Annotated in this window: 56 protein-coding genes, 1 tRNA gene and 3 pseudogenes (2 of these 60 running past the window's edge); 30 read left to right on the top strand and 30 right to left on the bottom strand. The window is 52.7% G+C overall.

The annotated features are described in order from the left end of the window. Window positions 1-560, top strand: the 3' portion of a protein-coding gene (locus tag HA51_RS09825) for a DMT family transporter (RefSeq protein WP_084934344.1). Its footprint begins 361 nt before the window's first position; only the last 560 of its 921 coding nucleotides appear in the window; its start codon lies off the left edge, out of view; its stop codon occupies window positions 558-560. 170 nt (window positions 561-730) lie between these two features. On the opposite strand, the gene HA51_RS09820 is transcribed toward HA51_RS09825, so the two are convergent. Then, window positions 731-1,426, bottom strand: a complete 696-nt coding sequence (locus tag HA51_RS09820) for an RraA family protein (RefSeq protein WP_084934343.1) — start codon at window positions 1,424-1,426, stop codon at window positions 731-733. Between the two features lie 445 nt (window positions 1,427-1,871). Here HA51_RS09820 and HA51_RS09815 point away from each other — a divergent pair, with 445 nt between their 5' ends. From HA51_RS09815 to HA51_RS09805, 3 genes and pseudogenes are all read left to right on the top strand, one after another. Continuing rightward, entirely contained in the window at window positions 1,872-2,270 is a 399-nt protein-coding gene (locus tag HA51_RS09815; protein WP_084934342.1) for a (R)-mandelonitrile lyase, read from the top strand. A gap of 196 nt (window positions 2,271-2,466) precedes the next feature. After that, window positions 2,467-2,745, top strand: a pseudogene (locus HA51_RS09810) (type II toxin-antitoxin system RelE/ParE family toxin); the annotation flags it as partial. A gap of 73 nt (window positions 2,746-2,818) precedes the next feature. Further along, the gene (locus tag HA51_RS09805; protein ID WP_084934341.1) at window positions 2,819-3,118 is read left to right on the top strand and encodes a helix-turn-helix domain-containing protein; all 300 of its coding nucleotides are present in this window, start codon (window positions 2,819-2,821) and stop codon (window positions 3,116-3,118) included. A gap of 223 nt (window positions 3,119-3,341) precedes the next feature. On the opposite strand, the gene HA51_RS09800 is transcribed toward HA51_RS09805, so the two are convergent. The 5 genes from HA51_RS09800 to aspA form a co-directional block, all read right to left on the bottom strand. Next, window positions 3,342-3,417: transfer RNA gene (locus HA51_RS09800), tRNA-Phe, on the bottom strand. Window positions 3,418-3,609: 192 nt separating this feature from the next. Next, window positions 3,610-4,188, bottom strand: coding sequence for a division control transcriptional repressor DicD (dicD, locus tag HA51_RS09795; protein ID WP_084934340.1), 579 nt, complete (start codon window positions 4,186-4,188; stop codon window positions 3,610-3,612). A 66-nt stretch (window positions 4,189-4,254) separates the two neighbouring features. Next, window positions 4,255-5,955 carry a protein-disulfide reductase DsbD gene (locus HA51_RS09790; protein ID WP_084934339.1) on the bottom strand — a complete coding sequence of 567 codons (1,701 nt, stop codon included), beginning with the start codon at window positions 5,953-5,955 and terminating at the stop codon, window positions 4,255-4,257. Between the two features lie 82 nt (window positions 5,956-6,037). Further along, entirely contained in the window at window positions 6,038-7,339 is a 1,302-nt protein-coding gene (locus HA51_RS09785; RefSeq protein ID WP_084934338.1) for an anaerobic C4-dicarboxylate transporter, read from the bottom strand. Window positions 7,340-7,456: 117 nt separating this feature from the next. Continuing rightward, on the bottom strand, window positions 7,457-8,893 hold the full coding sequence (gene aspA, locus HA51_RS09780) for an aspartate ammonia-lyase (protein ID WP_084934337.1): 1,437 nt from the start codon (window positions 8,891-8,893) through the stop codon (window positions 7,457-7,459). Between the two features lie 375 nt (window positions 8,894-9,268). Here aspA and HA51_RS09775 point away from each other — a divergent pair, with 375 nt between their 5' ends. The 4 genes and pseudogenes from HA51_RS09775 (at window position 9,269) to HA51_RS09750 (ending at window position 12,576) form a co-directional block, all read left to right on the top strand. Then, on the top strand, window positions 9,269-9,721 hold the full coding sequence (locus tag HA51_RS09775; RefSeq protein WP_084934336.1) for an FxsA family protein: 453 nt from the start codon (window positions 9,269-9,271) through the stop codon (window positions 9,719-9,721). A gap of 194 nt (window positions 9,722-9,915) precedes the next feature. Further along, window positions 9,916-10,209, top strand: a complete 294-nt coding sequence (locus tag HA51_RS09770) for a co-chaperone GroES (RefSeq protein WP_021507766.1) — start codon at window positions 9,916-9,918, stop codon at window positions 10,207-10,209. 45 nt (window positions 10,210-10,254) lie between these two features. Next, a pseudogene (gene groL, locus HA51_RS09760) lies at window positions 10,255-11,905 on the top strand (chaperonin GroEL). A gap of 323 nt (window positions 11,906-12,228) precedes the next feature. Further along, window positions 12,229-12,576, top strand: a complete 348-nt coding sequence (locus tag HA51_RS09750; protein WP_084934334.1) for a DUF4156 domain-containing protein — start codon at window positions 12,229-12,231, stop codon at window positions 12,574-12,576. A 70-nt stretch (window positions 12,577-12,646) separates the two neighbouring features. Here HA51_RS09750 and epmB read toward each other — a convergent pair whose 3' ends face one another. Then, window positions 12,647-13,675 carry an EF-P beta-lysylation protein EpmB gene (epmB, locus tag HA51_RS09745; protein WP_084934333.1) on the bottom strand — a complete coding sequence of 343 codons (1,029 nt, stop codon included), beginning with the start codon at window positions 13,673-13,675 and terminating at the stop codon, window positions 12,647-12,649. Window positions 13,676-13,718: 43 nt separating this feature from the next. Here epmB and efp point away from each other — a divergent pair, with 43 nt between their 5' ends. From efp to epmA, 4 genes are all read left to right on the top strand, one after another. After that, the gene (gene efp / locus HA51_RS09740; RefSeq protein ID WP_084934332.1) at window positions 13,719-14,285 is read left to right on the top strand and encodes an elongation factor P; all 567 of its coding nucleotides are present in this window, start codon (window positions 13,719-13,721) and stop codon (window positions 14,283-14,285) included. Window positions 14,286-14,337: 52 nt separating this feature from the next. Beyond that, window positions 14,338-14,472 carry an entericidin A/B family lipoprotein gene (locus HA51_RS09735; RefSeq protein ID WP_084934331.1) on the top strand — a complete coding sequence of 45 codons (135 nt, stop codon included), beginning with the start codon at window positions 14,338-14,340 and terminating at the stop codon, window positions 14,470-14,472. Between the two features lie 104 nt (window positions 14,473-14,576). Further along, window positions 14,577-14,711 (top strand): entericidin A/B family lipoprotein, encoded by a 135-nt coding sequence (locus tag HA51_RS09730; RefSeq protein ID WP_038649531.1) that lies wholly within the window; start codon window positions 14,577-14,579, stop codon window positions 14,709-14,711. Between the two features lie 164 nt (window positions 14,712-14,875). Continuing rightward, complete coding sequence (gene epmA, locus HA51_RS09725) at window positions 14,876-15,853, top strand: elongation factor P--(R)-beta-lysine ligase (RefSeq protein WP_084934330.1); 978 nt, start codon at window positions 14,876-14,878, stop codon at window positions 15,851-15,853. A gap of 69 nt (window positions 15,854-15,922) precedes the next feature. Here the strand turns inward: epmA and degS are convergent, their stop codons facing one another. The 3 genes from degS to zapG form a co-directional block, all read right to left on the bottom strand. Further along, window positions 15,923-17,005, bottom strand: coding sequence for an outer membrane-stress sensor serine endopeptidase DegS (gene degS, locus HA51_RS09720; protein ID WP_084934329.1), 1,083 nt, complete (start codon window positions 17,003-17,005; stop codon window positions 15,923-15,925). Between the two features lie 86 nt (window positions 17,006-17,091). Continuing rightward, a complete protein-coding gene (gene degQ, locus HA51_RS09715; protein WP_084934328.1) occupies window positions 17,092-18,462 on the bottom strand; it encodes a serine endoprotease DegQ in 1,371 nt (456 codons plus the stop codon). Between the two features lie 102 nt (window positions 18,463-18,564). Further along, the gene (gene zapG, locus HA51_RS09710; protein WP_039327442.1) at window positions 18,565-18,969 is read right to left on the bottom strand and encodes a Z-ring associated protein ZapG; all 405 of its coding nucleotides are present in this window, start codon (window positions 18,967-18,969) and stop codon (window positions 18,565-18,567) included. Window positions 18,970-19,154: 185 nt separating this feature from the next. On the opposite strand from zapG, the gene zapE reads away from it, so the two are divergent. The 5 genes from zapE (at window position 19,155) to sspB (ending at window position 22,813) form a co-directional block, all read left to right on the top strand. Next, window positions 19,155-20,282 (top strand): cell division protein ZapE, encoded by a 1,128-nt coding sequence (gene zapE / locus HA51_RS09705; protein ID WP_084934327.1) that lies wholly within the window; start codon window positions 19,155-19,157, stop codon window positions 20,280-20,282. Between the two features lie 239 nt (window positions 20,283-20,521). Continuing rightward, window positions 20,522-20,950, top strand: a complete 429-nt coding sequence (gene rplM, locus HA51_RS09700; protein WP_084934326.1) for a 50S ribosomal protein L13 — start codon at window positions 20,522-20,524, stop codon at window positions 20,948-20,950. Between the two features lie 15 nt (window positions 20,951-20,965). Next, window positions 20,966-21,358, top strand: a complete 393-nt coding sequence (rpsI, locus tag HA51_RS09695) for a 30S ribosomal protein S9 (protein WP_034826648.1) — start codon at window positions 20,966-20,968, stop codon at window positions 21,356-21,358. Between the two features lie 327 nt (window positions 21,359-21,685). Next, window positions 21,686-22,327: a stringent starvation protein SspA gene (gene sspA / locus HA51_RS09685; RefSeq protein WP_084934324.1), complete on the top strand. Its 642-nt coding sequence runs from the start codon at window positions 21,686-21,688 to the stop codon at window positions 22,325-22,327. Window positions 22,328-22,330: 3 nt separating this feature from the next. Next, on the top strand, window positions 22,331-22,813 hold the full coding sequence (sspB, locus tag HA51_RS09680) for a ClpXP protease specificity-enhancing factor (protein ID WP_084934323.1): 483 nt from the start codon (window positions 22,331-22,333) through the stop codon (window positions 22,811-22,813). 65 nt (window positions 22,814-22,878) lie between these two features. Here the strand turns inward: sspB and HA51_RS09675 are convergent, their stop codons facing one another. Further along, window positions 22,879-24,633 (bottom strand): sulfite reductase subunit alpha, encoded by a 1,755-nt coding sequence (locus tag HA51_RS09675; RefSeq protein WP_084934322.1) that lies wholly within the window; start codon window positions 24,631-24,633, stop codon window positions 22,879-22,881. A gap of 66 nt (window positions 24,634-24,699) precedes the next feature. Beyond that, a complete protein-coding gene (locus HA51_RS09670) occupies window positions 24,700-30,231 on the bottom strand; it encodes a glutamate synthase-related protein (RefSeq protein ID WP_084934321.1) in 5,532 nt (1,843 codons plus the stop codon). An 886-nt stretch (window positions 30,232-31,117) separates the two neighbouring features. Between HA51_RS09670 and arcB the strand changes: the two genes are divergently transcribed. Beyond that, complete coding sequence (gene arcB / locus HA51_RS09665) at window positions 31,118-33,454, top strand: aerobic respiration two-component sensor histidine kinase ArcB (protein WP_084934320.1); 2,337 nt, start codon at window positions 31,118-31,120, stop codon at window positions 33,452-33,454. Between the two features lie 896 nt (window positions 33,455-34,350). Next, window positions 34,351-35,073 (top strand): monofunctional biosynthetic peptidoglycan transglycosylase, encoded by a 723-nt coding sequence (gene mtgA, locus HA51_RS09660; protein ID WP_084934319.1) that lies wholly within the window; start codon window positions 34,351-34,353, stop codon window positions 35,071-35,073. 7 nt (window positions 35,074-35,080) lie between these two features. Here the strand turns inward: mtgA and npr are convergent, their stop codons facing one another. The 11 genes from npr to HA51_RS09605 form a co-directional block, all read right to left on the bottom strand. Further along, window positions 35,081-35,353: a PTS phosphocarrier protein NPr gene (gene npr, locus HA51_RS09655; RefSeq protein WP_084934318.1), complete on the bottom strand. Its 273-nt coding sequence runs from the start codon at window positions 35,351-35,353 to the stop codon at window positions 35,081-35,083. Further along, window positions 35,350-36,204, bottom strand: a complete 855-nt coding sequence (gene rapZ, locus HA51_RS09650) for an RNase adapter RapZ (protein ID WP_084934317.1) — start codon at window positions 36,202-36,204, stop codon at window positions 35,350-35,352. Before rapZ ends, npr begins: the two co-directional genes overlap by 4 nt. Window positions 36,205-36,256: 52 nt before the next feature. Next, a complete protein-coding gene (gene ptsN, locus HA51_RS09645) occupies window positions 36,257-36,739 on the bottom strand; it encodes a PTS IIA-like nitrogen regulatory protein PtsN (protein WP_176505766.1) in 483 nt (160 codons plus the stop codon). A gap of 162 nt (window positions 36,740-36,901) precedes the next feature. Next, window positions 36,902-37,189, bottom strand: a complete 288-nt coding sequence (gene hpf, locus HA51_RS09640; RefSeq protein WP_084934316.1) for a ribosome hibernation promoting factor — start codon at window positions 37,187-37,189, stop codon at window positions 36,902-36,904. 21 nt (window positions 37,190-37,210) lie between these two features. Continuing rightward, on the bottom strand, window positions 37,211-38,644 hold the full coding sequence (gene rpoN, locus HA51_RS09635) for an RNA polymerase factor sigma-54 (protein ID WP_084934315.1): 1,434 nt from the start codon (window positions 38,642-38,644) through the stop codon (window positions 37,211-37,213). Window positions 38,645-38,692: 48 nt separating this feature from the next. After that, the gene (gene lptB / locus HA51_RS09630) at window positions 38,693-39,418 is read right to left on the bottom strand and encodes an LPS export ABC transporter ATP-binding protein (protein ID WP_084934314.1); all 726 of its coding nucleotides are present in this window, start codon (window positions 39,416-39,418) and stop codon (window positions 38,693-38,695) included. Between the two features lie 5 nt (window positions 39,419-39,423). Beyond that, window positions 39,424-39,978: a lipopolysaccharide ABC transporter substrate-binding protein LptA gene (lptA, locus tag HA51_RS09625; protein WP_084934313.1), complete on the bottom strand. Its 555-nt coding sequence runs from the start codon at window positions 39,976-39,978 to the stop codon at window positions 39,424-39,426. After that, window positions 39,947-40,525, bottom strand: coding sequence for an LPS export ABC transporter periplasmic protein LptC (gene lptC, locus HA51_RS09620; protein ID WP_084934312.1), 579 nt, complete (start codon window positions 40,523-40,525; stop codon window positions 39,947-39,949). Before lptC ends, lptA begins: the two co-directional genes overlap by 32 nt. After that, window positions 40,522-41,088 carry a 3-deoxy-manno-octulosonate-8-phosphatase KdsC gene (kdsC, locus tag HA51_RS09615; RefSeq protein WP_084934311.1) on the bottom strand — a complete coding sequence of 189 codons (567 nt, stop codon included), beginning with the start codon at window positions 41,086-41,088 and terminating at the stop codon, window positions 40,522-40,524. The genes lptC and kdsC overlap by 4 nt, the downstream gene beginning before the upstream one ends. 13 nt (window positions 41,089-41,101) lie before the next feature. Next, a complete protein-coding gene (gene kdsD / locus HA51_RS09610) occupies window positions 41,102-42,082 on the bottom strand; it encodes an arabinose-5-phosphate isomerase KdsD (protein WP_084934310.1) in 981 nt (326 codons plus the stop codon). Window positions 42,083-42,095: 13 nt separating this feature from the next. Next, complete coding sequence (locus HA51_RS09605; RefSeq protein ID WP_084934309.1) at window positions 42,096-43,079, bottom strand: calcium/sodium antiporter; 984 nt, start codon at window positions 43,077-43,079, stop codon at window positions 42,096-42,098. A gap of 227 nt (window positions 43,080-43,306) precedes the next feature. Between HA51_RS09605 and mlaF the strand changes: the two genes are divergently transcribed. From mlaF to murA, 7 genes are all read left to right on the top strand, one after another. Then, window positions 43,307-44,122, top strand: coding sequence for a phospholipid ABC transporter ATP-binding protein MlaF (gene mlaF, locus HA51_RS09600; RefSeq protein WP_084934308.1), 816 nt, complete (start codon window positions 43,307-43,309; stop codon window positions 44,120-44,122). A 4-nt stretch (window positions 44,123-44,126) separates the two neighbouring features. Continuing rightward, window positions 44,127-44,909, top strand: a complete 783-nt coding sequence (gene mlaE, locus HA51_RS09595; protein ID WP_084934307.1) for a lipid asymmetry maintenance ABC transporter permease subunit MlaE — start codon at window positions 44,127-44,129, stop codon at window positions 44,907-44,909. A gap of 42 nt (window positions 44,910-44,951) precedes the next feature. Next, a complete protein-coding gene (gene mlaD, locus HA51_RS09590; protein WP_084934306.1) occupies window positions 44,952-45,455 on the top strand; it encodes an outer membrane lipid asymmetry maintenance protein MlaD in 504 nt (167 codons plus the stop codon). A gap of 19 nt (window positions 45,456-45,474) precedes the next feature. Next, a complete protein-coding gene (gene mlaC, locus HA51_RS09585; protein ID WP_084934305.1) occupies window positions 45,475-46,107 on the top strand; it encodes a phospholipid-binding protein MlaC in 633 nt (210 codons plus the stop codon). After that, window positions 46,107-46,412, top strand: a complete 306-nt coding sequence (gene mlaB, locus HA51_RS09580; protein ID WP_084934304.1) for a lipid asymmetry maintenance protein MlaB — start codon at window positions 46,107-46,109, stop codon at window positions 46,410-46,412. Before mlaC ends, mlaB begins: the two co-directional genes overlap by 1 nt. A gap of 114 nt (window positions 46,413-46,526) precedes the next feature. Beyond that, a complete protein-coding gene (gene ibaG, locus HA51_RS09575; protein ID WP_008104351.1) occupies window positions 46,527-46,784 on the top strand; it encodes a BolA family iron metabolism protein IbaG in 258 nt (85 codons plus the stop codon). A 44-nt stretch (window positions 46,785-46,828) separates the two neighbouring features. Then, on the top strand, window positions 46,829-48,088 hold the full coding sequence (murA, locus tag HA51_RS09570) for a UDP-N-acetylglucosamine 1-carboxyvinyltransferase (RefSeq protein ID WP_084934303.1): 1,260 nt from the start codon (window positions 46,829-46,831) through the stop codon (window positions 48,086-48,088). 66 nt (window positions 48,089-48,154) lie between these two features. On the opposite strand, the gene HA51_RS09565 is transcribed toward murA, so the two are convergent. After that, entirely contained in the window at window positions 48,155-48,436 is a 282-nt protein-coding gene (locus HA51_RS09565; protein ID WP_084934386.1) for a helix-turn-helix domain-containing protein, read from the bottom strand. Window positions 48,437-48,683: 247 nt separating this feature from the next. Then, window positions 48,684-49,655 carry an octaprenyl diphosphate synthase gene (ispB, locus tag HA51_RS09560; protein WP_084934302.1) on the bottom strand — a complete coding sequence of 324 codons (972 nt, stop codon included), beginning with the start codon at window positions 49,653-49,655 and terminating at the stop codon, window positions 48,684-48,686. Window positions 49,656-49,909: 254 nt separating this feature from the next. On the opposite strand from ispB, the gene rplU reads away from it, so the two are divergent. From rplU to cgtA, 3 genes are all read left to right on the top strand, one after another. Beyond that, on the top strand, window positions 49,910-50,221 hold the full coding sequence (gene rplU, locus HA51_RS09555; protein ID WP_084934301.1) for a 50S ribosomal protein L21: 312 nt from the start codon (window positions 49,910-49,912) through the stop codon (window positions 50,219-50,221). A 15-nt stretch (window positions 50,222-50,236) separates the two neighbouring features. After that, window positions 50,237-50,494: a 50S ribosomal protein L27 gene (gene rpmA / locus HA51_RS09550; protein ID WP_003851093.1), complete on the top strand. Its 258-nt coding sequence runs from the start codon at window positions 50,237-50,239 to the stop codon at window positions 50,492-50,494. A gap of 248 nt (window positions 50,495-50,742) precedes the next feature. Continuing rightward, window positions 50,743-51,918, top strand: coding sequence for an Obg family GTPase CgtA (gene cgtA / locus HA51_RS09545; RefSeq protein ID WP_084934300.1), 1,176 nt, complete (start codon window positions 50,743-50,745; stop codon window positions 51,916-51,918). 135 nt (window positions 51,919-52,053) lie between these two features. On the opposite strand, the gene HA51_RS09540 is transcribed toward cgtA, so the two are convergent. The 5 genes and pseudogenes from HA51_RS09540 to HA51_RS09520 form a co-directional block, all read right to left on the bottom strand. Next, window positions 52,054-52,470, bottom strand: a complete 417-nt coding sequence (locus HA51_RS09540) for a hotdog fold thioesterase (protein ID WP_084934299.1) — start codon at window positions 52,468-52,470, stop codon at window positions 52,054-52,056. A 1-nt stretch (window position 52,471) separates the two neighbouring features. Continuing rightward, the gene (dhbA, locus tag HA51_RS09535; RefSeq protein ID WP_084934298.1) at window positions 52,472-53,230 is read right to left on the bottom strand and encodes a 2,3-dihydro-2,3-dihydroxybenzoate dehydrogenase; all 759 of its coding nucleotides are present in this window, start codon (window positions 53,228-53,230) and stop codon (window positions 52,472-52,474) included. Next, a complete protein-coding gene (locus tag HA51_RS09530) occupies window positions 53,227-54,081 on the bottom strand; it encodes an isochorismatase family protein (RefSeq protein WP_084934297.1) in 855 nt (284 codons plus the stop codon). Before HA51_RS09530 ends, dhbA begins: the two co-directional genes overlap by 4 nt. Before the next feature lie 18 nt (window positions 54,082-54,099). Beyond that, window positions 54,100-55,715 (bottom strand): annotated as a pseudogene (locus HA51_RS09525) ((2,3-dihydroxybenzoyl)adenylate synthase). Between the two features lie 10 nt (window positions 55,716-55,725). Then, complete coding sequence (locus HA51_RS09520; protein ID WP_084934296.1) at window positions 55,726-56,907, bottom strand: isochorismate synthase; 1,182 nt, start codon at window positions 56,905-56,907, stop codon at window positions 55,726-55,728. Between the two features lie 176 nt (window positions 56,908-57,083). Here HA51_RS09520 and fepB point away from each other — a divergent pair, with 176 nt between their 5' ends. Continuing rightward, window positions 57,084-57,132: the beginning of a Fe2+-enterobactin ABC transporter substrate-binding protein gene (gene fepB / locus HA51_RS09515; protein WP_084934295.1), read on the top strand. The gene runs 917 nt beyond the window's last position; only the first 49 of its 966 coding nucleotides appear in the window; it begins with the start codon at window positions 57,084-57,086; its stop codon lies beyond the right edge, outside the window.

The raw sequence follows: 57,132 nt of genomic DNA, 5'->3' as shown, positions 1-57,132 counted from the left end.
TATCGCGCTGGGTGGCTGTGGTGGTGGGCTTATCGGGCATTCTGATTATGCTTTCTTCCAGCCTCGCGGCCAGCGGTGGTGTGCTGGCAGGTGTCGCCAATAGCGCCACGGCTAGCCTGGGTGTCGCTTTTGCGTTGATTGCGGCACTGTGTACGGCTACGTCGAATGTGCAGATTCGTTTCCTGAATGGCATCGAAAAGCCGGGTGCGATTGTGTTCTATTTTTCGGTGATGACCACCTTGATTGGGCTTGCCACCGTGTTTTTCGGTTGGGCTAAGCCCACCGGCTTGCAGTTGCTGCTGCTGGTGGGTTGTGGTTTGTTTGGCGGCCTGGCACAGATTCTGGTGACACTCAGCCTGCGCTATGCTGATGCCTCGCTGCTGGCGCCGTTTGATTACACCACGTTGGTGTGGTCAATGCTGATTGGCTATCTGTTCCTCAATAGTCTGCCTGGAATGACCACACTCTTTGGTGCATCGATTGTGGCGCTCGCTGGGATATTTGCGGTATGGCGGGAAAATCGTCAGCGCAAACTGGCGATGGTGAGTAGTACGCCATGATTCAATGCTATTGCCGTTGATTCAATGACGAACGCTTTGAATGAGAGGTCGCCGTGGAGGACGACCTGAGTATATTGCGCTTACAGGCTTACAGGCTTACAGGCTTACAGGCTTACAGGCTTACAGGCTTACAGGCTTACAGGCTTACAGGCTTACAGGCTTACAGGCTGCTACCGATAGACATCATCGATAATTTCCACCTGCTTATTATGCAACGTTTCCGCCAACCAACCGCGTTCCAGTGAGCCGGTTTTCGCCAGTTCGAAGTTGTGCTCATCAACGATTAAGTAAGCTTGTGCTGCTTCCAGAATCCTTGCCGCATCCTGGCGAGGAATAACAATCACGCCATCCGCATCGCCGAGCACAATGTCGCCCGGAGAGACGTGAATTTTGCCGCAGGCAATCGGCACGTTGATTTCACCCGGGCCATCTTTAAACGGTCCGCCCGGTGTATGACCGGCGGCATAAATCGGGAAATCCATACGTGATAAGCCCTCGATGTCGCGCACTGGACCATCCAGTACAATCCCTTCCATGCCACGCTGCCTGGCATAGGTCGCCATCACTTCGCCCATCAGTGATTGGCTGCGATCGCCCTCATTCGACAGAATAATCACATCGTTGGGACCGGCCATATCCAGCGCCTTGTGCAGCATCAGGTTATCCCCAGAGCGCGCTTTTACGGTCACCGCCAGGCCACACATGATCGGTGTTTTAGGTGCTGTTTTCAGGCTGATCTCTGCCGATAGCGCGGGCAGACGACTCATGCAATCAGCGACGACGGCAGCGGGTAAGCAGCGGAAGGCTTCCAGTAACGGCTCGGCATCAGATGGACGGCGTAAATAAATGCGATTTCCTGCGGTCATTATATTTCTCCTGTCAGGGCTATTAACGAGTAATCGATAAATAATGTCCGATGAATATCACCGGTAAATTGTTTTTTACTTATAAATGGTGATGCGAATGTGTAATTCACTGAATTAAAGAGAGTGTACGGGAAGGGTAACGTGTTACGAATACGCTGTTACAGCTAACGAAATCAGGATCACGAAATAAAAATGACAGACTATTTAACTTACTGATTAATAATTTTATTGGATTTTATTATGGCTAAATATATTTAAAGTATGACTGGGTGTGTTGCATATTATATTTTTTCCGCCGAAGCGAATATTCGGCGAGGGAATGACTGTAAAGGTAATCGGTATGAGCTTATGAATCTCACTCATAGGCGCTTGCATGATTGTTGACTTAATCGCTCACAGTGCACTTTGCTAAGCTAATGTCATTCATGAAACAGAGGACATACCCATGTTGAGATTCATCAAGAATGGCTCAGTGCCATCACGTAAAGGCCCATCGGACTATTTCACCGGCACGGTAAGGATTGATGCCCCTTTTCAGGCTGACGCTCCTGCACGTGTCGGCGGTGCCACTGTGACCTTCGAACCGGGTGCACGCACCGCATGGCATACCCATCCTCTAGGACAAACACTGATTGTGGTGCAGGGGCAGGGCTGGATTCAGTGCGAAGGTGAGGCGATTCAGGTGATGAATCAAGGTGATATTGTTTGGATCCCTGAAGGCGTGAAGCACTGGCATGGCGCAACGCCGGACAACGCGATGTCACACATCGCCATCGCTGAGTCTGTGGATGGCATTCCTGTGACCTGGCTGGAGCAGGTGAGCGATGAGGATTATCGGTTGTAGCTTTTGACTGTGAGCTTATTTCCATTCTCTGACGGCCTGCATGTTGCAGGCTGTTTACTTTTTTATCCGCCGTGTATCTCAGTTCACCATTATTCCCACCTCACTTAGCTGATCAGGTATTGATAACTGAAACCGATAAAATATAACTTCTGGTTTATATTCAAGGAGTATAAACTACAGTTTATGTGAGGGGCTTTTGAACAGCTGGAATGTTGATACAACAGAACATTTTGCTGCGTGGCTGGAAGCGCAGGATGATGAAATGATTGAGGATGTACTCGCAAGCTTGGAAGTGTTGAAAATATTCGGCCCGCATTTAGGGAGGCCTGATGTAGATACTGTCATCGGTTCTCAATATACCAACATGAAAGAACTGCGTGTTCAAAGTAATGGTAGACCTGTTCGGGCGTTCTTCGCATTCGATCCTAGAAGGAAGGGGATTATTTTGTGTGCAGGGGACAAAACAGGTCTCAACTAGAAGCGATTCTACCAGTCAATGATCAAACTAGCGGATCAAGAATACAGCAAGCATTTGAGAGGAATAAATCATGCCTAAACTTGAAGATCTCATCGCACAGCGCTCTCCAGAGTCACAGAGGAGAATCCAGGCTAAAGTGGCGGAAAAAATTATTGAGGTTCAATTACGACACTTACGAGAAGAGTTGGAGCTTTCACAACTACAGTTAGCTGAGAGAATGGGTGTTTCACAGCCAGCCATAGCAGCATTTGAAGGGCGCGGCGATGAGATAAAACTCTCAAGCTTGAAAAAGTATGTTGAGGCATTAGGCGGTAAACTGAGCTTGAATGTTGAACTGCCCACCGGTGATGGACGAACATTTCTGCTTTAACTGTGATGGTTTTTGTTTATTTCAGCGACACAACTGTAAGGTTAATTGTCTTAAGTGTGTGATTGCACAATGTCCTTAATGATGGACTTAAAGCGTCACTTCTTGGATTAAGTCCAAAAATTGGACAGAAGGTTTTGTATAAATTTGAAGTGGTGCACTGCTGTGGAAGGACGGCAAACGCAGAAAAGCAAAAACCCAGCCATAAGCTGGGTTTTCAGAATGTTGGTGCCCGGACGCGGAATCGAACCACGGACACGGGGATTTTCAATCCCCTGCTCTACCGACTGAGCTATCCGGGCAACGGGGCGCATTAAACCTTAATGGCTTTCAGCCGTCAACGGCTTTCGTCAAAAAAGCGTAGCAATCGTGACTGACTGCTTGCTTTTCAGACAGGGTGTGCAAAATCTCAACGTACCCGCTGGCGGTAAAGATGTTCGTAGGATTGCGCATCATAAATGACGCGGCTGGGCTGAAAGGGCATAGCCATCAGTTTATGCTAATGCGCCGTTTTGCCGACACAGCGCGATGCCCAGCACATCTTCTGCCAGACGACGGGCGGTAGCCACGTCCTGCACGTTCCGCTTCACCAGCAGTTTGCTCAGACAGCCTTCGAGAATCAGCTCCATTTGATCGGCCACCATGGTCGGATTATCCAGCGCCAAATCGACCAGAATCTCATGGGTGAACTGCCATGAGCTGCGTTTCTGCTGCTCGGCAAGCTGATGCACGGGTTGGTCAGGCTGCGGATAGAAGCTACAAGCGGCGATAAACAAGCAGCCAGGAAAACGTCCTTTATTCACGTGTTCGCTTAATACGTCGTAACGCGCCAGCAATTTTTGTTGGGCAGTGAGATGTTCATTGAGCTGTATCTGGCGGCGCCAGCTGTCAATCTGCTGGCCGTGATAACGCAGGGCGTCATACAACAGGGCGTCGCGATCGGGCCAGTAACGCTCAAGATGTTCTGGATTTAATCCGGTTTCACCTGCTAATTGTTGCAGGGAGGTGGTGGCGGCAAGGCCGCTTTGCTCAAGCACATTCAGCGCATGCTCAAGAATCTGTTCACGTTGCAAGTGACTCTCCTCTGGAGTGCGGGCCCGTTCGCGCACGAACGGGCAGTGTCCTGGAACCAGTGTCGTTTAACGCGACAGATTGTGCAAATGCGTGCGGAAGTCGGCGGCGCTGAGAAAACCGGTGACGCGTGAGTCAGGGATTTCTTTGCCTTGCGCATCAAAGAACAGGATGGTCGGTAAGCCTAATACCTGTAAATGCTGCAACAGGGCGTTGTCCTGGGCATTATTTGCGGTGACGTTGGCTTGCAGTAACTGTACCTGACTTAAATCGGCACGCACGCCTTCATCGCTAAAGGTGTACTTCTCAAATTCTTTGCATGCCACACACCAGTCAGCATAAAGATCGACCATGGTAATGCGGCCTTGTGCCTGCTGCAATGCGCTATCAAGCTGCTCGCTGCTGACCACCGTTTTGAACGGCAAATGTGCGACGGATTGCACGGTGGCGCCGCTGCCAAAAGCCCAATCCTGCAATGGGCGTGCTGCTACCAGTGCCGCCGCCAGCATCACAATTTGCAGGATGCGCCATTTGCCTTGCGCGCGCAGACTGAGGCTAAACGCCCAGGCAAAGAAGGCCACGCCGAGCAGGCTCCACAGACGTAATCCCCAGACATCGCCAACGACTCGTTCCAGCAAGAAGACCGGCAGCGCCAGAATCACAAAGCCGAAGCCCTCTTTAACGCTTTGCATCCACGGCCCGCTTTTTGGCAGTAGTTTGTTGCCAAACAGGGTGACCGCAATCAGCGGTAGGCCCATACCAAAGGCATACAGCCACAGCGTACCCGCGCCTGCCCACAGGTTTCCGCTCTGCGCGATATACAGCAAGATGGCACTCAGCGGCGCGGTAGTGCAGGGTGAGCAGATCAAGCCCGCCAGCGCGCCCATCATAAATACGCCCGGCAATGAACCGCCTTGCTGACGGTTGCTCCACAGCGTCAGGCGGGTTTGCAGGCCGGAAGGCAGTTGCAGGGAGAACAGGCCAAACATCGACAGCGCCAGCACGATGAACAGTGCTGACAGGCCGATCAATACGTACGGATGTTGCAACGCAGCCTGGAAGCGCAAACCTGCGGCGGCCACCACCATGCCGAGTACGGTGTAGGTCAGCGCCATTCCCTGGACATACACCATTGCCAGCGCGAACAGGCGACCAGCAGAGTAGCGGCGTTGGCCGCCGAGAATGATACTGGAGATCAATGGATACATCGGCAATACGCACGGCGTGAAGGCGACGCCGATGCCAATCAACAGCGCCCACAGCGGTGAAAACGGCAATGGCGTGCGCTGCTGCACGGGCTGTGCGTTAACGGCGGGTGCATCGTGATTTGCGGTAACCGGGTTGAGCGGCACAGAACGGGTTTCGGGTGGATAGCAGAATCCGGCGGCGGCACAACCCTGATAAGTTACGGTGAGCGTTGCACCCGACTCCGCCTGCTGCAAGGTTACTGGCAGCTGTAAATCCTGCGGATAGATTTCGCTCTTACCGTAGAACTCATCCTCGTGCGGCTGCCCCTGGGGCATGACCAGCGGTGCCATCTGCGCTTTCTGTGGCGTTACGTGAATTTGCTGGCGATAAAGGTAATAGCCATCCTTCACCTTCCAGTTCAGCGTGAGTTGGTTGCCCTGTTGACTGAAATCAAAGCCAAACGCTTGATCCACCGGCACAAAGCGGCTGTTGTTATTCGGTGAAAAAATATTGGCCTGGGCTGAAAAACAGAATAGCAGCACAAGGCAAAAGCCCATCAGGCGGGAAAGTCGAGCAGCCATGACGAATGAATTAGCTCCGGTGGCGAATGAGCCGCGATGATAGCACGACCGTCTTGCCACGAGTTTTCAGGATGTAACGGCGCTACAGAATCAGGCTACCAAACAGGAAGCCAAACGCCACGGAGAAGGCAATGGCCAACACGCCGGGAATGATAAAGGAGTGATTAAACACAAACTTGCCGATTCGGGTCGAACCGGTGTCATCCATTTCTACTGCGGCCAATAAGGTGGGGTAGGTCGGCAACACAAACAGTGCTGAAACAGCGGCAAACGAAGCCACGGCCGCCAGCGGTGAAACGCCCAACATCAGGGCGGCAGGCATCAGCGCTTTGGTGGTCGCCGCCTGCGAGTAAAGGAGGGTGGCGGCGAAGAACAGCACCAACGCCAGCATCCATGGATAGCTTTGCAGCATGTCGCCTGCAGCGGTCTGGATTTCGTTCAGATGGGCTTTGACAAAGGTGTCGCCAAGCCACGCCACGCCCATCACGCAGATACAGGCGCTCATGCCCGATTTGAAAGTGCTGGCGCTAAGGATCTCGCCGGTATCGACTTTGCACGTTAGGCAGATCAGAGTGGCAACCGTCAGCATAAACACCACAATGGCTTCGTTACGCGGCAATACGGGATTGCTGATGAGGCCGACGCTGTCGCTGATGGCCGTGGCGTACAACACCACCGCCGCGATGCCGATCAGGAACAGCAGCACGGCACGTTTGGCTCCGGGTTTAATCTGATAGACGCGTTCACCTCGCAGTGTGACTTCACCCTTGGCGAGACGCGCTTGGTAAACCTCGTCATCCTTTAACTCTTTACCCAAAAAGCTGGTCACCACCGCGGCGCAGAAAATTGCTGCCATGGTGGAGGGGATCGACACGGCGAGTAGTGCCAGATAACTGACACCGCGCGGTTCAAGAATCGAGGCAAAGAACACCACGGCCGCGGAGAGCGGTGAGGCAGTAATGGCGATTTGTGAGGCAACCACCGCAATCGACAATGGGCGTGAAGGACGTACACCTTGCTCTTTGGCCACTTCAGCGATGACGGGTAGTGTGGAAAATGCGGTGTGCCCGGTGCCCGCCAGCAGCGTCATCACATAGGTGACGAGTGGCGCGAGGAAGGTGACGTAACGTGGATGACGGCGCAGTAGCTTTTCGGCAAGGCCCACCATGTAATCGAGCCCACCGGCGATCTGCATCGCGGCTATCGCGGCTATCACCGCCATGATAATTTCGATCACATCAAAGGGAATGGCTCCGGGTTTCATACCACAGAACAACGTCAGCACCAGCACGCCTAATCCGCCCGCAAATCCAATACCGATGCCGCCTAAACGCGCACCAAGCCAGATTGCCAGCAGGACAATCAGTAACTCCACACCTACCATTCGTTCCACTCCTGAGCCGTGGGGGAAATCCAGACTCTTAAAGTTGTAGCCGCCAAAATGAAAAAAGCACGCCGTATTGTATACAAGCGTGCTTTTGGCGATTTGATCCGGAACGGATTACTGTTCGTTTTCGTCGGTGTAGCGTTTGGCTTTGTAGGTTGGATGCATCAGGTTCTGGATAGAGAAAATATCATCCAGTTCTGCTTCGGTCAGCAGGCCGCGCTCCAGTACTACCTCACGGACGCTCTTACCGGTTTCAGCACAAATCTTGCCGACGATATCGCCGTTGTGATGGCCGATATACGGGTTGAGGTAAGTGACGATACCAATCGAATTAAACACGTAAGCTTCACACACTGCTCTGTTCGCGGTGATGCCGTTGACGCATTTTTCCAGCAAGTTGAAGCAGGCGTTGGTCAGAATACTGATCGATTCGAACAGCGCCTGGCCGATTACTGGCTCCATCACGTTCAATTGCAACTGACCGGCTTCTGACGCCATGGTGACGGTGATGTCGTTACCAATAACTTTGAAGCATACCTGGTTCACCACTTCAGGCACCACCGGGTTCACTTTGGCAGGCATGATCGATGAACCGGCCTGCAGTTCTGGCAGGTTGATTTCATTCAGGCCAGAGCGCGGACCGGAAGAGAGCAGGCGCAGGTCGTTACAGATCTTCGACAGCTTCACCGCCAGACGTTTTAGCGCGGAGTGCACCATCACGTAGGCGCCGCAGTCGGACGTTGCTTCGATCAGGTCTTCTGCTGGAACCACTGGCAGATTGCTGACTTCCGCCAGACGCTGAACGGCAAGCTGCTGATAGCCATCTGGGGTGTTGAGACGCGTACCGATTGCTGTGGCGCCGAGGTTCACTTCCAGCAGCAATTCTGCGGTGCGCAAAATGCTACGAGTCTCTTCATTTAACAGCACGTTAAACGCGTGGAATTCCTGGCCCAGCGTCATCGGCACTGCATCCTGCAGCTGAGTACGGCCCATCTTCAAAATGTTTTCGAACTCGACCGCTTTACGCTGAAAGCCTTCGCTCAGTTGGCTAATGCCGTCCAGCAGTTTCAGGATGGAGGCGTAAACCGCGATACGAAAACCGGTTGGATAAGCATCGTTGGTGGACTGACACTTATTCACATGATCGTTCGGATTGAGGTACTGGTACTCACCTTTTTGGTGGCCCATCAGCTCCAGGCCAATGTTCGCCAGCACTTCGTTGGTGTTCATGTTGACCGAGGTACCCGCGCCGCCTTGATAGACATCAACCGGGAACTGATCCATGCATTTGCCGTTATTCAGTACTTCATCACAGGCCTGAATAATGGTGTTAGCAATGTTGCGAGGGATTGTTTGCAGCTCTTTGTTGGCGAGCGCGGCTGCTTTTTTCACCATCACCATACCGCGAACGAATTCCGGTATGTCACTGATTTTATTGTTACTAATGTAGAAGTTTTCAATCGCACGCAGAGTATGAACACCGTAGTAAGCGTCTGCCGGAACTTCGCGCATGCCTAACAGGTCTTCTTCGATACGAATGTTGTTCGCCATGATTACCTTCTTATTATTTCTGCGGTGTTACTGCCGGGCGACCAGGATGGTCGGGCGGCAATCACGGTGCAGGTGAAGCAATTATATTGTCGTGGAATACCCGCACCGACATATTATCCATCTTCGGGCTGGCGGGCACGATCATATTCTGTTGTTACAGAATTGTTTGTGCACAGATCACTTTACGGGCATTTGCTGGCCCAGCGGTAATAACGATATGTGATGTAGTTCGCAATTTTAAGTCAGTGGGAAAAATTTGGCAGGATCGGTTGAAATCACGCGTCCAGATGCCCATCTCTATCAATACGGTCTGACAGACCATCCCTTTCTGCTGCCTGGCAAATAGCGAGGCAGCGCTACACATAGGAGATATCGGTGCGCTGGATACCGTTCGTCATTTTTTTTGTTCTGGCCTGGATTGAGATCTCAATTTTCATTCAGGTTGCGCATGCCTTGGGCGTGCTGCTTACCATGCTGCTGGTGATCTTCACCTCGTGTATCGGGGTATCGCTGGTGAAAAATCAGGGTATGAAGAACTTCCGCCTGATGCAGGAGAAGCTGGCGCGTAACGAAAGTCCAGCAGCCGAGATGACTAAAAGCGTTTCGCTGATCATCTCTGGATTCCTGCTGTTGTTGCCGGGGTTCTTTACTGACTTCCTTGGCCTGCTGCTGCTGTTACCGCCGGTACAAAAGCATCTGACGCTGAAATTAATGCCGCACTTGCGTGTATGGCGTGGACCCGGTGCAGGTCCTGACAGCGGCTTCACCATGGATGGCGAATACGAGCGTAAAGACCAAGACAAAATTGGGCACGATAAAGATAGTTAAACTAAGAAGGGCGGCGAGAGTCGCCCTTTTTGCTGCCTTTTTCGCCAACTGTTACACAAACGAAAATTTTTTATTTTTTTGCCCTTGAAAGCCCATTTATTGACCCTATCTCTCTCTCCACGAGGCCGGAAGCCATGCAGTCCGGTTCAACCCAAAAAACTGAATGATTGGACTTCTCAAAGGAGAGCTACCAAATGAAAATTCGTCCGTTGCACGATCGCGTTATCGTCAAGCGTAAAGAAGTTGAAGCTAAATCTGCTGGCGGTATCGTTCTGACCGGCTCTGCAGCTGGCAAATCAACCCGCGGTGAAGTTCTGGCTGTGGGTAATGGCCGCATCCTGGAAAACGGCGATGTTAAGCCGCTGGACGTGAAAGTTGGCGATCTGGTTATCTTCAGCGAAGGCTACGGTGCCAAAACTGAAAAGATCGATAACGAAGAAGTGCTGATCATCTCTGAAAGCGACATCCTGGCGATTGTCGAAGCGTAATTACGCGTAATTCACTGAACGAAACGAATTTAAGGGATATTTGAAATGGCAGCTAAAGACGTAAAATTCGGTAATGACGCGCGCGTAAAAATGCTGCGTGGCGTTAACATCCTGGCAGATGCAGTAAAAGTTACCTTGGGCCCGAAAGGCCGTAACGTGGTCTTGGATAAATCTTTTGGTGCACGACCATCACTAAAGATGGTGTTTCTGTAGCGCGTGAAATCGAGCTGGAAGACAAGTTCGAGAACATGGGTGCTCAGATGGTGAAAGAAGTGGCCTCTAAAGCGAACGACGCTGCAGGCGACGGCACCACCACCGCAACCGTTCTGGCTCAGGCGATCATCGCTGAAGGCTTGAAAGCTGTGGCTGCAGGCATGAACCCAATGGATCTGAAGCGCGGCATCGACAAAGCAGTGATCGCTGCGGTTGAAGAGCTGAAAGCGCTGTCTGTTCCTTGCCAGGATACCAAAGCCATTGCTCAGGTAGGTACCATCTCTGCTAACTCCGACGAAACCGTTGGTGCTCTGATCGCTGACGCGATGGAGAAAGTAGGCAAAGAAGGCGTTATCACCGTTGAAGAAGGCACCGGCCTGCAAGACGAGCTGGACGTGGTTGAAGGTATGCAGTTCGACCGTGGCTACCTGTCTCCGTACTTCATCAACAAACCAGAGACTGGCGCTATCGAACTGGATGCTCCGTTCATCCTGTTAGCCGATAAGAAAATCTCTAACATCCGTGAACTGCTGCCAGTACTGGAAGCGGTTGCGAAAGCCGGTAAACCACTGCTGATCATCGCTGAAGATGTTGAAGGCGAAGCGCTGGCAACACTGGTGGTTAACACCATGCGCGGTATCGTGAAAGTGGCTGCGGTTAAAGCACCTGGTTTCGGCGACCGTCGTAAAGCCATGCTGCAGGATATCGCTATCCTGACCGGCGGCACCGTAATCTCTGAAGAGATCGGTCTGGACCTGGAAAAAGCCACCCTGGAAGATCTGGGTCAGGCGAAGCGCGTTGTGATCAACAAAGATACCTCTACCATCATCGATGGCGTGGGCGATCAGGGCGCAATTCAGGGCCGCGTAACGCAGATCCGTCAGCAGATCGAAGAAGCGACCTCTGATTACGACAAAGAAAAACTGCAGGAGCGCGTAGCGAAACTGGCAGGCGGCGTAGCCGTTCTGAAAGTGGGCGCAGCCACTGAAGTTGAGATGAAAGAGAAGAAAGCCCGCGTTGAAGATGCTCTGCACGCGACCCGTGCTGCAGTAGAAGAAGGCGTGGTTGCTGGTGGTGGTGTTGCACTGGTACGCGTTGCAGCGAAAATTGCTGCTTCAGGCCTGAAAGGTCAGAACGAAGACCAGAACGTCGGTATCAAAGTTGCGCTGCGCGCAATGGAAGCGCCACTGCGTCAGATCGTGCTAACGCCGGTGAAGAGCCTTCTGTTGTGACCAACAACGTGAAAGCGGGCGACGGTAACTACGGTTATAACGCGCAGACTGAAGAGTACGGCAACATGATCGACTTCGGTATCCTGGACCCAACCAAAGTGACCCGTTCTGCTCTGCAGTACGCGTCTTCTGTCGCGGGCCTGATGATCACCACCGAAGCGATGGTGACCGACCTGCCAAAAGGCGATGCACCTGATTTAGGTGGCGCTGGCGGCATGGGTGGCATGGGCGGAATGGGCGGCATGATGTAATTTGCCCCTGACTGCTTAAGTCATTTGAAAAACCCTCGATCGGAAACGGTCGGGGGTTTTTCTTTTGGTGGCGAACAAGGTATAAGTATGAGCGCAATACTTCGGCTTTGCGGGGTTATACCCGTCATATTTCCAGCTGCAGATGCATTGGCTGCGTTCATTCACCCCAGTCACTTACTGGAGTAAGCTCCTGGGGATTCATGCCCTTGCCGCCTTTCTGCACCTGGAACTATTTAGGGTAGGTGGCAATGAATGTTCAGAAAAAAAGTGCGCTTTTCTGCTACGCTGCCGCCCGACACTGATGATAATAAATGGGGATTACAATGCGGATTAACCTCTTGCTCGGACTGGCGGTAGGGACTTTACTGCTGGCGGGCTGCAGCAGCTCCAATCAACTGAGTTCTGGCGGACAGCGTGTCACCTTCGTTGACCAGCAGCCTGGAAGCCAATGTCAGCTGCTGGGCAATGTCACTGGCTCACAGAGCAACTGGATGAGCGGATCAGGCGGTGAAGGCAGTTCGCTGCGTGGTGCAGCCAACGACCTGCGTAACCGTGCGGCAGACATGGGCGGCAACGTGATTTACGGTGCAACCAGCCCAACGCAGAATCTGCTGTCGGCTTTCGCACCGCTTGATAGCAAAATGTCAGGTCAGGTGTATAAGTGCCCGTAATGGCGCTGAGTGCATATAAAAAAAGCCGCTGATGCGGCTTTTTTTGTGGGCGCAATTTCTCGCGCGGTGGTTATTCCTGACGCAGCTGCAAGTCCAGCGGCGTTTTGCTTGGCTCTCCGCCAATCTCGCGCGCCAATTTCGGCACCATATAGCCTGAAACCATGGTCAACAATTGGCGAACCAGCGCCCGCGCTTCCTCGTCGGGAACAAAGAAATGCGCAGCACCTTGCACTTTATCCAGCACATGCAGGTAATAGGGCAGAATACCCGCGTCGAAAAGCGCATTGCTGAGGTTGGCCAGCGCTTGAGCATCATCATTGATACCCCGCAGCAGCACGCTCTGATTGAGTAAGGTCACGCCTGCACGCTTGAGCATCTGCATGCCGTAACACAGCTCATCGTCGATCTCCTGGGCATGGTTAATATGGCTCACCATCAGCACTTGCAGGCGCGTCTCCGCCAGAATCTGGCATAAGCCTTCAGTGATACGTGCCGGGATCACCACCGGCAAACGGCTGTGAATACGCAGGCGTTTCAGGTGTGGGATTTTTTCCAGTGCACTAACCAGCCACGCTAACTCATGATCTTTAGCCATCAGCGGATCGCCACCGGAGAGGATGATCTCATCCAGTTCCGGGTGCTCTGCGATGTAATCAATCGCGACTTGCCAGCTGCGTTTGTTGCCTGGGTTATCCTGATAAGGAAAATGGCGACGGAAGCAGTAACGGCAGTTGACGGCGCAGCCGCCTTTCACCAACAGCAGCGCACGGTTTTTATACTTATGCAGCAGGCCCGGCACCACGCTGCTCTGTTCATCGAGCGGATCGGTGCTGTAGCCCGGTGCATCGGTGAATTCCTGGCGGCTGGTGAGCACTTGCAGCAAAAGTGGGTCCGATGCATCACCTTTTACCATGCGCGCGATGAAAGAACGTGGCACGCGTAGGGCAAAAAGACGCCGTGCATCCGCTCCTTGAGCCAGTTCAGCGTGCTGTTCAAGGGCTAAAATTCGCAGTAATTCATCAGGTTCGGTGACAACATCAGCAAGTTGCTGCAACCAATCTTCTCTGATGGGGGTTTTTAGGGTTACAATGTTTGCCATTTTTTTGGCTTAGTACCAGTATCAATTTTCGTAGAGGGCCTTCATGGCGACTTATTCTAGCAACGATTTCCGTCCCGGTCTTAAAATCATGTTCGAAGGCGAACCTTATGCCATCGAATCCAGTGAGTTCGTTAAACCAGGTAAAGGCCAGGCATTTGCGCGTGTTAAAATGCGTCGCCTGCTGACCGGTTCTCGCGTTGAAAAAACTTTCAAATCAACTGACTCTGCCGAAGGCGCAGACGTTCGTGATATGACGCTGCAGTACTCTTATAACGACGGCGACTTCTTCTACTTCATGCACCCAGAGTCTTTCGAACAGTATCAGATCGAATCTAAAGTGCTGGACGAAGTGCAGAAATGGCTGCAGGATAACGCGGACTGTATCGTTACCCTGTGGAACGACAAAGCCATCGCGGTTCAGCCACCGAACTTTATCGAAGCTGAAGTCACCGAAACTGACCCAGGCCTTAAAGGTGATACTGCTGGTACCGGCGGCAAGCCAGCGACCCTGTCTACTGGCGCAGTGATCAAAGTGCCACTGTTCGTGCAGATTGGCGAAGTGGTTAAAGTTGACACCCGCTCTGGCGAATACGTTTCTCGCGTAAAATAATTGCCAAATCAGGCGCATCAATCGATGCGCCTTTTTATCTGAGTTCAGAATAATGAAAAAGATAGCGAAATTGGCTGTTTTTGCGTTGCTGGTCTCTTCTGCTTTAAGTGCCTGCAACACCTTTCACGGCTTTGGTGAAGACGTCTCCCATTTGGGCGGTGCCATTTCACGCGCAGCTGACAAATAAATTGCGACGACATCGCCTTTTCTCAGCGGCTTAGCCAGCAGGGTTGTGTAGAAGGTCTATGCTTGAAAGGCTGTACTTTTACTGCAACCAACAAGGATATGGCTATGTTAAAGAAAAGTATTGTCGCGATTCTTTCTGTACTGGTGCTTTCTTCTGTTTTGACCGCCTGCAACACCACCCGTGGTGTTGGCGAGGACGTTCAGGCGGGCGGCAAAGCGATTCAGCGCAGCGCACAGTGATCAAAAACCGGTGCGAAACCTGGTTTCGTACCGGATTTATTGTTGTGATCCCCGCACCTCTATTTGAAAAATCACCAACACCGCCCTCGATCCCGTTGCGCCGTTGTTTGCCGTAGCCAATACGGGTAGACTTCTTCCCCTTATCTGTATACGGAGTCACCAACATGAGCGAAACGGCAAGCTGGCAGCCGAGCGCACCCATTGCCAATTTGTTGAAACGCGCCGCTATTCTAGCGGAAATTCGTCGTTTCTTTGCCGATCGCGGCGTGCTTGAGGTCGATACCCCGGCGATGAGCCAGGCGACCATCACGGATATCCATCTGGTGCCATTCCAGACGCGCTTCGTTGGTCCTGGTGCCTCAGAAGGACGCGATCTATGGTTAATGACCAGCCCGGAATACCATATGAAGCGCCTGTTGGCGGCGGGCAGTGGCCCGATCTACCAAATGAGTCGTTGCTTCCGCAATGAAGAAGCAGGGCGTCACCATAACCCTGAATTCACCATGCTGGAGTGGTACCGCCCACATTACGACATGTATCGTCTGATGAATGAGGTCGATGACCTGATGCAACAGGTGCTGGAGTGCGATAGTGCAGAGTCATTGTCGTATCAGCAGGCGTTTATTCGTCACCTGGAGTTGGACCCTTTGTCAGCGGATAAAGCGCAGCTGCGTGAGGCTGCCGCCAAACTGGGTGAAAGCGAACTGGCTAATCGTGAAGAAGACCGTGATACGCTGCTGCAGCTGCTGTTTATGCTGGGTGTAGAACCGAAGATTGGTAACGATAAGCCGTGCTTCGTTTATCACTTCCCAGCAAGCCAGGCGGCGCTGGCGGAGATCAGCACCGAGGACCATCGCGTTGCTGAGCGCTTTGAGGTGTATTACAAAGGTGTCGAGCTGGCGAATGGGTTCCGTGAGCTAACTGATAGCCGTGAACAGCGCCAGCGTTTTGAACAGGATAATCGCCGCCGTGCGGCTCGTGGCTTGCCACAGCACCCGATTGACACCTATTTGCTGGATGCGCTGTCACACGGCATGCCGGCCTGTTCAGGTGTGGCGCTGGGGGTTGATCGTTTGATTATGCTGGCGTTGAAAGCGGATGCATTGAGTGAAGTGATTGCCTTCCCGGTGGATCGCAGCTGATTGCTCCGGTCGAAACAGTCGATAGCGGCGCGATTTATGACGTGAATCGCGCCGCTATCCGTTAATCGACTACTGTGATGTCGTCGGCGCTGCCGCTTGGGCTTCAGGGAATTCCTGGATAGTGACAGGCAACATCATCTTCTGTTCGTTACGTAATACCTGTACCTGAATCACAGAACCTGGGCGTATTTCTGCCACTTGGTCCATAGTTTCTTGTGCCGACAGCGCAGGTTTACCATTCACCTGCAACAGTACATCATTTGCCTGAATACCCGCTTTGTCAGCTGGGCCGCCAGATGCAACCTCACTAACAATAATGCCCTGCACGCGATCAAGATTACTGCCCTGACCATGCAGTGGCGGCAACTCACGCCCGGTAATGCCAATATAGCCACGAATGACCCGGCCATCACGAATCAATTTATCCATGATTTTGGTTGCCAGCGCGGTCGGAATCGCAAAGCCAATCCCTTCTGGCGTTTCGCCATCATTGCTTTTATCAAACGTCAGGGTGTTGATGCCCATGAGTTCACCGAGCGAGTTAATCAATGCGCCACCCGAGTTGCCCTGATTGATGGAGGCATCGGTTTGCAGGAAGTTCTGCCTGCCCGAAGAACTTAGGCCAACACGTCCGGTGGCGCTGATAATGCCCTGCGTAACGGTTTGCCCCAGATTGTAAGGGTTGCCAATCGCCATCACGACATCACCAATGTGGGCGATGCGTTTAGCGTTGATAGGGATCACGGGCAGGTTGGTGGCACTGATTTTTAGCACGGCAAGATCTGTCATGGCATCTGAACCCACTAAAGTGGCTTCGAAGAAACGACCATCCTGCAACGCGACGATAATCTGATCGGCGTTGTTGATAACATGCTTATTGGTGAGGATGTAGCCTTTCACGTTCATGATCACGCCAGAGCCCAGCGTGGTGATGCCGCGATTGTTGTTGCCATGGGCGCTGCGGTTATAAACGTTAACGACTGCAGGCACAGCACGACGCACCCCCTGATTGAAACTCACGGGTGACTCATTATCGCTGTCATCATGATCAAAGGTGACGTTACTGCCCATACGCAGCGCAGGGATCGCAACAAGCAGCAAGCCCGCTACGATCAAGCCCATCACCACAGAACGCAAAAGTTTAAGAAACATGGTGTTATTTCAGGAAAGGTGGGATCGCAGGGCAGAATAACATGAGAAAGGCGGACAAACACCTGCTTGTCCGCCAGTTGCGAGGATTATCGCATAAGCAGGTAAATGCTCTCGTCGCCTCGCATAACATTCAGTGCCAGCACCGGCGGCTTACTTTCCAACGCTTTGCGCATTTCAGCCAGCGAGGTTACGCGATCGCGGTTCACACCGACAATCACATCATCTTTCTGCAAGCCAGCTTGCTCAGCCGGGGTGCCTTTTTCGATGGCATCGACTTTCACGCCTTTATCGCCGCTCTTAGCCGCGCCATCGCTCAGCGTTGCACCTTGCAACGCCGGTGACATCAACTGAGCACTCGCAGTGGTCTGCGCGCTCTGTTCCAGCGTCACGGTGACGGTAACCGGTTTACCTTCACGCAGCAGACCAATTTTAACCTGCTGACCCGGCGGTGTGGTGCCGACTTTCACGCGCAGCTCAGCAAAGCTGGTGATCGCTTTGTCGTTAATTGAGGTGATGATATCACCCGCTTTAATGCCCGCTTTCTGCGCTGCCGAGTTAGGCAGTACTTCAGAAACAAAGGCCCCGCGCTGCGCGTCGACATTGAACGCTTTTGCAATGTCGGCCGTCATTTCCGTGCCTTTGATGCCAAGCTGCCCGCGTTTCACTTCACCAGACTGAATCAGCTGCTGTGCGAGATTGATGGCCATGTTGCTAGGAATCGCAAAGCCGATACCGATGTTGCCACCGCTAGACGCCAGAATCGCGGTGTTAATGCCAATCAGCTCACCGTTCAGGTTCACTAACGCACCACCGGAGTTTCCGCGGTTAATGGCTGCATCGGTTTGAATAAAGTTTTCCAGACCTTCCAGATTTAAGCCGCTCCGGCCGAGTGCCGAAATAATCCCCGACGTTGCGGTTTGGCCCAGACCAAATGGGTTGCCGATTGCAACGGCAAAATCACCGACTTTGAGTGAGTCAGAATCGGCGATTTTTATCTGCGTCAGGTTTTTTGCCCCTTCTACCTGAATCAGGGCGATATCGGTTTGCTCATCGTGACCAATCAGTTTGGCATCATATTCATTGCCATCACTGAGCTGAACGCTAATTTTGTCAGCGCCATTCACCACATGATTATTAGTGAGTACATAGCCTTTGGCGGCATCAATGATCACGCCTGAGCCCAAACCTTCAAACGGCTGCGGTTGGGATTGTCCCGGTGCCTGGCCGAAGAAGCGTTTCAGTGGCTCAGGAATATCCTGCGCTTGCTGACCGCTGTCGGTGCCCTCTACATGCACGCTGACCACTGCGGGCAGCACTTTTTCCAGCATCGGTGCCAGACTCGGCAGCGCTTGTCCCTGAACCTGTGCGGGCAACGTAGCCAGTGCGCCTGGCGCGGCGGCCAAACTCATTCCAATGCTCAAGGCTAATGCGCTTAACAGTCTTGCTTGTTTTTTCATTGCCAACGCTCTCGCTGCGAAAGGGGGATAAAAAGTGTGACAGTCGTTTGGAGTAACGGTTCGAAAACAAAAAGGGCACAGCTCAGCTGTGCCCCAAAAGGATTATTTACGCGGCGTGCGATCGCTACCGCGCAGCAGACCAGATGCACCGTCCGAGTAATCACGCGGGATTTGCACCGGTGCCTGATCGTTATCCGCTTCGGCTTCCGTCAGTTGATAAGCAAACGGATTTTTCTCGCCTGGCAGATTTGGCAGCAGGTCATTCGATCCTTTCGCCATATGCTGATACAGCTGGCGGTAATCATGCGCCATGTTGTCCAGCAGTTCTGCACTGCGAGCAAAGTGGTTGGTCAGCTCTTCGCGATAATCTGCCAGCTCAGCCTTCGATTTTTCCAGTTCATACTGCATGCTACGCTGCTCACGCAGTTTCTTGTTGCCAAAACGCATCACTACCGCGCCGACAATAATGCCAATGACTAATCCAATCAGCCCGTATTCCCAGGTCATAATGACTCCCGTGTAATTTCCGTTGCTTCGTAGGGCATTGCTTCTGTTTCCACTTCAATAGCAGCCACTATACCCAATAATCTAATGGAAGTGGAACTCTCAGGCTGCATCGCTTACTGTAGTGCGGCCTAATTTTCGCCAACCGACCCGTGAATCGGACTTTTTTCAGGGATTCTGAGAGAACCATGCAAACCTCATCTCCGCTTGCCCGCTATGAGCAGGCGCTATCACAGGGCGAGTTTCGCCCGGATGACGTACAACGCGAAGCCATTACCCGCTTAGATGATATCCAGCAAGGATTGATTGCGCGTAAGCCAGTGTCAGAGCCTGCCGCAAAAGGGCTATTTGGCCGTTTATCGAAGCTGATGACCAAAGAGAAAAGCAGCAGTGAGACGCCGGTGCGCGGCCTTTACATGTGGGGCGGTGTCGGGCGCGGTAAAACCTGGGTGATGGATTTGTTTTTTCAGTCTATTCCTGGCGACCGCAAAATGCGCCTGCATTTCCACCGTTTTATGCTGCGCGTCCATGAAGAGTTGACGCAGCTGCAGGGGCACAGCGATCCGTTGCTGATTGTGGCCGATCGCTTTAAAGCGGAAACCGATATTCTTTGTTTCGATGAATTCTTTGTTTCCGATATCACTGACGCGATGCTGCTAGGCACGTTAATGGAGGCGCTGTTCGCACGAGGTATCTCACTGGTGGCGACGTCCAACATCCCGCCGGATGACTTATACCGTAACGGCTTGCAGCGTCCGCGGTTCTTGCCGGCCATTGAGCAGATTAAACGCCATTGTGATGTGATGAACGTGGATGCGGGTATTGATTATCGCCTCCGTACTCTGACCTCTGCGCATCTGTGGAATTTTCCCCTCAACGAGGCCACGCATGCCGAAATGGAGCGTATGTTCCGCGCGCTCTCGGGTAAGCCACGTGAAGATGCCCCAGTGTTGGACATTAACCATCGTGAGATGCCCACGCTGGGTGTGAATGAAGGTGTGCTGGCGATTGATTTCCTCACGCTGTGCGGAACAGGCCGTAGCCAGCATGACTATATTGAATTATCGCGCCGCTTCCACAGCGTGTTGCTGTACGATGTGCCGGTGATGATCTATAAGACCGAAGATCAGGCACGCCGCTTCCTGGCATTGGTGGATGAGTTCTACGAACGCCACGTTAAACTGGTGGTGGCGGCTGAAACCTCACTGTTTGAAATTTATCAGGGCACGCGCCTGAAGTTTGAGTATCAGCGCTGCTTGTCGCGTTTGCAGGAGATGCAGAGCGAAGAGTATTTGCGTCTGCCGCATCTGCCCTGATGACGTGGGCAAAAAACGCAGGATTTCGATGCAAAAAGGTTCGATCTTTGAGTTCGACTTCTCTATAATCTTGCGACCCCACGTTACAGCATCGGTTTTCTTTCCCAAGAACTCGATGTGATCCGGTAACTCACTTGAAGGGGTGGCTTGCTGGGCAAAATGGTCGTGTGAGCCTCAATCGTTTACTTAGCGTTTGGGATTTCACCAACGTGTAACTTTTTATTTGGGTAAGCTTTTCAATGAAAACTTTTACAGCTAAACCAGAAACCGTACAGCGTGACTGGTATGTTGTTGACGCAACTGGCAAAACCTTGGGTCGCCTGGCGACTGAACTGGCGCGCCGTCTGCGTGGTAAGCACAAAGCGGAATACACTCCGCACGTTGATACTGGTGATTACATCATCGTTCTGAACGCAGAAAAAGTTGCTGTAACCGGCAACAAGCGTACAGACAAGATCTATTATCATCACACTGGTTTCGTCGGTGGTATCAAGCAAGCGACCTTTGCAGAGATGATCGAGCGCCGTCCTGAGCGTGTGATTGAAATCGCGGTTAAAGGCATGCTGCCGAAAGGCCCACTGGGTCGTGCTATGTACCGTAAACTGAAAGTTTACGCAGGCAACGAGCACACTCACGCGGCGCAGCAACCGCAAGTTCTTGACATTTAATCGGGATTATAGGCAATGGCTGAAACTCAAAACTACGGCACTGGTCGCCGCAAAAGCTCTGCCGCTCGCGTCTTCATCAAGCCGGGTAGCGGTAACATCGTAATTAACCAGCGCTCACTGGAGCAATACTTCGGTCGCGAGACTGCACGCATGGTCGTGCGTCAGCCTCTGGAACTGGTTGATATGGTTGGTAAATTTGACCTGTACATCACTGTTAAAGGTGGTGGTATTTCTGGTCAGGCTGGTGCGATCCGTCACGGTATCACACGCGCTCTGATGGAATACGACGAGTCTCTGCGTCCTGAACTGCGTAAAGCGGGCTTCGTTACCCGTGACGCACGTGAAGTTGAACGTAAGAAAGTCGGCCTGCGTAAAGCACGTCGTCGTCCGCAGTTCTCTAAGCGTTAATTGTTGCTGCCTTTGGCAGAAACATTTGGCTCAAAAAACCCGCTTCGGCGGGTTTTTTCTTTTCTGTATTCACGATTTCTAACGCTAAAAACGCGAACTTTACCCGCATTTTGTCCGCAAAAGAGTATCCCCGCCCCACAAGCTGCTTAAAATCTGGTAAACTCACTGACACTTTGCGCCCGCAAGCCGGATTGTTATACGCGTTTTCCTGTCAGGATGGCCGGATAATGTGATGAACGCTGGCTGTGTGCGAATCTAATGAGCAGGTGAGTCGCCGCGTGGTTGGCTATTCGCAGTATCTTTTTGTGAACAAACTTGGAGGTTTTCATGGCTGTCGCTGCCAACAAACGTTCGGTAATGACGCTGTTTTCTGGTCCGACTGACATTTTTAGCCATCAAGTACGTATCGTACTGGCTGAAAAGGGCGTCAGCGTGGAGATCGAGCAGGTTGAAACGGATAACCTGCCGCAGGATCTGATTGACCTCAACCCGTATCGTACTGTGCCAACGCTGGTTGACCGTGAACTGACGCTGTATGAATCACGCATCATCATGGAATACCTGGACGAGCGTTTTCCACACCCACCGCTGATGCCAGTTTATCCGGTTGCGCGTGGTGAAAGCCGCCTGATGATGCATCGCATCGAGCAGGATTGGTATACGCTGATGCGTGCTATCGAAACCGGTAACAATGCTGAAGCAGACGCTGCACGCAAGCAACTGCGTGAAGAGCTGTTGGCAATTGCTCCACTGTTCGCTCGCACACCGTTCTTCATGAGCGAAGAGTTCAGCCTGGTCGATTGCTACCTGGCACCGCTGCTGTGGCGTCTGCCGCAAATGGGTGTTGAACTGGTTGGTGCCGGTTCTAAAGAGCTGAAAGGCTATATGACGCGCGTATTTGAACGTGACTCTTTCCTGGCTTCATTAACGGAAGCGGAACGTGAAATGCGCCTGCAAGCCCGGGGCTAATGTATGGAAATGTCGCAACTAACGGCTCGTCGTCCGTATCTGCTGCGTGCGTTTTATGACTGGTTGCTCGACAACCAGTTAACGCCGCATCTGGTGGTCGACATCAATCTGCCTGGTGTGCAAGTGCCGCTGGAGTATGCGCGTGATGGACAGATCGTTCTGAACATTGCGCCACGCGCTGTCGGTAATCTTGACCTCTCCAACGATGAAGTGCGTTTTAATGCGCGCTTCGGTGGCGTGCCACGCCAGGTTTCTGTGCCAATGGCTGCGGTTCTCGCTATCTACGCACGTGAAAACGGCGCAGGTACCATGTTCGAACCGGAACCGGCTTACGAGTTGGCAACGGACGAGCAGGAAGGCCAGGAAGAGACGATGATGTCTGTGATTGATGGCGATCGTCCGGACAATGCGGCTGATAACGATCACTCGCCAGATGATGAACCGCCACCGCGTGGTGGACGTCCCTCACTGCGAGTGGTGAAATAAAGCATGTGAAATAAATCGCATGTAATAAAAACGGGCCAATTGGCCCGTTTTTTTATGGATGCATCTTAGTAGACGTCACGCAGGTAGCGCTTATCTTTCTTCAACTGGTCGATGTAAGCTGCTGCACGTTCACTGGAGAGGCCACCGAACTGACGGACTACTTCATACAGCGCAGAGTCGACATCCTTCGCCATGCGAGAGGCATCACCACAGACGTAGAAGTAAGCACCTTCCTGAAGCCATGCATACAGCTCAGCGCCTTTCTCCAGCATACGGTTCTGCACATAAATCTTCTCTTCCTGGTCACGTGAGAATGCCAGGTCAAGCTGCGTCAGCAGGCCGCTTTGCTGCCAGCCAGACAGCTCATCTTCGTAGATGTAATCATGTTCCTGATGCTGATCGCCAAAGAACAGCCAGTTTTTACCTTCAGCGCCCGTTGACTGACGTTCCTGCAGGAAAGCACGAAACGGTGCAATACCGGTTCCTGGACCAACCATGATTAGCGGAGCATTGCCGTTAGCCGGCACGCGGAACGCTTTGTTCGGAGAAATAAAGATCGCGGGCTTCTCGCCACGTCGTACGCGTTCCGCCAGATAGGTCGAGCACACGCCTTTACGCTCACGGCCACCGCTGTGGTAGCGCACGGAAGCAATCGTCAGGTGCACCTGATTTGGATGCGTTTTGGAGCTGGAGGAGATGGAGTACGCACGATGTTGCAGCGGGCGCAGCATCGCCACAAACTCAGGCACAGACAGATTGCGCTTCAGCTCAAGCTGTAGCAGATCCAGTGTGTCTTTGCCCCACAGCCAGTTAGCCAGGGTGTCTTTATCGTCGTGTTGCAACACGTGCAGCAGTTCCTGGTTGGCAGTGTGCTGGCCAACCCACTCAATCAGCTTGCGCGATGGCTCGGAGATCTCGAACTGATAGGTCAGCAGATCGCCGAGGTTACGATCAAAACTTGGCACCGGGGTTTCATAGTCCGCTTTCAGCTCGCTCAGCAGCAGGCTGACCAGCTCAGCATCGTTCACTGGGATAACACCCAGCGCATCACCGGCTTCATACTTTAGGCCGCTGTCGGTCAAATCGAATTCGAAGTGACGGATATCTTTCGCCGAGGATTCGCCTGACAGACGTTTATTGGTTGCCAACGCCGCCGCGTAAGGGTTTTGCTTGTTGCTACCAGGGATGACAGGGGCTTCTGGCGCGCTCTCTAATACGGTACCGCTGCTGCCGGCACTGGCGGCAAACTGTGGCATCGCATCGCCAATCCAGACACTGGAAGGTTCTTCAAAGTCGATGTCGCAATCGATACGGTCAAAGACGCGCTTAGCGCCCAGCTGTTCCAGACGCATATCGAAGAATTTACCCGCCTGGCAGAAGCCGTCGTAACCGGTATCGCCAATCGCCAGGATGGCAAAGTGCATCTGCTCCAGGCGTGGTGCGGTGCTGGCAGAGAGTGCCTGCCAGAACAGCTGGGCGTTGTCCGGCATTTCGCCTTCACCATAGGTGGAGGTGACAATCAGCACATGACGCATGGTCGCGAACACGTCCAGGTCCACTTCGCCCAATGCCTGAACCACTGGCACCAGACCTTTGGCACGTGCGGCTTTAGCGGCCGTTTGTGCCAGCGCTTCTGCGTTGCCGGTTTGTGAACCGAACAGAATGTGCAGCTGGGTATTGGTGCTGCCACCGGCTGCAGGTGCCGTCTGCTTATCTTCTAATACCAGCAGGCGCGAGTGGAGACCGGCGAGAAAACCCGCCAGCCAGTATTTCTGTTCGCCGTTAAAGGGCGCATCTTCAGGAATGTAAGGAATCTTCATGGATATCTGTACTCAAACCCGTTTCGTGATGTTCAGTCAATATACACACATTCATTGGTGCTGCTATCAGGAAAGTTTCCCGACAGCAGCGGCGATTTCTGGCAATGCAGCACGCGCAAACAGCTCTTCGAAATCAGGTAGATGGCCGAGCACCTCGCGGTTACGGGCATCCTGATAAATGATCCAGCCATAGGTTGCCAGGCTGTCCATCGAGCGAATGTTGCGTTGCGTCAGTGCCGCTTTGTAATCGGACATACGTTTTGCCGCGATCAGGCTGGCCAATTCGTCATCGCTGTAGCTTTCAATCGCTGAGCGGGCATGACGTTGCAGCTTGCTCACCAGCGCGAAGTCTTCCGTCATCAGCAAATTGCGTACCGCTTTCTCAACCGCAGGGTCTTCAACGGCAGTGCCTTTTGGCAGTTTGCCGAGCGCAAGCTGCTGCGCAAAGCTCAGTACGGTGTAGTTGTTCAGCAGAACGAACATCTCTAGCGTATCTGTCGCACCGTAAGCCGGTACTGCACCATTGGCGATGGTTTTGCCGGTGCGCCATGCTGCTTTGAATTTGGCAACCTGATGCGCAGCCAGTGATGTTGACAGTTCTTCCAGCAAATCCTTGCGTGATTTCGCTTTCAGAATCTCGCCGCCGTCTTGATACAGCAGCAGCGAACGCGGCATCACGTAGACAAAGTGGTGGCATTCGGTTTCCCAATTCTCCAGCAGCCAGGCTGCACGCGGCGAGTTGGTGGCTTCCAGATGCCAGTTCAGCATGCTCAACACCGCTTGCTTGTGAACCTGCGCCAATTCATCTTCATCGGCGATAGAACCGAACAGCACGGAATCACCCGCTGCGTGTCCTGCCAGTGCGCCGTACGGGTCATACTGGTAAGCGAAACCACCGCTCATGCCATTGCCGAAACCTTTACCGAAGGTACCGAGGTTGAGAATCGCACCGTTAGTCATGTATTCGCAGCAGAAATCGCCGACACCTTCCACAACAGCCGTTGCGCCGGAGTTACGAACCGCGAAACGGTCGCCCGCCTGGCCCTGTACAAACAAACGGCCACCGGTCGCACCAAACAGCGCGAAGTTACCGATCAGTACGTTGCCGTCGCTGTCTTGTGCGCCGCCGCCCGGTGACATGACCACCAGTTCGCCACCGCATTGACCTTTGCCCACACCGTCGTTACAGGTGCCGTAGTGCTTCATCTGCATACCATCGTTACAGAAGGCACCGAATGACTGGCCGGCAGAACCGCTGGTATGGATATTCACGGTGCGTGGTGCCAGGTAATGGCGACCGCGATCGTCTTTAAATACCGCCGGCAATGCAGCACGTTGTTCAGCAGAGAGTTCGTGGTTGAGCATACGCTCGATGTCGATGGCTAATTGGCCGCCCACGCTCTTGTTACGGTTGTTCAGGGTAATGCCTGCGCCGAGGGCGATATCGCGACTCGCCTGGTTGATCAACTGCGTTTTCAGCTCATCAACCCAGCCGTTATCCAGTTCGAAATCTTTCTCCAGATAGACAGGCTTAGCGATCTTTTGCTCTGGTACTACGGTCAACATCGCACGCAGATCCAGCTTGCCGACTTCCAGTGGGTGATCCATCAAATGCAGCAGGTCAGAACGGCCACGTGCTTCGCGCAGTGAACGCAGGCCGAGACGCGCCAGGAATTCACGCACTTCTTGTGCCACGTTAACGAAGTACTGCGCCAGCTGACGCGGATCGCCATCAAAGGCTTCGGCGTTGGTAGTTAAACCGGCCGGGCATTTAACGTTACAGTTTTTCGCCATCACGCATTTCAGCATCATCAGCGCGGTGGTGCCGAACTCGAAGCTATCGCCACCGAGCAGGGCGGATTTGATCACGTCGCTACCGGTTTGCTGCGCGCCAGAGCAACGCAGCTGAACTTTGTCACGCAGACCGTTGGCACACAGTGCCTGGTGTACTTCAGCGATGCCAATCTCTGCAACGCGACCGGTGTATTTCAAGCTGGTGACGGAAGCTGCACCGGTACCACCGGTGTTACCTGCCACGTTGATGACGTCTGCACCGGCTTTTGCTACGCCAACTGCGATGGTGCCGATGCCTTCAGAAGACACCAGTTTCACGATGACGCGCACGCGTGCGGCTTTACAGTCGTGGATTAGCTGCGCCAAATCCTCGATGGAGTAAGTGTCGTGGTGCGGCGGTGGAGATACCAGTTCAACGCCTGGCGTACCGCCACGCGCTGCGGCGATCTCAACGGTCACTTTCGGTGCCGGCAATTGTCCGCCTTCACCTGGCTTCGCGCCCTGACCGATTTTGATTTCCAGCTCTTCCAGCATCGGGTCGGCCAGATAAGCCGCCCAGACGCCGAAACGACCGGATGCCAGCTGCTTGATGCGTGAGGCACGGATGGTGCCATGACGGGAATAGTGCTCGCCACCTTCACCACAGTTACTCATGCCGCCAACCATGTTGGTGCCGTGCGCCACGGCTTCGTGTGCTGGGGCAACCAAGGCGCCGTGACTCATCGCACCCGAAGCGAAGGTACGGGTGATTTCGTGTGCCGGTTGAATCTCGTCCAGCGGCAGCGAAGGCAGGGCGGTAAAGATCAGTGACAGGTAGTCTGCCGCTTTACCGTAAGCGGTGAGATGCAGTACCCCTTCCGCCACATTGCTGCTTTCGATATCGTCGCTGAAACGGGTTTTCAATGCGCGCGCCAAAGCTTCCAGACGCTCATTCTCTGGCTTCAGGCCTGCGATAGAATCAATCAGGCGCAGTTCAAACTGGTTCAGGCTGCCGTTCACGGCTTCACACTTCAGACCGCGGGTGGCGAAGCCGTTATTGACCAGCGAGTAGCGGCCCAGTTTGCGGCCGAATTCAGCTTCGCTATCAACGTGGGTCAAATCGCACGGCAGAGCGAGGATGTCGCGCAGTGCCGCTGGACGACGTTTACGCTCCGCATGCATCAGACTGGAGAACTGACGGTAATCCGGCGTGATCGCCAGCGTATCAATCACCTCGTTCGGGATGCGTTCGAAGCTGCTATCTTTAAAAGCTTCCGCTTTGATATTGAAAGCATTATCCAGTTTGGCCAGCGTCATCAAACGAATAAAGTTGTCCTCTTCGCGCGCTTTATCAGCGAAGCGAATCGGCTGCTCGGTCATGTCGATAAAGGTACGTACGGCAATGGTTCCGTAAGAGTGACCGGCACCTTCCGCACGCTCTTTGAACAGACCTAGCAATGGCACTTCAGCCTCGCCCTGAATTTTCAGCGAGCTCTGATGCCAGTCTGCCGCCATCTGAGCGATAGCCGGGAAGCCCGCGCCGCCCACTGGTGTTTTGATATTCGGGAAATACTTCTTCAGTACCGGATCTTCGGTATCAAGGAAGTTAGGTTCGAAGAACTCACCACAGCTATAGCTCTCTACAGTACAGAGACCCACTTTACCCATGGTTTTCATTAAGGCTTTTTCTGCCGCTTTGGCATAGCGCTTAAAGGCTTTGTTGCCTTCTTCACCTTCGCCAAATTTCTCTTCTGCACGCATCTGCACGCCCAGTGGGTAAACCGCGGACGCGCCGAAGCCCAGAGTGGCAGCAATGTGGTGTGAAGAGATGCTCTGGCCACTTTCGACGACTAAAGAGACATCCAGACGCAGACCTTCCTGCACCAGACGTTGGTTAATCGCTGAAACCATCAGCAGCATCGGGATGGCAGCGTGAGTAGAAGAGATGTGGCGGTCAGTGATGACCGCAATACCGCCTTGCTGGCGCGCAAAATCCACGACCTGCTGAGCCAAATCATCAATGGCGTTTTCCAGCGCTTTGGCGTTGGCCGCACGGCTGACGATGTCCTTACCCACCACTGGCACATACAGCATCTCGAAACGTGCATAAGGCGCTACGGTTTGCTCGCGCAGACGCAGCATATCAAGGTGCGTCAGGATCGGCGTCGGCACGATGACCTGCTGGCCTTTGCTGCGGCCGAGATGCGGCTTCGCACCCAGCGCCACGCGCAGCGTCATGCCGTCCGCTTCACGGATGGAATCCAGTGGCGGGTTGGTGACCTGAGCAAAACGTTGTGAGAAGTAGTGCGCCATGCCGCCTTCGTGGTCAGACAGGCCATTGATGGCGTTGCCGTAACCCATTGCCGAGATCTTCTCAGCGCCGGTTTGCAGCATCGGGTCCATCATAAATTTGAAGCTTTCCTGGTTATAGTAGTACGCCACAAAACGCTGATAGGTTTTGAGGTCGCCACGATAGCGCAGCGGTGAACCCAGTTGCTCTGCCTGAATTTCTGGCAGATCTTGCAGGTCAACACGGGCCGAGCTCAGCAGTGAAAGGTAATCTTTCTCTGCTGCCAGTTTTTCCAGCGCTTCCACCGTGGTGTAAGAGCGTTTTTCTGTGTGATCGTAGTAGAGCATGCCGCCCGCTTCGATACGACCACGACGCAATACGCTTTCCGGTGGGAAAGCAATCTGTCCTGCTTCGGACATCGCACCGATATATTCGGCGGTTTCTACGGAACGCAGCGGACGCAGACCCAGGCGGTCAAGACGCGCACCGATCACTTCGCCGTTGCCAAAGATTAACGCTGCTGGGCCATCGTTCTTCTCTTCATAAAGAGAGAAGTACTCCAGCATGGCGCGCACTTCATTCGACAGCGAGGTGTCGTTTTCCCACGCTGGCGGCATCATGGAAACCACGGCATTGATCAGGTCGAGGTTATCTTCCATTAAGCGGCTATGGATGCTCTGGTCAAGACGCGAGCTGTCAGATTGTCCTTTTGGACGCACGATTTTCTTGCCGCGCGCCAGCATCAGCGCAGCTTCTGCAATGCGGTTTTTACGGTCGGTGTTCAATTCACCGTTGTGCGCCATCAGGCGGAACGGCTGCGCCATGGTGGTGTGTGGATCGGTGTTGGTTGAGAAGCGGGTATGGAAGAACAGCCCGCGCACCTGATGATCCACATCGGTCAAATCTTTGAAGTAAGGGATAACTTCATTGGAGTTCAGTCGTGCTTTGAATACCTGAGTACGGGAAGAGAGCGACAGCGGATAAAGACCGCCGAATTCGCTTTCTGTAAAGGCACGCGCTTCGATATCCAGCAGCGCACGATAAATGTGGCGCTCGAACTCAAGCTGCTCAGTGACTTCCTGCGGTGCGGCGAAGATCCACTGCACAATCGGCAGTTGGAATTGCAGGGCGGCTGGACGTGTCACGCTGCCGTCCAACGGCATATCGCGTTTCATCAACACAGGGAAGTTATGTGCCGCCAGAGTTTCCTCCACCAGACGCTCTGCGTTCGCGCGCAGCTCAGCATCTTTTGGCACAAAGAAGTTACCCACGCCAAAGCGGCCGGCTTCCAGTGGCTGGCCCGTCACTTTACGGAAGAAGTTTAAAGAAAGGTCGACGTTGACGCCTGCGCCATCGCCCACGCCCTCAGCAGACATGCCGCCACGGTGCGGTACTGTGCATAACGCGCTGTGCGCCATCTGCAGGATCTCATGGGTCTGCTCGCCGTCCTTACGGGTAATAAACCCAACACCACAGCTATCACTTCCTGCTGAGGGATCATACAAACCATAGGGATGAGGTTTTTGAGTGGACATTGAGGGTCTCCTTAAACTGCTTTTGACATTACCTGCATTATTTCAAGCACAGAGCACAGGCTGCGTGCTGTATCAAATTCGTTTTCGCCGCGCTAAACGCGGACGTCGCAATACCGAGCAAAGGCTCTCAAGAGATAAATTTCACGTCCTTGATAAGCTGCTCTTACTTCCGGTCTCTTACGGGAGATAACTTGCATCCAGAGGGAGTTTCTTGCTGCATAGATATGCCGAGACACAGTCCCGACTGGAAAGCATCCAGCGGAATTCCAACTTATCGGGAAAGCGAACTCAGGTCAAATAGCCAGCTTTATTGCGGGTAATGTGCTTTTTTGCAGTTCAACTCTATGATTATGAACAATTTATTACGTAAATAACTGTCAATCTGAGGATTCTGATTCCCCTATGAAGTGTGAGCCGTCTCACTGTGAGGTGGGCCTCATATATCCAAACAATGCTGAATAACTCAACTCTATCAGCATAAAATTCTGTTGACGCCGTTTCATGCACAGCATGTATCTGTTTTTCTTATGGCGTCATATTTGAATCAAAATAGGTCTGTTATTAGTAAAATTAATCAGGGTTTGCGTGATTAAAACATCACTAAAGTTGAATGGATATGCAATAACGAAACGCAACCATTAGGCTAAATGGCTGCCGGAATGCTGAATAGCACGGGATGTCATGAAAGGGCCGCAAAAGCACGGCCCTCCAGATTATTCAGTTGGCAGAATTAGTCAAGCGCTTTAGGCATATAGACGCGAACGTCGGCGAAATAGTCTTGTGATGCACCATAATGAGGCACATCCGCGCGACTGTACGTGGTGAAGCGGCGCAGTACGGCGATAATTACGCTATCATGGGGCAGATTTCGTTCAGGGAGTTCGACATGAAGCAGATTCGTCTTTTAGCGCAGTACTACGTTGATTTGATGGTCAAACTGGGGCTGGTGCGTTTTTCGCTTTTGCTGGCCTCGGCACTGGTGGTGCTGGCGATGGTCGTGCAGATGGCGGTCACTATGGTGTTGCGCGGCCATGTAGAAAGCATTGACGTCGTACGTTCGATATTTTTCGGTCTGTTGATTACCCCTTGGGCGGTCTATTTTCTCTCCGTGGTCGTGGATCAATTAGAAGAGTCGCGTCAGCGGCTGTCGAAGTTGGTGGATAAGCTGGAGGAAATGCGTACCCGCGACCTCGAGCTCAACCAACAGATGAAGGAAACTATCGCTCAGCTTAATCAAGAGATTAACGACCGTATAAAAGCGGAACAGGCGCGCGAACAGGTGATGGATAAGCTGCGCGAAGAGATGGCACGCCGCGAACAGGCGCAGATCGAGCTGGAACAACAATCTTCCTTCCTGCGTTCTTTCCTCGATGCCTCCCCGGATTTGGTTTTCTACCGCAATATCGATAAACAGTTCTCGGGCTGTAACCGCGCCATGGAATTGTTGACCGGCATGAGTGAGAAGCAGCTGATTGGTCTCACACCCCGTGATATCTACGATGAGGATGCCGCGACTAAAGTGCTGGAGACTGATGAGAAGGTGTTCCGTCACAACGTCTCGCTGACTTATGAACAGTGGCTGCAATACCCCGACGGGCGTAAAGCCTGTTTTGAAATCCGCAAAGTGCCGTATTACGACCGCGTGGGCAAACGCAGTGGCCTGATGGGCTTTGGACGCGATATTACCGAGCGTAAGCGCTATCAGGACGCGCTAGAGAACGCCAGCCGTGAGAAAACCACCTTTATCTCAACTATCAGCCACGAGCTGCGTACGCCGCTAAATGGCATTGTCGGCTTGAGCCGCATTCTGCTGGATACCGATCTTAATCAAGAACAGCTGAAATACCTGAAAACCATTCATGTCTCCGCCATCACGTTGGGCAATATTTTCAATGATGTGATTGAAGTGGACAAAATCGAGCGTCGCAAAGTGCAACTCGATAACCAACCGCTCGATTTCACCGGTTTCCTGGCGGATCTCGAGAATTTGTCAGGCCTGCTGGCACAACCGAAAGGGCTGAAGTTCGTGATGGCGCCGGAACTGCCATTGCCGCATATGATTTCGGCGGATGGGACTCGTTTGCGTCAGATTTTATGGAACCTGATCGGCAACGCAGTGAAATTCACCCAGCAGGGTGAAATCATCGTGCGAGTTGCTTATCACGAGGACGAAACGCTGCACTTTGAAGTGCAGGATTCGGGTATGGGTATCCCTAAGGATGAGCAGGATAAGATCTTCGCGATGTATTACCAGGTGAAAGATCAGCAGGGTGGAAAACCGGCGACGGGTACCGGGATTGGTTTGGCGGTTTCGCGCCGGTTAGCGCAAGCGATGGGCGGCGATATCAGCGTCAGCAGCGCGCCGGGGCAGGGCTCGTGTTTCGCCGTGGAGATTAAAGCTCCCCGTGTGGCGGACGAAGTTGAAGATGAGAATCTTGATGACAACATGCCGTTACCCGCGCTGCACGTGCTGCTGGTCGAAGATATCGAGCTGAACGTCATTGTCGCTCGTTCCGTACTGGAGAAACTGGGATGCAGCGTGGAAGTGGCGATGACTGGCAGTGAGGCGCTGGCCATGTTTGACCCACAAGAGTTTGACCTGGTGCTGCTCGATATCCAACTGCCGGATATGACTGGGCTGGATGTGTCGCGAGCCATACATCAACAGCATGCGGGTATCACATTACCGCCGCTGGTGGCGCTGACTGCCAATGTGCTGAAAGATAAAAAAGAGTATCTCGATGCAGGCATGGATGATGTGTTGAGTAAACCACTGGCAGTGCCGGCGCTGACCGCGATAATCAAAAAATTCTGGGATTACCAGAGCGAAACCGCGGAGTCCATCCTGCCCAGCTCATCAGAGCACTCTCGCACGCTGCTCGATGTGGAGATGCTGGAGCAATATATTGAATTGGTCGGTCCAGGATTGATTACACAAAGCCTGACGATGTTTGAGCAGATGATGCCGGGCTATCTTGATGTGCTTGATTCCAACATGATGGCGCGCGATCAGAAAGGCATTGCGGAAGAAGGGCATAAGATCAAAGGCGCAGCGGGCTCTGTGGGTCTGCTACATTTGCAGAAGCTGGCGAAACAGATTCAGTCACCGGAACTCCCCGCATGGTGGGACAATGTGCAGGAGTGGATCGACGAATTAAAACATGAGTGGCAACATGAAGTTAACGTGTTACGCGAATGGGTAGCTCAGCGGGAAAAATCGTAGGACGCTAGAAAAAAATGACCCCAGTCGAAACTGGGGTGCGCGAATACTGCGCCAACACCAGGGAAATGGGTACTGCTGCTATCGTTTGAGTTCGAGTGAACCAGCAACAGTTTGGTATTGGTTAACGCTTCAAAATCACCTTAACAAATTCGCCAACGCTTGTGACAAGATTCATTAAATTGTGTGATGTTGAGCAGCGTTTAAATACAGAAAACATTAATTTGATGACACAGTCAAGTAAGGAATTAATTTCTTTGCCGTATTGCACTATTTTTGACCAATTGTTCTGCTTTTTGCCTGGATTTCCTTCAGGCTGAAGCCGGAAACGTCGGCGGCCAGGGGTTAAAATCTGATTCCGCTAAAAAATCGCTGTTAAGTAAGCTTAACGTGCTGATATTAGTGAGTAATTAAGGTGTTGAGTGCAGGTTATCCAAAACGTTTTGGAAACCCTCTGTAGAAAGTTCCAGATCAAGGTTTAGCGCGATGATGTAAACCAAAAATGTGGTGAAACCCTTTACCATGTAAGTGGATGATCCTAGGACAGGTGATGCGATTTTAGCCATATTTTTTAGAATGGCCTCGCTTATTAATGAACATCTTCAGATGCTGTGAAAGTTTATTGTTAAATAACATGAAAGTTTAAATGTGATATGTATCACGTTGAGTGAAGTGTCCTTGTGTAAGGGTTATGTTGGGTTTTTCACCATGGAACCGATTCCTTAATAGTGGAAGTGCTTGATGTGATTGGCTCTAATAGAGGAACGATGATTGCGCAGGCAATGAATTTTTAATCCTCTGATGGGCGATGAGCGATAAAGTTTTAGCTTGAATCGCACATATATGAATTCATGACCTGAGTGATTGATTAATCCGGGGAACAGGTAAGAGAACATTGCATGAGTAAGAGTAAAGGGAAACTGGGGCAGCGCATTAAAGTGCTAATGGCTAAAGTTCTGCTGGCGTGGCTCGGCATCTGGTTGGCTGGCATTGTTATTTTTGCTTTTATACCGGTACCATTTTCAGCCGTGATGGTGGAGCGTCAGCTTGGCGCTTGGTTAAGCGGCCGTTTTGACTATGTGGCCCATTCTGATTGGGTCGCCATGGATGACATCTCACCCTGGATGGCGTTGGCGGTGATTGCCTCCGAAGATCAAAAATTCCCGGAGCATTGGGGCTTCGATGTGGATGCGATCCAACAGGTTCTGGATAATGATGGCTCTGAACGTATGCGAGGTGCGTCAACGCTTTCGCAGCAGACGGCTAAGAATGTGTTTTTGTGGGATGGCCGTAGTTGGGTTCGTAAGGGCTTAGAAGCGGGGCTGACCGTAGGGATTGAAACTGTCTGGACTAAGCGGCGTATTTTGACGGTGTATCTCAATGTCGCGGAGTTCGGCAATGGCGTGTTTGGCGTCGAGGAGGCCTCGCAGCGCTACTTCCACAAACCGGCCAGTCGTCTGTCCATTTCAGAAGCCGCGTTGCTGGCGGCGGTCTTACCCAATCCGATCCGCTTCCGCGCGGATGCACCTTCAGGCTATGTCCGTATGCGCCAGCAATGGATCATGCGGCAGATGCGGCAGTTAGGAGGCGAGAGCTTTCTGGCGCGCTATAAGCTGCACTGACGCGATGTTAATCTTCGTCAAAACCGGCTTCAAACAGTTCGATGACGGCTGCCAGCGCCTGCACTTCCTGCGGGCCGCTGGCTTCAATCTCAATATGACCGCCTTTCGCTGAGTCGAGCATCAGGAGTGCTATTACGCTGCTGGCTTCGGCTTCAGTGCCCGCCTCATTACGCAACAGGACTTCTGCATCAAAACTCTGCACTAATTCGAATAGCTTCATCGCCGGGCGGGCGTGCATTCCCAGCTTATTACGAATCTCAACGGTTTGTTTCACGGTCATGATTTGCGTTTTTCCAGAGTCCGGTGACGAGACTGCACATTTTTGCCACGCGAGCGAAAGTAATCTGCCAGCTGTTCTGCGATATACACAGAACGATGTTTACCACCAGTACAGCCTATCGCGACGGTCAGGTAGCTACGGTTATTGGTTTCCAACATCGGCAGCCACAATTCCAGATAGCTGCGCGTTTGATAGATGAAGTTATGCACTTCAGTATGGCGATCAAGGAACGCGGCGACAGGTCTATCCAGACCGGTCATTGGACGCAGCTTCGGGTCCCAATGCGGGTTAGGCAGGAAGCGAACATCGAAAACGTAGTCAGCATCAATGGGGATACCATGTTTGAAACCAAAAGATTCAAACACCATGGTCAATTCACGTTCGCGTTTACCCAATAGCCGCGTGCGCAGCATCTCAGCCAGTTCGTGAACCGACATCTCGGACGTATCGATAATCAGATCGGCACGTGAGCGCAGTGGCTCCAGCAGGTCGTTCTCTTCATCAATGGCACTTTCCAGCGACAAATTCTTACTGGAGAGCGGGTGCAGGCGGCGTGTGTCACTGTACCGGCGGATCAGTGTATTGCGATCGGCATCCAGGAACAGTAACTGCGGTGAGAACGAATCGGGCAGATTGTTCAATGCAGTCTCAAACACTTCCGGTGACTCCGGCATGTTGCGCACATCAATGCTGACAGCCGCCGAGATATTGCGTTCGGTTAAGGTGTTCGCCAACTCCGGTAGCAGCACCACCGGCAGGTTATCGACACAGTAAAACCCCATATCTTCCAGGGCACGCAGCGCGACTGACTTTCCTGAGCCTGACCGACCGCTAACGATCATCAGCACCATCACATTTCTCCCGTTTTAAATCGGCGATTTAACCGATAAAAGTGACTGTCGCTTAAGAGTGTTCTTCCTGAGCTTCTGTGATAATGGCATAGAGCTCTTCATCACTCTGTGCTGCGCGTAAACGGCGACAGACGGTTTTATCCGCCAAACGTTTAGCCACCAGCGACAGCGTATGCAAATGGGTTTTACACTGGTCAGCAGGAACCAGTAGCGCAAACAGCAGGTCAACCGGCTGGTTATCCACTGCATCAAAGGCGATAGGCTGATCGAGGCTGATAAACACGCCCACAGCACGCAGCGTATCCTCCTCCAGCTTGCCATGAGGGATAGCAATGCCGTTTCCAATGCCGGTACTGCCCATGCGCTCACGGGTCAGGATAGCTTCGAAAAGCGTCTGGTGCGGCAGATTGAGCTGCTTTGCTGCCAGCTCGCTGATAATTTCCAGCGCGCGTTTTTTACTCTGGCAGTGCACGCCGCTACGGGTACAGTCCAGTGAGAGGACCGAGCTCAATTCCAGTGTCAGATCGTTGTTCATCATCGTTTCACTTGCGAGTTCACATAGCCGCAAGGTTAACGCCATTTGTACTGCCATGGCGAGTTCCCCGTTGGCGCTTGCGCAGATGACAAAACGGGGCGGTCAGCCCGCCCCATTTGTGCTCTGAGTGCCAAACCGATTGGCACTCTGCAAGCATGAAGGTTAGTGTTTGTTCAATTTGTCTTTGTGTTTGGTCAGTTGACGGGAAAGCTTGTCGATTAACCCGTCGATGGCCGCGTACATGTCTTCCGCTTCCGATGTGGCGTGCAGCTCCCCGCCGTTGACGTGCAGTGTTGCGTCCGCAATCTGCGTGACCTTTTCCACTTTCAGAACAATATAAACCTGATTGATACGATCAAAGTAGTGTTCCAGTTTGGCAAATTTGCTCTTTACAAATTCACGCAGTGGTTCGGTTATCTCAACATTAAGTCCGGTGAGGTTTAGCTGCATAGGTCTTCCTTCTTCATTCGGTCAAATCAGCTGCTTGCGCTGATTCGATGGCGGTATAGACAAAGACTCGCGATATTTAGCAACGGTACGGCGCGCCACCATAATGCCCTGATCGGATAACATGGTGGTGAGTTTGCTGTCGCTCAAGGGTTTTGCGGGGTTTTCCGCAGAGATCAATTTTTTCACCAGCGCACGAATCGCCGTGGAGGAAGCTTCGCCACCCCCTTCGGTGCTGACGTGGCTGGAGAAAAAATACTTAAGTTCAAAAATGCCGCGCGGGCTGTGTAGATATTTTTGGGTGGTCACGCGGGATATAGTGGATTCATGCATATCGACAGCCTGCGCGATATCTGCCAGCACCATGGGCCGCATATACTCCTCACCCTGTTCAAAGAACGCCTGCTGCTGTTCAACAATGCAGCGTGTCACTTTAAGCAGTGTGTCATTGCGGCTCTCGAGACTTTTAATCAGCCACTTGGCTTCCTGCAAGTTGCTGCGAATGAACTGGCTATCGCTGTCGTTACGCGCCGATCCGCCCATCGCGGCATAATGCTGATTGATCTTCAGGCGAGGCAAGCTGTCAGAGTTGAGTTCGACCGTCCAGCGAGTGCCATTCTTACGCACGAGCACATCAGGAATGACATATTCAGGTTCACTGGTGTTAATCGACTGGCCCGGGCGGGGATCCAGTGACTGAATCAGCAGCATCGCATCTTTCAGCACATCTTCTTTCAAACGTGTGACGCGCATCAGACTGCGGAAATCGTGGTTGGCCAGCAGATCAAGATGTTCACTGACGATCAGGCGCGCTTCTGCCAGCATGGGTGCATCCGCGGCATATTGAGAAAGCTGTACCAGTAAGCAATCGCGCAGGTCACGTGCGCCGACACCCACTGGGTCGAAACGCTGCACGCGTTTTAACACCGCTTCAACTTCTTCCAGCGTTAGCTCTTCATCACCAATACTGTCGCAAATGTCTTGCACCGACACCGTGAGATAACCGGTATCGTCGATGGCATCAACAATCGAGGTGGCGATAGCGCGGTCGGTATCCGTAAACGGCGTGAGCTCAACTTGCCACATCAGATAGTCCTGAAGTGACTGCGTGGTTTCGCCCTGATAAACCGGCAGCTCATCATCCTGGTAATCGGTACCGGTGCCAGAAGGCGTGCCAGCGGTGTAGATTTCATCCCAGGTGGCGTCGAGTGGAAGCTCTTCAGGCATATCTTTCTGTTCGAGTGCCTCGCGCGTATCTAACGAATCGCTCTCCTGATGCTCACGTGAATCGATTTCTTCATGCAGATCGGTTTGCTCAAGCAGCGGATTACTTTCCAGCGCCAGTTGCAGTTCCTGCTGGAGTTCAAGCGTAGAGAGTTGCAGCAGACGAATGGCCTGCTGCAACTGTGGGGTCATCGCCAGCTGTTGGCTGAACCTGAGTTGCAAACCTTGCTTCATAATCCGGCTAGAATGTCCTGAGCAATTATCGGGTATCCAGACACCTTATCAGAGTCTGAACTCTTCACCCAAATAAACACGCTTAACCTGCTCATCTGCAAGAATTTCGTCAGGCGTTCCATGCGCTATCAGATGGCCCTGGCTAACGATATAAGCACGTTCGCACACGGCGAGGGTTTCACGCACGTTGTGGTCGGTAATGAGCACGCCGAGGCCGCTATCACGCAGATGTTCGATGATTTTCTTGATATCAATGACGGATATCGGATCAACGCCGGCAAAAGGCTCATCCAGCAGGATAAATTTTGGATTGGCAGCCAGCGCACGTGCAATTTCCACACGGCGGCGTTCACCACCGGAGAGTGCCTGTCCCATGCTGTCGCGAAGATGTTCGATGTGGAACTCTTCCATCAGTTCATTGGCGCGGTCCTGACGTTGTTCTTCCGTTAAGTCATCGCGTATCTGCAGCACTGCCATGAGATTGTCAAAGACGCTCAGACGTCGGAAGATCGAGGCTTCCTGCGGCAGATAACCAATGCCGCGACGAGCTCGCGCGTGCAGCGGCAGAATGCTGATGTCTTCATCATCAATCACGATACGCCCGGCATCACGCGGCACAATACCGACCACCATGTAAAACGTGGTAGTTTTGCCGGCACCGTTCGGACCAAGCAGGCCGACAATTTCGCCTGATTTTACCTGCAGGCTAACATCTTCTACCACGCGGCGGCCTTTGTAGGCTTTCGCCAGGTTTTCAGCGATTAGTGTAGCCATAGCGATCAATTACTCTTTTTGGGGCTCGCAGGTGAGCCGTTTTTGTCCTGCAGCTGCGATGGCACCAGAACGGTGGTGACGCGCTTGCTCTCACCCTGGCTGTAAGCCTGCATCTTCTGCTCTTTAACCAGATAGGTGATGCGATCGCCTTTGATGTTGCTGTCCAACTGCTGAATGAAGGCGTTGCCGGTCAGTTCAACAAAATCGTTCGCCAGTTCGTAATGCAGTTTCGAGGCATGTCCCTGAACGGGTTTGCCGTTATCCTGCATCTGATAGAAGGTAGCAGGTGTGCCATAGGCATCTACGATGGTTTTTTTGCTGTCGCCGCCAGGACGGGTCACCACCACTTTATCGGCGGTGATTTTGATCGAACCTTGCGTCACGATCACGTTGCCGGTGAAGGTGGCCACGTTGCCCTGCAGATCCAGTGACTGGTTGACAGAATCGATGTTGACGGGCTTGTCTGAATCCCCCGTTAAAGCCAGCGCTGGCAAACTGGTCGCCAGCAATGCGCTCACCAGCAGCAGCTTAAGGCTGTTTTTGTTCATTTTGAATTTCATAGGAAGTTTTGACCTTTTCAAGCAGCTGGGCATTTTTGGTTCGTAAATTGCCGCGCATCTTCAAACCAGTGGAGTTAAAACTGCGGCCAAATAGGGTGACCTGATCATCAGACATCACATCCTGGGTGACCAGATTAACCTGAGCAGTATCGGTAATGATGCGCTCAAGCTGTGAATCTTGGGTCAGCGTATTCACTTCAACATGGCCGTAAAGATAAAGCATACGATCTTTAGTCAACTTTGCCTTATCAGCACGTATTGTCCAGGTCGGCACTTTATTTTCATCATAAGTGGTTGCGACTGGATTTTCGAACCAGCTGATTTCATCGTCGGCGAAATAGGTCACTTTATCCGAGACTAACCGGTATGCCAGCGCTCCCGTGGGGTTATACACCACAGAATGGGATTTTTCGCTGGTGTAGGTTGGCTCTTGGGTATTGGTTGCCACCGGCGCTATGCTGTCATCCTGGTTGGTGAGATTCCAGCCGATCAGTATCAGTGCGATCAAGGCCAGAATCAGCGTCATCCAACGCCTGCTTTTACTCATACTGATTGCCCTTTGGCATCCTCAAATTTGTTCTGCGCAATTAAAATGAGATCGCACAGTTCACGCACTGCACCGCGACCACCGGCGATCCGCGTAACGTAGTGTGCTCGTGGCAACAAAACGGGATGGGCATCTGCCACTGCAACACTCAGACCCGCTTGCGCCATCACCGGCCAGTCGATCAGATCGTCGCCGATGTAGGCAACTTGATCGGCAGTTAATGACAGTTTATCCAGGAGTTCGCGCCACGCCAAAAGCTTATCAGATTGTCCCTGATAAAGATGCGTAATCCCCAATGTCTGGCAGCGATCTTCCAGCAGTTTTGCTTTGCGGCCAGTAATAATAGCCACTTCGACGTCAGAGGTCAGCAAACAGCGAATACCGTAGCCATCGCGGACGTTAAAGGCTTTTAACTCTTCGCCGTTGTTGCCCATGAAAATCACGCCATCAGACATCACACCGTCAACATCACAAATTAGTAAACGGATCTGCGCCGCACGCGCCATGACGTCTGCGCTGACTGGACCGTAGCAGGTATCAACCATTGTGGATTCAGCACTCATTATTTTTTCCTGTTCAAACTACGCCAGCGCGCAGCATGTCATGCATATGTACCACACCGAGCAGGCGATCGTCATCGGCGACCAACACCGCAGTGATGTTTTTGTTTTGCATCAAATTAAGCGCATCCACGGCTAACATATTGGGGCGTACACGAATGCCCCCACGTGTCATCACATCCTGAATGCTGGCTGACTGGAAATCGATGCCCATATCAAAGATGCGGCGTAAATCACCATCGGTAAAGATGCCTTCAATCTTCATCAGGTCATCGACTATCACGGTCAGACCAAGATTTTTACGCGTAATTTCCAGCAGCGCATCGCGCAGTGACGCATCGCGGCTAACGTGAGGAATCTCATCCCCGCTGTGCATGATATCGCTCACGTGCAGCAGTAGCTTGCGACCTAATGCGCCACCGGGATGTGACAACGCAAAATCTTCCTGGGTAAAACCCCGTGCTTCCAGCAGCGCCACGGCCAGTGCATCACCCATCACTAACGTCGCGGTGGTACTGGAGGTCGGCGCCAAGCCGAGCGGGCAGGCTTCCTGCGGCACTTTCACGCACAGATGCACATCCGCAGCGCGGCCCATGGCACTCTCTGGACGGCTGGTGATGCAAATAAGCTTAACCTTCTGGCGTTTTAATACCGGAATCAAGGCAAGAATTTCACTCGACTCACCGCTGTTGGAGATGGCGATCACCACATCATTCGGTGTGACCATGCCGAGGTCACCATGGCTGGCTTCGCCGGGATGCACAAAGAAAGAAGATGTCCCGGTACTGGCGAAAGTCGCTGCCATTTTGGCACCGATATGACCGGATTTGCCCATACCCATCACCACGACTTTACCGCGGCAGGCAATGATCAACTCGCAGGCCCGGCTAAAGTCGGCGTTAATATACTGGTCGAGTTGCTCAAGCCCTTCACGTTCAATGCGCAGTACCGCTTTACCCGCCTGCTGGTAATCAAAATCCGGTTGCTGATGTGACATGGTCAATCCGTCCTTAATAACTTGTGATAAGCGCGGGGCTAAGCCACAGCCACAGCACCCATGCGATAAATCCACCTAACAGTAAGGTGCCCGCCACGCGGCCAATACGGCGTTTACGCAGCAGGCAGAGAAGGGCGAACAGCACGCTAACGCCCAACATCACCCAATAATCACGTGCGAATGCATGCACATCAATGCTACCGGGATGAATCAATGCTGGCAGGCCGAGTACAATCGCCAGATTAAAAATATTAGCGCCAATCAGGTTGCCGATGGCGATATCGTCTTCACCTTTTAGTGCGCCCGCCACTACCGTCGCTAATTCTGGCAAGCTGGTGCCAACGGCGATCAACGTCAGGCCCATCACCAGTTCACTTACGCCGAAGTAGTCGGCGAACGCCGTAGCGTTGTCGATCACCATACGTGTCGACATCGGCAAAATAATCAGCGCCACTGCCAGCCACAGAAATGCCACGGTGTTACCCGATTCATCGCGCGGGAGCTCAGCCAATTGTTCGCGCGTTAAAGTGTCGTTGTTGTCGCGCTCAGCACGACGGGCAATGCGAATAGCGATCAGCAAATAACCCAGCGCAATCAGCAGCAGCGCTACGCCATCGAGTCGACTCAGGTGATTATCAAACAGCATGATGCCGCTAAGCAGTGAAACCAGCAGCATTAAAGGGAGTTCGCGCCGAATCAGATTGGAGTGTACTGTCAATGGGTGCAGCAGGGCCGCGCCACCCAATATTAAGAGGATGTTGGTGATGTTGGATCCGAGAGCGGTGCCCACGGCTAAATCCATCTGACCATGCTGCGCAGCGGAAAATGAGACGATCAGTTCCGGTAACGACGTGCCAATGCTTACCACCGTCATGCCGATTATTAACGGCGGGATGCCAAAGGATCGACACAGGATCGCGGCACTGAATACCAAACGGTCAGCACCGTAAGCCAGTAAAATCAATCCGATAAACAGCAGGGCAGTGGCTACGAACATGAAAAATCCTTGATGGATAGGTGTGCCGGCAAACCTTGTCCGACAGGTAAAAGCATTGCACGCGCGGAATCAGGCGCTGATTTTGACTGTCTGAGAGGCAAAAGTAAATTTTAAGGCCGTTTTCGCCACACCTTACGGGTAAGTTTCTGTAAAACTATCGTGCATTGTGGCCTACCAGGCTACCATCCACGACCTTGATAACGCCCGATCCGCATAAAGAGGTAATGATGATCCAGCAGCAAACGAATCTGGTTGAGGTTCGTGGCGTCAGTTTCACGCGCGGTGATCGTGTCATTTTTGACGATATTTCGCTAACCGTACCTGCCGGCAAAGTCACTGCCATCATGGGGCCGTCCGGCATCGGTAAAACCACGTTGCTGCGTCTGATTGGTGGGCAGTTACAGCCGGACAAAGGGGACATCTGGTTCCATGACCAGAATATCCCCACACTTTCGCGCACTAAATTGTATGAAGCGCGTAAAAAGATGAGCATGTTGTTTCAGTCAGGGGCACTTTTCACCGATCTAAACGTCTTTGATAACGTTGCCTGGCCGCTGCGTGAACACACCCAATTGCCGCCAGAATTGCTGCATAGCACGGTGATGATGAAACTCGAAGCCGTGGGCCTGCGCGGTGCGGCAAAACTGATGCCTGCTGAGCTATCAGGTGGCATGGCTCGCCGTGCGGCACTGGCGCGGTCCATTGCCCTAGAACCCGATTTGATCATGTTCGATGAGCCGTTTGTTGGCCAGGACCCGATTACCATGGGCGTGCTGGTTAAATTGATCGACGAACTGAATCATGCGTTAGGCGTGACCTGCATCGTGGTTTCACACGACGTGCCAGAGGTCTTGAGCATTGCCGACCATGCCTATATTGTTGCCGGGCAAAAGATTATTGCCCAGGGCAGTGCGCCGGAATTACGGGATAATGCCGATCCGCGCGTGCGCCAGTTTATTGAAGGTCATGCGGATGGCCCCGTGCCGTTCCGCTTCGCTGCCGGGGATTACCTCAGCGATCTGACCCGCGTAGGGAGAACGTAGACTGATGTTGCTAAAGGCGCTGGCGTCATTTGGACGACAGGGAATTAACACCTGTGCGGCGTTTGGCCGTGCAGGCTTGATGCTGTTTCATGCGTTGGTGGGCAAACCGGCATTTCGCCGTCATGCACCATTGTTGATGAAACAGTTGTATAGCGTAGGCGTGCTCTCGCTGCTGATTATCGTGGTTTCCGGCTTGTTTATCGGCATGGTGCTAGGGTTGCAAGGCTATCTGGTTCTCACCACTTACAGTGCAGAAACCAGTCTCGGCATGCTGGTGGCGTTGTCGCTGCTGCGTGAACTTGGCCCTGTGGTTACGGCATTGCTGTTTGCCGGGCGCGCTGGCTCAGCCTTGACGGCTGAAATTGGCCTGATGAAAGCCACCGAGCAGCTTTCCAGCATGGAGATGATGGCGGTTGACCCGCTGCGCCGCGTGGTGTCACCACGCTTTTGGGCGGGATTTATCAGCATGCCGCTTTTGACATTGATCTTCACCGCGGTAGGCATTGCAGGTGGGGCACTGGTGGGCGTGAGCTGGAAGGGGATCGATCCTGGTTTCTTCTGGTCAGCGATGCAAAATGCGGTGGATTTCCGCAGCGATGTCATCAACTGCATTATCAAAAGCGCGGTCTTTGCCGTCACGGTAACCTGGATTGCGCTGTTCAATGGCTATGACGCCATCCCGACCTCTGAAGGGATTAGTCGGGCGACAACGCGTACCGTAGTGCATGCTTCATTGGCAGTGCTCGGTTTGGATTTTGTGCTGACAGCACTGATGTTTGGGAATTGATGCAATGCAAAGCAAAAAAACGAAATCTGGGTAGGCGTCTTCATGCTCGCGGCACTGCTGGCGCTGTTATTCCTGAGTTTACGAGTGGCCGATCTTAAGTCGCTGGGGACGGAGCCGACTTGGAAGATGTATGCCACCTTCGATAATATCGGCGGCCTAAAAGTGAGCTCTCCGGTGAAAATCGGCGGTGTGGTGATAGGCCGGGTGACAGACATTTCCCTCGATGACAAAACGTTATCACCGCGTGTCACCATGGATATCAGCGATCAATACACCGACAAAATTCCGGATACCAGCTCGCTGGCAATCCGCACTCAAGGCTTGTTGGGTGAGCAGTTCCTTGCACTTAATCTAGGTTTCGATGATCCAGAGCTGGGTTCGTCGATGCTGAAAGACGGTGGCACGCTGCGTGACACGAAATCCGCGATGGTGCTGGAAGATTTGATCGGCCAGTTCCTTTATAAGAGCGGCGACAATAAAAACGATAATCAAAAGCAGGGCGCGGAGAGCACGCCTGCCCCTGCAGCACCTGCTACAACGGAATAACCCTGAGAGGTAAAACACGATGTTTAAACGTTTACTGATACTTGCGATGCTGGCAATCGTCCCCTTGGCTGCCAATGCGGCGGATCAAAGCGATCCCTACAAGCAGATGAACGAAGCGGCGGCGAAAACCTTCACCCGCTTGAAAAATGAACAACCAAAAATTAAGCAGGATCCTAACTATCTGCGTGAGGTGGTACGTCAAGAGTTGCTGCCTTATGTACAGATAAAATATGCCGGTGCGTTGGTGCTGGGACGTTATTACCGTGAAGCGACCCCTGCGCAGCGCGATGCTTACTTTGCTGCATTTGGTGATTATCTGGCGCAGGCTTACGGCCAGGCGCTGGCGCTTTATCATGGGCAGACTTACCAAATTCAGCAGCCGCAGCCGATTGGCGATTCCAACATCGTAGCGATTCGTGTCTCGATTCTTGATCCGAACGGACGTCCGCCAGTCCGCCTTGATTTCCAATGGCGCAAAAACAGCCAAACAGGTAACTGGCAGGCCTATGACATGGTGGCAGAAGGCATCAGCATGATCACGACCAAACAAAATGAGTGGGGCGATTTGCTGCGTACCAAGGGCATTGACGGTTTAACCGCGCAGTTGAAAACCTATGCGGCACAGCCGATCACTCTGGATAAACAGCAATAATGAGCGAACCGTTACGCTGGCAGAGAACGGCCAGTACGTTGGCCTTAAGCGGCAAGCTCGATCGTGACACGCTACTGACATTGTGGCAGGAGCGTGACACCGCGATGGTAGATGTTGCCACCATTGATGTTGCCGCATTAGATCGTGTGGATTCTGCAGGATTGGCACTGTTGGTGCACCTGCGCGAAATTGCGCGAGCGCAGGGTAGTGCACCGGTTTTCACCGGCATTAATGACAAACTCCAGTCTTTAATCACGCTGTACAACCTGCAGCAGATTATTGTTTCTGCGGAAAAAATCGCCTGATTATCTGTTAAATGTATAAAGCCCCTGCTTTATCCAGGGGCTTTTGCGTATTTAAGAGTCAGGCGCTTTCCTCTAAGATATCCGCCTTATTATTATTAAGTGAAGCAATGAGCGATGGAAAATAGTGAAGTTCAGGCCGTGCTGATGCAGGCGCTGGCATTAGAAGAAGTACACGTACTCAGCAACGACGGCAGCCATTTTCAGGTGATTGCCGTAGGTGAGATGTTCGGTGAGCTGAGCCGTGTGAAAAAGCAGCAGGCTGTCTACGCGCCGCTGATGGAATACATTGCGGATAACCGTATTCATGCGGTTTCCATCAAAACTTATACCCCAGCTGAGTGGGCGCGTGACCGTAAACTCAACGGTTTTTAAGCGTCCTACGGGCTGTTTTGTTGATAGATAATTGAGAGCCGTTAATGGACAAATTTCGTGTGCAAGGCCCCACTCGTTTAAGTGGTGAAGTGACCATTTCCGGGGCAAAGAATGCTGCGTTGCCGATTCTGTTTGCTGCGCTGCTGGCAGAAGAGCCGGTAGAGATTCAGAACGTGCCAAAGCTGCGTGATATCGATACCACCATGAAGCTGCTGAATCTGCTGGGTGCACGTGTTGAGCGCAATGGTTCGGTTCACGTTGATGCTCGCGAAGTTAATGTTTTCAGCGCGCCCTATGATCTGGTGAAAACCATGCGTGCCTCGATTTGGGCACTGGGTCCGCTGGTGGCGCGTTTTGGCCAAGGCCAAGTTTCTCTACCAGGTGGCTGTGCCATAGGCGCGCGTCCGGTTGATCTGCATATTACTGGCCTTGAGCAGTTGGGTGCAGAAATTAAACTGGAAGAAGGCTACGTCAAAGCTTCCGTTAATGGCCGTTTGAAAGGCGCGCACATTGTGATGGACAAGGTCAGCGTCGGTGCGACCGTGACCATTATGAGTGCGGCAACGCTGGCAACGGGCACCACTATTATTGAAAACGCGGCACGTGAGCCGGAAATTGTTGATACAGCAAACTTCCTCAACACGTTGGGCGCAAAAATCAGCGGTGCGGGTACAGACAAAATCACCATCGAAGGCGTCGAACGCTTGGGTGGCGGTGTGTATCGTGTTCTGCCAGATCGTATCGAAACCGGTACCTTCCTGGTGGCTGCTGCCATTTCTCGTGGCAAAGTGGTGTGCCATAAGGCTCAGCCAGATACGCTGGATGCGGTGTTGGCAAAACTGCGTGATGCGGGTGCAGAAATTGAAACCGGTGAAGACTGGATCAGCCTCGACATGCACGGCAAGCGCCCGAAAGCGGTTAACATCCGAACTGCGCCACACCCTGGCTTCCCGACTGACATGCAGGCCCAGTTCACTCTGCTGAACATGGTGGCTGAAGGCACCGGTGTGATTACTGAAACCATCTTCGAAAACCGTTTCATGCATATTCCTGAGCTGATTCGTATGGGTGGACATGCGGAAATCGAGAGCAACACTGCGATTTGCCACGGCGTTGAAACGCTTTCAGGTGCGCAAGTGATGGCGACCGATCTTCGCGCTTCAGCGAGTCTGGTGCTGGCAGGCTGCATTGCAGAGGGCACGACCGTCGTGGACCGTATTTATCATATCGATCGTGGCTATGAGCACATCGAAGATAAGCTGAAAGCGATGGGTGCAAATATCGAGCGCGTTAGCGGCGAATAACGCTGCCAAGTCGCTTGAAGAGAACCAGTCACGTTTACGTGGCTGGTTTTTTTCGCCGTGAGGATCTCAAATAACTTGTCGATCCTTTGGCGATCTTATGCGCTTTTTGCGATCCAGCAGACGTGATGTGATGGGATCGAAATAGCGACTTGGCCAGATCTCGGCAGGATGAACGCCGATCGCATTGGCGATCAGCCACTCGCCTTTTGGCCAAGGGCGCGATAGCGCATTTGACAGGGTGGAAGAGTTTAGCCCTGAATGGCGCGACAACTCTGCCATTGAAGTGCCTTTTTTACGTAGGGCTGCGATGATATCAGCGGGATGCCAATCCTGTTTCCTTGCATTCATAACGTTCTGCTCCATGTCCATGTTATTGCTTCATCTCTACCGCATTCTGCGGTTCCATTGCAGAGATATCTGGAAAAAACAAAATTGTTATAACAAATAGTTTCCGTAAGTTTCCAGTAATTGTTATGTCACACCGTGAAACTGCGCGGTGTTTCGCAAATATGCTGCAACAGAAGTAACGAGAGAGATGAATTAAGAACGAGAGGAGAGAAGCAAAGCGGGGCGAAAGTGCCCCGCTGCGAGTCGCTTAGAAGTCACGCTGTACCGACATATGCGCCAGCGCTTCTAACGCGCTGCGCCACGGTGATTCTGGCAGAGACTGTAGAGCCGCGATGGCTTTGTCTGCCTCTTCTTCAGCACGTTTACGGGTCCACTCCAGTGAACCTGTTTGCTGCATTGCGGCTAATACCGGCTCCAGCAAATGGCGACCATTGCCTTCTTCAATCGCTGTACGAATCATCAATGCCTGCTCAGGCGAGCCGTTATGCATGGCGTGCAGCAGTGGAAGCGTAGGTTTCCCTTCGCTCAGGTCATCGCCGGTATTCTTTCCGAGCGTTTCACCATCGGCGCTGTAATCGAGCAAATCATCAATTAACTGGAAAGCCGTGCCCAGATAGCGACCATAATCCTGTAGCGCTTTTTCCTGTGCTGGTGTGGCTTCCGCAAGAATGGCTGAAGCTTGGGAGGCCGCTTCAAACAGGCGCGCGGTTTTGCTGTAGATGACGCGCATGTAACTCTCTTCGGTGACGTCGGGATCGTTACAGTTCATCAACTGCAGTACTTCACCTTCCGCGATCACATTCACCGCTTCAGACATCAGCGCGAGGATCTTTAAGGATCCCATGCTGGTCATCATCTGGAAGGCGCGGGTATAAATAAAATCGCCGACCAGAACACTCGCGGCGTTACCGAACGCAGCGTTAGCAGTAGCTTTGCCACGGCGCATATCGGATTCATCCACCACATCATCGTGTAACAGCGTGGCAGTGTGGATAAATTCGATCAGCGCCGCATTGGTGATATGCAGCGATCCTTGATAATTCAGCGCACGTGCTGAGAGCACAGCGATCATCGGACGGATGCGTTTGCCACCCCCGCTGATGATGTAATAGCCCAACTGGTTGATCAGTGAGACTTCTGAATTCAGCTGGTCGAGGATGGTCTGGTTGACGGCCGCCATATCCTGAGCGGTTAATTCATTAATCTGTTCTAAGTTCATTCGTCTGTTCAGCTTTGACTCGTTTTTTGCATGGTAAGCGCTTTAACACAGCTTGAGTTCAGGTAATCTGTTACTGATTGTACTTGAAAAATCGGGCTGCGAAACGTTTGCATTCGTTCTGCGCTTTTTTTCTGCAAGAGAGTGCAAAGTGCTCTTGTCTTCTCCTGGAGATTTGCGTAGAATTCGCGCCCTATTGTGAATATTTATCGCGCCGCCTGATGAATAGAAAGGCATGCGCAGAAGCGGAGTTTTATATGTACGCGGTTTTCCAAAGTGGTGGTAAACAACACCGAGTAAGCGAAGGTCAGACCGTTCGCTTGGAAAAGCTGGACATCGCAACCGGCGAAACCATTGAGTTCGACCAGGTTCTGATGATTGCAAATGGCGAAGACGTGAAAATCGGCGCGCCACTGGTATCAGGCGGTGTGATCAAGGCAGAAGTTGTTGCTCACGGTCGTGGCGAGAAAGTTAAAATCGTTAAGTTTCGTCGTCGTAAACACTACCGTAAGCAAGCTGGTCACCGTCAGTGGTTCACTGATGTGAAAATCACTGTGATCGGCGCGTAAGAGGAGATCTGACAAATGGCACATAAAAAGGCTGGTGGCTCGACTCGTAACGGTCGCGACTCCAATGCAAAACGTCTGGGTGTTAAGCGTTTCGGTGGTGAATCTGTTCTGGCAGGTAGCATCATCGTTCGTCAGCGTGGCACCAAATTCCACGCAGGTACCAACGTAGGTTGTGGTCGTGACCACACCCTGTTTGCTACCGCAGACGGCAAAGTACAATTCGAAGTTAAAGGTCCTAACAACCGTAAGTACATCAGCATCGTTGCTGAGTAAGGTTGTTGTGACGCAGACGGTTAACGTCTGAACACACGAATTGAAGGCCCCGCAGCTTTGCGGGGCTTTTTACATTCTGCCGCAGGTTGCGGGATTCTCTCTGACCTTACCGCGCAGTTTGCTGTACAATTTATGTACACATAGTTTTGCCAATCTTGTATTATCCGCCGCCGGTCAGCTCAGAAGACCCTGGCGGACCCGTTCGCCGTGCTTAATAGCCGCGAACGATAGCGTGACGGAGAAAGAAAATGAAGTTTGTAGATGAAGCGACGATCCTTGCGGTCGCAGGAGATGGCGGTAATGGTTGCGTAAGCTTCCGCCGCGAAAAATACATTCCACGCGGTGGCCCGGATGGCGGCGACGGCGGTGACGGCGGTGACGTTTACCTGCTGGCGGATGAAAACCTCAATACCCTGATCGATTATCGCTTCGAGAAATCTTTCCGCGCCGAACGTGGCCAAAATGGTCAGAGCCGAGATTGCACCGGTAAACGCGGTAAGGACATCATTGTTAAAGTTCCGGTGGGTACACGTGTTATCGACCAGGGCACCGGTGAAACGCTGGGCGACATGACGCGCCACGAGCAGAAATTGATGGTCGCCAAAGGCGGCTGGCACGGTCTGGGCAACACCCGCTTTAAGTCTTCAGTTAACCGCAGTCCACGTCAGAAGACCATGGGCACGCCGGGCGAGAAACGCGACCTGCAGCTTGAGCTGATGCTGTTGGCTGATGTCGGTATGCTTGGCCTGCCGAATGCCGGTAAATCGACCTTCATTCGTTCCGTGTCTGCGGCTAAACCAAAAGTGGCGGATTATCCGTTTACCACTTTGGTGCCAAGCCTTGGCGTGGTGCGCATGGACAACGAAAAGAGCTTTGTCGTCGCTGATATTCCGGGCCTGATTGAAGGCGCTGCGGATGGTGCCGGTCTGGGTATTCGCTTCCTGAAGCACCTTGAGCGTTGCCGCGTACTGTTGCACCTGATCGACCTGGCGCCGATCGATGAATCCGACCCGGTAGAGAACGCCCGCATCATTCTGGGTGAACTGGAAAAATACAGCGAGAAGCTGTTCCAGAAGCCACGCTGGTTGGTGTTTAACAAATGTGACCTGCTGAGCCGTGAAGAAGCGGAAAGCCGCGCTAAAGCGGTTGTGGAAGCATTGGGCTGGGAAGAAAAGTACTATCTTATTTCTGCGGCCAGCCACGATGGCGTGAAAGATCTTTGCTGGGACGTGATGACCTTTATCATTGAGAACCCGAAAGAAGCCGAAGAAGAAGCGAAAGAACCGGAGAAAGTGGCCTTCATGTGGGATGACTATCACCGTGAAGCCATGGAAACCGCGCAAGAAGTGGAAGAAGATGACGATTGGGATGACGACTGGGATGAAGAGGACGACGAAGGCGTCGAAATCATTTACCAGCGTTAATCGCAAAAGAGAAAGCGGCCAATTGGCCGCTTTTTTTATGGCTGCTGAGTGCCAGTTTTGACATCAAGGTGAGAAGGCTTTATCCGTGCAAGATTCAGCAGCCGGGCTTCCCTTGTGAGATTGAGACGTTGAGGGTTACCCCAGCACCGCCACTGTTAATCTCGACGTACAGCACAGCTGATCGCGTCCATTGCGAATCTCAATTTCCCAGCTCTGATTGCGTGCGCCAAGGTGCAGAGGGCGGCAGATACCGCGCACTTCACCGCTGCTGACCGCGCGATGGTGGCTGGCGCTCACCTCGATGCCTACCACGCTTTTACCTTCTTCCACACTCAGATAACCCGCAATCGATCCCATCGATTCTGCCAGGACCACTGAAGCGCCGCCGTGCAACAGGCCAAACGGCTGTTGTGTACGGGCATCTACCGGCATAGTGGCTTCAAGATAATCGTCCCCTACGACGGTGAAGACGATGCCTACATGAGCCACTAGTGAGTTTTCGCCGATCTTATTTAAGCTTGCAAGATCAAACGCGCGTTTCCAGATTGTCATATCAAGACCCCAGCGTTGCGCCACCGTCGACCACAATATCCTGCAGCACAACGTGACTGGCAAGATCCGAGGCCAGGAACAGGACGTTGTTCACGATCTCTTGTGGCTTAGCGATCTTACGCAGTGGGATCCCCAACTTATACTGATCCTGGAAGCCATTGATCATCTCTTGTTCCGCTTCCGGGGTATGCCACAAGCTGCGTTGCATATCGGTGTCAGTGGAACCCGGTGAGACGATGTTACAGCGCACACCCAGCGGAGCCATTTCCAGCCCAACGGTGAGGCACAGGCTGCGCAGTGCTGCTTTAGACGCGCCGTAAGCCGACATACCCAGGCGAGGTGCATGTGCTGCGTTAGACGCGATAGTGACGATGGCCCCCGCACGCTGCTTGCGAAACACCGGCAGCGTCTGCTGGAACATATTGAAAGCGCCGCCCGCGTTCACGGCCAGACAGGCTTGCCAGTCCTCAAAAGCTAACTCTTCGGTGCTGCCGATACGCAGAATGCCCGCGCCATTCACCAGCACGTCAAGGCGTGGCTGCTCAGCCAACAGACCCTGGCAGACCGCTTTCACTTGTGCGGCATTGGCCACATCCAGTGGTTGCGTGATGAACGGGTAATCTGCCTGATCAAAACGCAGATCAAAGCCGATGACCTGCGCCCCAGCCTGATGAAATGCCAGTGCGGTGTGGTAGCCAATACCTTTGCCAGCGCCCGTTACCCAGACAATTTTTCCGCTGAAATCGAACGAAGCACTCATTTGGTTGGCACCCGTGACAACAGCGCCCACCAGCCATCAATGCTGGGATTTTTTGCCAGGCTCACAAAATCGATATCGTTATGCACCTGACGCCAGCGCGCTGCCAGCGCCATAACGCGTACGGAATCAAGACCATAATCGATCAGGTTCTCATCATCTTCCGGCACGTCGTCATCTTCCAGCAAGGGGAGGATCAGCGCACGCAGATCGTCTTTGCTCAGCGGAAGTGGCATCAGATCGGCGGTCATTACTACTTTACCGCTGCGGCCCGCGGTGTAGGTCAGTGCCATCATGTGTTCTTCACGGCTGAAGTCAGCCAAGGCGTCAGCCACCATAAACGGCTGAATGTTACGCATGAAGGCATCGGTTGCGGTCGTCAGGCAGCCGATATGAGCATAAACGCCGGTGATAATCAGCTGGTCGCGGCCCATCTCCTGCAAAATGGATTCCAGCGGCGAACGCACGAAGGCACTGTAACGCCATTTGGTCAGGACCTGATCATCTTGATCCGGAGCCAGCGCATCAACGATCTTCTGCTGATCCGGGTGCTTGTTCAGGCCCGGTCCCCACATGTCGTTGAGCAAGGCACGATCGGCATCACTCTGTTCATTCGGCTGCGCGGTATAGAACACGGGAATACCCTGCGCTTTGCAGTAGGCACGCAGACGCGCAATGTTCTCTACCACTTGGTCGATCAGCGGGCTGTTCTCACCCCAAAAATTAAGGAAGTAAGCCTGCATATCATGGATCAACAACGCAGCACGCTGTGGCTCAACGGCCCACTTCACTTTATTGGTCGGCAGCTCAGTGGCCGCAGGCAGCGCGTAGGAATTCAGTTTTGGAATAGCCATTACAATCTCCGGAACAGGTCAGGCTTGCGCTTGTTGATCGGCAAGCTGTTGGCGTAAACGTTTTTTATCCACCTTGCCAACGGGTGTCAGGGGCAGGGCATCTACGCAGGTAATACGATCGGGTAATTTAAACTCAGCGACGCCAAGTTCACGCAGGTGACGGCGAAGCGCCACGGCTTTGATCGGCTGGCTGGCAACGATAAAGGCACAGCTCTTTTCACCCATCAGTTCATCATTCATCGATACCAGTGCGGCGTGGATCACATCAGGATGGCGCTGTAGCAGGTTTTCGATCTCTTCCGCCGCGATCTTTTCGCCACCGCGGTTAATCTGATCTTTTTCACGACCCTGCACGGTGATGTAACCCTGCTCGTTGATCTCAATCAGATCGCCTGAGCAGTAAAACCGTCAGCGTCGAAGCTGGCGGCATTGTGCTCCGGGCTTTTATAGTAGCCGCGGAAGGTGTAAGGCCCACGCGTCATTAAACGACCTACACTGCCGCTGGGCAGCGCATTGCCGTGTTCATCGGCGACCCACACTTCGTCGTCTTCAGAAATCGGGCGGCCTTGCGTGGTCAGGATAGTTTTCTCATCATCGCCAAAGCGGGTGTAGTTCACCAATCCTTCAGCCATGCCAAACACCTGTTGCAGGCGGCAGCCAATTTCACTTTGAATACGTGCTGCCAGGGTTTCGCCTAGCTTGGCTCCGCCCACCTGAATGCGCTTCAGCGAAGCCAGCTGCTTATTGCTGCCCCATTCCTGAATCGCTTGTAACCACAGGCTGACGGCAGGAGGCACTAAGCCGGTATCAGTCACCTGATGCTTCTCAATCAACGGGAAGCAGAGTGTCGCGCTGGGATCGGCGGCAAGGATCACTTGGCCACCGGCATAGAACACCCCGAGTGAACCCGGTGAGCTCATGGCGAAATTATGCGGTGCGGGCAGAGCAATCAAATAACGCGTTTCGGCAGTGACTTCGCAAATATCGTCACTCGCACGAATACTGTAGTAGTAATCGTTATGCGTGCGTGGAATCAACTTAGGTGTGCCGGTGCTGCCGCCAGAGAGCTGGAAGAAAGCCACTTCATCGGCAGCGGTTGGCGTCGGTTGATAGTCACCCGCCGCTTCGGCCATCAGCGCTTCCAGCGTATTTTCCGGCTGGTTGTCATTGCGCAGAATGACCTGCTGCAGGGACGGTTGTGCCGCGCAAAGCGTGTTAATGAAGGTATCGTCGGCAAACAGTGCATGATGGCGATCGGCAATCAGCAGCTTCGGTTCAATCTGTGAAGCGTAGGCAGTCAGTTCGGTGCGCTGATGGCTGTGAAGCGCAAAAACTGAGGCGACGCCCAGCTTAAAGAGAGCGAAAACCGTGACGTAAAAATCGGCGACATTGCCCAGTTGGACCAATGCAGTATCGCCCTGTTGCAAACCACGACGCTGAAGCGCTGCTGCCAGATTCTCGGATAGCATGTCCAATTGGCGATAGCTGATCTGGCGATCGCCGTCGATGACCGCAATAGCATCATTTTCTTGATGACGAGCCAGGATATCGGTCATTGGCACATCGAGCCAATAGCCTTTTTCGCGGTAGCGCGTAGCGAAATCATCAGGCCAACGGTTATAGGGAATGCTCATGCTCTTTCCTTTATTGCAGTCCAAAAGCGCGCAACATGGTGTCCAACTTCACGCCAGTTTCACGCCATTCTGATTCAGGTTGGGAGTCAGCAACAATGCCCGCTCCCGCAAATAGTCGAACCCTGGCACCGTGTACCGTGCCGCAGCGAATCGTCACAACCCACTCGCCATTGCCTTCACTGTCACACCATCCGACGATGCCGCCAAAAAGTTGACGGTCAAACGGCTCTAGCTGCTGAATCAACTGCTGAGCAAGCTGGTGCGGGAAGCCGCTTAATGCGGGGGTCGGGTGCAGCAGGCAGGCCAGGGATAGCGCATTTTCACGCTCATCCTGCACTTGGCCATCGATTTGCGTCGCCAAATGCCACAGAGTTGCGGTCGTCATCAACGAAGGTACGGTTGGGACTGACAGCAGACGGCTACGCGGTTTTAGCGTGGCGCGCATCGCGTCGGTGACCAGCTTGTGCTCATGGCGATCTTTGTCAGAATCCATCAGCGTATTGCCTGCGGCACGATCTTGCTGACTATCGTCATGATGACGTCGCGCCGAGCCTGCCAGAGGGCAGGAGCTGAAATCGCGCCCTTGTTTACGCAGCATCAACTCAGGGCTGGCACCCACCAGTGCACCGCCTTGTGGCAGCGGCAGATGGAAGTGATAGCTATTAGGGTTCTGCGCGATCACGCGTTGCATCAGCGCTGCAGTATCCACCGGTTGATCGGTGGTGATATCCATCAGGCGTGAAAGCACGACTTTATCGAGGTCGCCACGCTGTGTGGCGGCAACGGCATCCGTCACCATTTGGGTAAAGACATCATGATCGGGCACGGCTGCGCGACGACGCACCTGCGGCATTTCACCGGATGCAGAGGGTAGCGCGTTTTGTAGATCGGCACGATTGAAGGTCTGATAGCTTTCAGGGATAAACAGCGCCGCTGGTTGGCTAACGTCGAACGGAATCGCGCCGACCAGAATCGGATTTTCAATGCCTTGTTGTTTCGCCGCCGCAAAGTGCTGACGTAACTGTTGTTGAAAATCCCCCTGTAACAAGGCGGCATCCGTCACGGGTGCAGTGATGGTGGTATAGCACCCTTGAGTTGCGAGGCTGCGCCACGGGGAAGTAAAAAGGAACCCACGGCATAACGAGGAAAAATCCTTTAAGAGGGCATTTTCAAACATGGATGATTCGACCATAATTTTCACCTATAAATGATAAGATTATTAATAATGATTATCATTTTTATTATGGCCCTGTAACCTACGTCGATCAGACAAAAGTGTCAATCCATTCGCGGGATTTACCGCATGTTTAGGCGTAATCGGAGAGTGACGATACGCCGCGTATTAAGCTAAAAGGCGGACCAAAACTTATGAATAAATGCGGTTTGTGGGGCCTAACGGTCCTGTTGTTCATTTTCC

The organism is Pantoea rwandensis (assembly GCF_002095475.1).
Classification (GTDB): domain Bacteria; phylum Pseudomonadota; class Gammaproteobacteria; order Enterobacterales; family Enterobacteriaceae; genus Pantoea; species Pantoea rwandensis.
This window is presented reverse-complemented; position numbering and strand designations above follow the sequence as displayed.

Coding starts and splice junctions, on each gene's coding strand:
- hpf (WP_084934316.1), bottom strand. CDS start 37,189: ATGCAGCTAAACCTCACCGGACTTAATGTTGAGATAACCGAACCACTG.
- HA51_RS09770 (WP_021507766.1), top strand. CDS start 9,916: ATGAAAATTCGTCCGTTGCACGATCGCGTTATCGTCAAGCGTAAAGAA.
- rplM (WP_084934326.1), top strand. CDS start 20,522: ATGAAAACTTTTACAGCTAAACCAGAAACCGTACAGCGTGACTGGTAT.
- lptA (WP_084934313.1), bottom strand. CDS start 39,978: ATGAAATTCAAAATGAACAAAAACAGCCTTAAGCTGCTGCTGGTGAGC.
- aspA (WP_084934337.1), bottom strand. CDS start 8,893: ATGGCGAACAACATTCGTATCGAAGAAGACCTGTTAGGCATGCGCGAA.
- epmA (WP_084934330.1), top strand. CDS start 14,876: ATGAGCGAAACGGCAAGCTGGCAGCCGAGCGCACCCATTGCCAATTTG.
- dhbA (WP_084934298.1), bottom strand. CDS start 53,230: ATGAGTGCTTCGTTCGATTTCAGCGGAAAAATTGTCTGGGTAACGGGC.
- HA51_RS09540 (WP_084934299.1), bottom strand. CDS start 52,470: ATGACAATCTGGAAACGCGCGTTTGATCTTGCAAGCTTAAATAAGATC.
- lptB (WP_084934314.1), bottom strand. CDS start 39,418: ATGGCTACACTAATCGCTGAAAACCTGGCGAAAGCCTACAAAGGCCGC.
- kdsD (WP_084934310.1), bottom strand. CDS start 42,082: ATGTCACATCAGCAACCGGATTTTGATTACCAGCAGGCGGGTAAAGCG.
- rpoN (WP_084934315.1), bottom strand. CDS start 38,644: ATGAAGCAAGGTTTGCAACTCAGGTTCAGCCAACAGCTGGCGATGACC.
- zapE (WP_084934327.1), top strand. CDS start 19,155: ATGCAAACCTCATCTCCGCTTGCCCGCTATGAGCAGGCGCTATCACAG.
- lptC (WP_084934312.1), bottom strand. CDS start 40,525: ATGAGTAAAAGCAGGCGTTGGATGACGCTGATTCTGGCCTTGATCGCA.
- ispB (WP_084934302.1), bottom strand. CDS start 49,655: ATGAACTTAGAACAGATTAATGAATTAACCGCTCAGGATATGGCGGCC.
- cgtA (WP_084934300.1), top strand. CDS start 50,743: ATGAAGTTTGTAGATGAAGCGACGATCCTTGCGGTCGCAGGAGATGGC.
- efp (WP_084934332.1), top strand. CDS start 13,719: ATGGCGACTTATTCTAGCAACGATTTCCGTCCCGGTCTTAAAATCATG.
- HA51_RS09670 (WP_084934321.1), bottom strand. CDS start 30,231: ATGTCCACTCAAAAACCTCATCCCTATGGTTTGTATGATCCCTCAGCA.
- rpsI (WP_034826648.1), top strand. CDS start 20,966: ATGGCTGAAACTCAAAACTACGGCACTGGTCGCCGCAAAAGCTCTGCC.
- zapG (WP_039327442.1), bottom strand. CDS start 18,969: ATGACCTGGGAATACGGGCTGATTGGATTAGTCATTGGCATTATTGTC.
- HA51_RS09735 (WP_084934331.1), top strand. CDS start 14,338: ATGAAAAAGATAGCGAAATTGGCTGTTTTTGCGTTGCTGGTCTCTTCT.
- arcB (WP_084934320.1), top strand. CDS start 31,118: ATGAAGCAGATTCGTCTTTTAGCGCAGTACTACGTTGATTTGATGGTC.
- epmB (WP_084934333.1), bottom strand. CDS start 13,675: ATGGCAAACATTGTAACCCTAAAAACCCCCATCAGAGAAGATTGGTTG.
- npr (WP_084934318.1), bottom strand. CDS start 35,353: ATGACCGTGAAACAAACCGTTGAGATTCGTAATAAGCTGGGAATGCAC.
- HA51_RS09530 (WP_084934297.1), bottom strand. CDS start 54,081: ATGGCTATTCCAAAACTGAATTCCTACGCGCTGCCTGCGGCCACTGAG.
- degS (WP_084934329.1), bottom strand. CDS start 17,005: ATGTTTCTTAAACTTTTGCGTTCTGTGGTGATGGGCTTGATCGTAGCG.
- HA51_RS09730 (WP_038649531.1), top strand. CDS start 14,577: ATGTTAAAGAAAAGTATTGTCGCGATTCTTTCTGTACTGGTGCTTTCT.
- HA51_RS09820 (WP_084934343.1), bottom strand. CDS start 1,426: ATGACCGCAGGAAATCGCATTTATTTACGCCGTCCATCTGATGCCGAG.
- ptsN (WP_176505766.1), bottom strand. CDS start 36,739: ATGAACAACGATCTGACACTGGAATTGAGCTCGGTCCTCTCACTGGAC.
- HA51_RS09750 (WP_084934334.1), top strand. CDS start 12,229: ATGCGGATTAACCTCTTGCTCGGACTGGCGGTAGGGACTTTACTGCTG.
- mlaD (WP_084934306.1), top strand. CDS start 44,952: ATGCTCGCGGCACTGCTGGCGCTGTTATTCCTGAGTTTACGAGTGGCC.
- mlaF (WP_084934308.1), top strand. CDS start 43,307: ATGATCCAGCAGCAAACGAATCTGGTTGAGGTTCGTGGCGTCAGTTTC.
- HA51_RS09785 (WP_084934338.1), bottom strand. CDS start 7,339: ATGGTAGGTGTGGAGTTACTGATTGTCCTGCTGGCAATCTGGCTTGGT.
- HA51_RS09520 (WP_084934296.1), bottom strand. CDS start 56,907: ATGGTCGAATCATCCATGTTTGAAAATGCCCTCTTAAAGGATTTTTCC.
- rplU (WP_084934301.1), top strand. CDS start 49,910: ATGTACGCGGTTTTCCAAAGTGGTGGTAAACAACACCGAGTAAGCGAA.
- mlaC (WP_084934305.1), top strand. CDS start 45,475: ATGTTTAAACGTTTACTGATACTTGCGATGCTGGCAATCGTCCCCTTG.
- HA51_RS09805 (WP_084934341.1), top strand. CDS start 2,819: ATGCCTAAACTTGAAGATCTCATCGCACAGCGCTCTCCAGAGTCACAG.
- rpmA (WP_003851093.1), top strand. CDS start 50,237: ATGGCACATAAAAAGGCTGGTGGCTCGACTCGTAACGGTCGCGACTCC.
- ibaG (WP_008104351.1), top strand. CDS start 46,527: ATGGAAAATAGTGAAGTTCAGGCCGTGCTGATGCAGGCGCTGGCATTA.
- HA51_RS09815 (WP_084934342.1), top strand. CDS start 1,872: ATGTTGAGATTCATCAAGAATGGCTCAGTGCCATCACGTAAAGGCCCA.
- mlaE (WP_084934307.1), top strand. CDS start 44,127: ATGTTGCTAAAGGCGCTGGCGTCATTTGGACGACAGGGAATTAACACC.
- murA (WP_084934303.1), top strand. CDS start 46,829: ATGGACAAATTTCGTGTGCAAGGCCCCACTCGTTTAAGTGGTGAAGTG.
- sspB (WP_084934323.1), top strand. CDS start 22,331: ATGGAAATGTCGCAACTAACGGCTCGTCGTCCGTATCTGCTGCGTGCG.
- HA51_RS09565 (WP_084934386.1), bottom strand. CDS start 48,436: ATGAATGCAAGGAAACAGGATTGGCATCCCGCTGATATCATCGCAGCC.
- rapZ (WP_084934317.1), bottom strand. CDS start 36,204: ATGGTGCTGATGATCGTTAGCGGTCGGTCAGGCTCAGGAAAGTCAGTC.
- sspA (WP_084934324.1), top strand. CDS start 21,686: ATGGCTGTCGCTGCCAACAAACGTTCGGTAATGACGCTGTTTTCTGGT.
- degQ (WP_084934328.1), bottom strand. CDS start 18,462: ATGAAAAAACAAGCAAGACTGTTAAGCGCATTAGCCTTGAGCATTGGA.
- mlaB (WP_084934304.1), top strand. CDS start 46,107: ATGAGCGAACCGTTACGCTGGCAGAGAACGGCCAGTACGTTGGCCTTA.
- HA51_RS09790 (WP_084934339.1), bottom strand. CDS start 5,955: ATGGCTGCTCGACTTTCCCGCCTGATGGGCTTTTGCCTTGTGCTGCTA.
- kdsC (WP_084934311.1), bottom strand. CDS start 41,088: ATGAGTGCTGAATCCACAATGGTTGATACCTGCTACGGTCCAGTCAGC.
- HA51_RS09605 (WP_084934309.1), bottom strand. CDS start 43,079: ATGTTCGTAGCCACTGCCCTGCTGTTTATCGGATTGATTTTACTGGCT.
- HA51_RS09675 (WP_084934322.1), bottom strand. CDS start 24,633: ATGAAGATTCCTTACATTCCTGAAGATGCGCCCTTTAACGGCGAACAG.
- mtgA (WP_084934319.1), top strand. CDS start 34,351: ATGAGTAAGAGTAAAGGGAAACTGGGGCAGCGCATTAAAGTGCTAATG.